The sequence below is a fragment of the Methanomicrobium sp. genome (genome assembly GCF_055145805.1).
The window spans coordinates 1-48,235 of record NZ_JBSREC010000051.1; the positions used below are offsets into that span (position 1 = coordinate 1).

Sequence of the window (48,235 nt, forward strand, 5' to 3'; positions counted from 1 at the left end):
TCTTCTGCGCTCGCGACAGGGTGGGGATAAAACCGTTTTACTACTCCTATACAAAGACAGGTATTGTCTTTGCATCCGAAATCAAGGCACTCTGCAAAAATCCGGAAACCGGCAACAGTGTCAATGATGAAAAATTGATTACATTTTTAAAATGGGGTCTTTCAGACTATGACTCCGAAACTATGTTTGAGGGAATATTCCAGCTATTGCCCGGCCATTTTATGGCAATTGCAGATGATTCAACACGTATAGAAAAATACTGGGATACAAAGCCATCAAAAGAAGCAGTCTCCAAAAATATCTCCGATAATGAACTTTCACAGGATTTTCTGACACTTTTAAGGGATTCTGTAAAACTACACTTAAGAAGTGATGTACCTGTAGGAACGTGCCTTTCAGGCGGCCTTGACTCATCAACAATAACAGCGCTTATAAACGAGATCAAGAAATATAAAAACATCTCAGGCGAAAATTCGGCACAGAACACATTTTCGGCTGTGTTTTCCGACAAAAGATTTGATGAGAGTGAATTTATCGATATTGCCATTAGATCATCGGATGTAAATGCACATTTCATAAAACCGGACCCAAAGGAATTGTGGGGTGATCTCAATCACCTCATATACTCAAACGATGAGCCGTTTTTGCAGCTAACGCTATATTCCCAGTACTGTGTGATGAGGGATATCAGCAGAAATGTAAAGGTTGTTCTAGATGGCCAGGGTGCTGATGAGATGCTGGGCGGATATATTGCATACTTTTACTGTTATATAATGAATCTCATTAAATCAGGACATCTTATAAGGGCTGTTTCTGAAGGCTATGGTGTATCAAAAAATCACAGGAGCTTTTTGAAATATGCAGCCTCACAGTTTTTTGTAAGGAAAAAAAGAAGGGGGCTTATTAAAGGTGAGGAGATTCCGCTAAAGAGGTATCAAGGAAGCCTGAATGAAGCCCTTGATTGCGACCTGAAAAGCACAAATCTTCCGTACCTTCTCCACTGGGAAGACAGAACATCAATGGCATTTTCGGTCGAGGCAAGAGTGCCTTTTTTGGATTACAGGGTTATTGAATTTTTGACATTGCTTCCGGCTGATCAGAAAATCCGAAGGGGCGTTACAAAATACATATTAAGAAAAGCAATAAAGGGAATTGTCCCTGAAAAAATCCGCTGCAGAATGGATAAGAAAGGATTTTCAACCCCTGAAGAGGTCTGGATGAAAGAAGACTTAAAAGATGAAATTTTAGGGGTTATCAATTCCGAATCGTTTAAAAAGCGAAAATACTGGGATTTTGAGAAGGTCAGAGAAGAGTATGAAAATTTTCTTTCAGAAAGATCAGAATATTCATCTGAAATCTGGAGGATTGTCTGCACTGAACTCTGGCTGAGAATCTTTTTTGACAGCCGGTCAGACGGATGTGCTCTCCCAGACCCTCATATCCTTCCAAAGATATAAAAGCCCGACAATTAAGTAAAACTGATTGAGTATAAATGTGGATATAATGTTTTTCTTAAAAACTAAATTAAATCCGCCCCCTGCCAGAACAAATAAAAGGCAGTATAGTGGGTTTATCAGGAATAATCCTGCAGAAAACAAAATTCCACCTGCAAAAAAAAGTGACGGACATAAAACATACATCATTATTCGCAAAGGGTAAAAACGTCTTGAAAAAGGCCTTTTTACACGCAGAAGATCAGTGTTTGCAAGCGTTGCTTCAATGAGCCTTTTTGCCCGCCTGATTTTTTGTTTATACTGCTTTTTTACTTTTGGCGGAATTTTCTCATACACTAATGCGTCAATCTCGTATACAGCCCGAAAGCCCTTTCTTATCGCCTCAAATGCAGTATTTGCATCATCCGCTCCCTTCCTCTCATTGATTAATGTGATTATATCTTTTTTAAATGCGACAAGTGCACCGTTGAAATTGTAGGTTGAATCAACAGCACTCTCCCAGTCACACATCCGGCCATAAAAATTCCTGTATATATTTTCCATTCCTGCAAGATTTTCAGAAGAAGATTTCGGCTCAGGCAGGACTTCAGCACAGACTGCAGCAATTGTTTCATCACTTAAAAGGCGTGAAATGAGAATTTTTAAGGTATCTTCCTTGAAAAATTTGTTTGCATCTGTTGTTACAATGATATCATATTCTGCCTCTTTTATGGCAAGGTTATATGATCTGTTCGTACCTTTCCTCTCGCTGTTTGAAAAGATTTTAAAAATTATGCCATTCTCTTCAAATGCCTTTTGTGCGAGAACTCCGGTTTTGTCCGATGAGCAGTCATCTATGAATAATATCTCATATCTGTCTTTTGGATAATCAGATTTTGCAAGATTTTCAATTCTTCTCTTTATAACCGCCGATTCATTGTAGGCGGATATTATTATGCTTAATTTGGGAAGATTTTTGCATATATTTACTTTTGAACTCTTTTTCCCGGCATATATACCAATTAAATAGTAAAAATAAGGAATTGCTGAGACAATGACCATTAATATTGATATTTTTATTAGCATTTATTTTACCAGTTCCATCTGATTAAACAAAATCTTATATTAAAGATTATTATTCCCGGGTTTACTAAAAATTGCTCCCTGCAATATGTATGCTCCGGAATCAGGAATATATCTTCTGTCATATGATTCTTTCTCAAGTGTGTAGTTATTGAAAAAGTCCTTAAAATCATTGCCCACTCCGTTATGTGGCGATACAACAAGCCATATCTTGTTGTATTTTTCTGAATTATTATATATCTCATCCTCTATTTTTTCTGTATCGATCGGCAGATAGTAAATTTCTGAATTCCCTCTGTAATAATACTTGAAATAATCAACATTAGCACCTCCTATAAAGATAACTTTGTCATTAGACTCTGAATACTCATTTAAATACTCTGCTGTTCCTTTCCAGTCCTGTTTTTCAATTTGATAACCAAAAAAGCTCATAGGTATGTAAAAAACGGATAGCAATATCAATATAATTATAGCCACAGAGTGTGGTTTATAAAATTTATTTTTTTGATTTTCTGTTTTCTTATCAAACAGCTTTGAGATAATTATATCATTTAAATATAAAATTCCGTTTGAAATAAAAATTAAATACGGAGGTATGCAAAAAAGCATATACCTCTCAACAAACACAACCTTACCGGTTAACAGATTTACAATCACACATAAGAATATTGGTAAACTCAACCAAAGAAACAAAAAGAAAGAAGCATGTCCCTTTTTTTTGAAGGAATAAATTAGTCCTGCAATTAACAGAGAGACAAAAAAAATCCCTACAATAATTAATAATAATGAACTATACACTCCAAATAGTTCGGCAATTGGAAAATAACCAGGCGATACTGTAAAAGTTCCAAAAGTCTGATAAATTCTCGGAATAATATTTTGATTTCCAAAATTCAAACCAGTTTGCACAAGCTTAAATCCGACTGAATTGATAAAATACGGCAGAAATAAGAGACCAATTATAAAAAAAGAGAGAAAAAGCTTCAGAGTGTTACAATTGCAAAAGGGATTTGAAGATCTGAATAATTCAAATCTTCCACAAAAAAGAAGAAATAAAAAATATAAAGCCTCAACCAGAACAAGCAAAACAGCGAAAGAATGAGTCAGAAGCAACAGTAATGTAGATATAACAAAAAATGCTGAATTTTTAATATTTGTATCTTTCAAGGCCTTTATAAAAAAATATGCGGATAAAAGTGACATAAAAACAAAAAGTGAATATGGCCTTCCTTCCTGGGAATACCAGATCAGTATTGGAGATATTGAAAATATAAATGCACTTATCAGAGCTGATTTTTGGTTAAATAATTCCTTAGCTAAGAGATATACTAAATAAATTGAACATATACCCAAAATGGCTTCAGGTAACCTGATGAAGAAATCCGGATTGTTTCCTAAATGAATTGGAAAATAAATTAGTAAAACCTCTATAGGTGAAAAATAAGAAAAATTTTTTAAAACAGCAAGGATAGTATCAGAATTTATTACATAATCAAGTAAAATTAATTCATCCATCCAGAGGCTTTTATCACCAATCTTATAGAGCCTTAAAAAAGAACCTAATATCATGATCAGAACAAGCAGATAATTATGAGAGAAAAAATCCCTGATTGAATTACCAAAGTCTCTGAAAGATATTTCATAATTCATTGATAAAATATTAGGAATTAAACAATAAAAAAGCTGACTTTCTTTAAATTTTTTTAATCCTGTCTAACTGTCCGCACATATCTCATATGACAAAACAAATATGCCTGAGACCTTACAGTTATTTTTATTCATATTTTAAAGGAATTAATTCTAATTGACCGGAGATTACCACAAATATTTATTTCTTCTCTGCCAAATAATATCTGTTAATTAAATATTGCTAACTTACCCAAATCAAAAAAGGACTTAAAAACACCATGATCTACCTCATAACAGGCGGCGCCGGTTTCATCGGTAGCAATTATGTCAATCATCTTATCGAAAATAAGCAGAAGGTGATTATTCTTGATTCACTCACCTATGCAGGCAATCTGGAAAACATATCTGTGAATCTTAATGAAGATTCCATTCTGATACCTGCAACCCAAAAACGGCTCTCATCAATTCATATTGAGGCTGAGTCAGCATCCATAGATGTTGATTATGATATCATTGCAGAAAAGAGACGTCTTGCATATAAAACTGCCCGCTTTAATGCACGAAACATAGCATTGGAATCAATTGCTGATGAAACTGAGCAGTTACTTAGGACGAATTCTCTGGTCTTTGTATATGGCTGTATCTCCGATTCAGATCTCGTCCAAAATCTCATGCAGATATCCGATATTGTAGTAAATTTTGCAGCAGAAACACATGTTGACAGGTCTATTTTAAACCCCGATATGTTCATCAGGACCGATGTATATGGAACTTATGTTCTGCTTGAAGCTGCACGTAAGTGTGAGAATCTTAAAAAATTTATTCATATCTCGACAGATGAAGTATATGGTGTTGCAACAGATCACAGTTTCACAGAGTCTGATCCGATAAATCCACGCAACCCCTACTCAGCAAGTAAGGCTGCAGCAGACCGGCTGGTATATGCCTATAATCAGACATATGGACTCCCCGTCACTATCGTACGCCCATCAAATAACTTTGGACCCTCCCAGTACCCGGAAAAACTAATTCCACTGATGACAATTAAGGCACTAAGAAACGAACCTCTGCCGGTCTATGGTGACGGACGACAGATTCGTGACTGGCTTTATGTCAAAGACACTGTAAGGGCACTTGACTGTATTATAAATGAGGGCTCTGTTGGTGAGGTATACAATATTGCAGGCAGGAATGAGAGAGAGAATATTGATATAGTGCGTTTCATCCTGCAAACACTTGGCAAACCTGAGACACTCATACGCCACATTGAGGATCGGCCCGGACATGATCGCAGGTACTCTCTGGATGATACAAAATTATGTGAGGAACTTAGGTTTAACCATACAGGAAACTTTGAAACCAATATGACCTCAACAATTCAATGGTATGCTGACAACCCGGAATGGTGGCAGCAGATTATCGACTACGACAGTGAATATAAGTTGTTCATGCAGACTTTGTATGGATCAAAGCAAAAAGCTGAGTGAAATGAAAGGTATTATTCTTGCAGGCGGGAGCGGTTCGCGACTCGCCCCAATAACTCTGGCAATGAGTAAACAACTGATCCCGATTTACGATAAACCAATGATCTACTACCCGCTATCAGTGCTTATGCTGGCAGGAATACGGGATATTCTCATTATCTCAACTCCTGATCATATAGATCTTTATAAAAAATTATTCAGTGATGGATCCTGGTTAGGGCTCAATATTTCGTATATTATTCAGGAAAAACCAAAAGGAATTGCAGATGCGTTTATTGTTGGGGAAGAATTTATTTCCGGGGACAAGGTCGCACTTATTTTAGGAGATAATGTCTTCTATGGCCAGGGTTTCTCACCATTATTGCAGGAAGCTGCATCATTAACCAGCGGTGCGGTAGTTTTTGGGTATTATGTCCATAATCCGGAGGAGTTTGGTATTGTTGAGTTTGATAATAATGGATCTGTTGTCTCTCTTGAAGAGAAACCAGAAAAGCCAAGATCACATTACGCCATTCCCGGACTTTATTTCTATGACGAATCCGTTGTTGATATTGCAAAGCGGTTGAAACCCTCAGCACGGGGGGAACTTGAAATTACGGATCTAAACCGGGAGTATCTCAATATGGGAAAGTTAAACGTGAGGCTTTTGGGAAGAGGATTTGCATGGCTTGATACCGGAACGTATGACGGACTCCTTGAAGCATCCAATTTCGTTGGAACAATCCAGAAAAGGCAGGGATTGTACATCGCCTGTATTGAAGAAATAGCCTATAATAAAGGATATATCGACAAAGACAAACTCATTGCGAGAAGTAAAAAACTGGATAAAACTGATTATGGAAAATACCTTCAAACCATAGCAGAGCCTGACTGAGAAGAGAATCATGATTTAAAAAATCATAAGATATTATCCGGGGATTTTAAGAAAAAAGGTTATGGAAATGACTAAATGCATAATTTTTGGAGGAAACGGGTTTATTGGTTCTCATCTGGCCGAAAAACTGGTCAGAAAAGGATATGAAGTAAAAATATTTGGAACATTCCAGTACGGCACAGAAAATTTATCTGGCTGTATAAATGATGTGGAATTAATAAAAGGGGATTTTCTAAATTACAATGATGTTTCATCCGCATTGAAAGACACGGATATCCTGTTTCATTATATAACCAATACAACTCCTGCATCAAAATCCTCAACTCCTGTTTTCGACATCGAGAAAAATATTATTGGTTCTGTTAAACTTTTTGAAGCTGCTCTTGAAAATAATGTTGAAAAGATTATATATCCCTCATCCGGCGGGACAATATACGGGGAGACAGATGGAGAGCCAATCAGTGAAGACTATCCTAAAAATCCTGTTAGTCCCTATGCAATATCAAAATTTACTATTGAGAGATACCTTGAATATTTTTACCGCAACTATGGCATTAAATATTCCATCCTCCGTTATTCAAATCCCTTTGGAGAACGGCAAAATCCGCTTGGAAAGCAGGGAGTGATTCCGGTGTCCCTGTATAAAATATTGCACAGTGAACAGCCGGTTATTTTCGGAGACGGAACTGCAGTAAGGGACTATATTTACATAAATGACGCCATTGACGCAACTCTTGCTGTTTTAGAGAGTAATACAAACGAAAACATATTTAATGTTGGCAGCGGGGAGGGACTTTCGTTAAACCAGTTGATTGACATGATGTCAGAAATTACAGGAAAGGGTATAAATCCGGTTTACACAGATGATTCCCGGAATAATATTTCAAAAATCGTCCTTGATATCTCCAGGATCTCAAATACTACCGGCTGGACACCACAGGTCAGTATGTACGATGGGATTTTAAAAACATGGAACTGGTTAAAAAAAGAGTATTGAACAGTATTTTACGGATCGCAGGACACCGCAGCGGGCAGTTAATCTGGTTTACTAATTAACTAAAATGTTCAAAAGTATAAAGAAAACAGATCAAAAAAATTACATATCCGATTTCATTTTAAATGACACAAAATATTTTCCGCCAAGTGGTATTTTTTGGATATATCTCTCCAATGGGCTGAAATTTTGATATTTAGGGGGGAAAAACATAAAATAGCCTTTCAGGCATGGAAGGTAACCTGATGACATAAATAAAGATTTCATATATTTTAGAGATAACAATGTCGCATTTTGATCAAGTGAGCAGTTTCGGACAATATGCCGCGTTATTGGATTATAAGGATTATGCTCCAGTACAACAACAACCCCGTTTTTTCGCAGATAAGAACTGATTGTATCTAAAAAATATTTATGATCCTCCGGTTCGATGTGATGAAATACATCAGGGATTAGTATAACATCAAACAAATCTTTCATCTCGTTATTTTTTCCAATAACAAAAAAATCCATATCCGGATATCTCTCTCTTGAAACTTCGAGACTTTTTTCTGATACATCACAGCCGAATATTTTTGAATGAGGGTATTTATTTTTAATAAAAGAAAGATTATTCCCAATTCCGCAGCCATACTCCAGAATATTCTCAGGTTCAATATTCATACGGTTTGTAATCTGCTTTAAAATATCCGCCTTTGATTGTGGAAAAAATTGCAGTTCATTACTTTTTGCAATAAGGGATAGATCTTCTTTCAGGATTGCATCATATTTATCTACAAATACATCGAAATCAGCCTGGCCTGTATCAGTCTCTTTATCTTCTTTTTTACCCATCCCCTGACCTCTAAATGAACAAAACGAAATTGATTTTTTTAAAAGAATCCTTACTAAAATGAGGTCTTATCATACTTCAAGGTTATGTCAGTATCAACCTTAAAAATGGTTATTGTCCGATTAATACCAAATACTGTTGTATAGATGCTCAGATAGTAGTACGACATCTGTAAATATAAAAAAAGCCAAAATTACTTGCTTATGAAGGTTCTTGATCACCCGTACTTTTACTCCCGGCTCATGAAATTTTTAGGAGCCGACAGACAAGAGCTAAATCAATATATAAAGCCTCAAAAAGGAGATAAAATATTAGATATTGGATGTGGACCGGCAGATATTTTATTGAATCTTCCCTTTGGTATTCAATACACAGGTATTGATTTTAATGAGAAATATATAAAATCCGCCCAAAAAAAATTTGGGGATAAAGGAACTTTCATTGTAGGTGATATCTCAGATTATGATTTATCCTTCAAAGAATCATTTGATTTAGTTCTCTCACTAGGTGTTATCCACCATTTACCGGATCAGCATGCAGTTAAGTTACTTAATGACGGGTACCGCTGTCTAAAGGAAGGAGGAAAACTTATAACTCTCGATAATGTTAAAGGGGACTGGATTGGGGTGATTAACAGAATTGCGCTAAGCCTTGACAGGGGTAAATTCATCAGAGATAAAACTGAATATTTAGCTCTATTCTCAAAATTTCCTGATGTGAAATGTACAATAATCAGATCCAAACTGATAATACCATATTATTATATCATATGTGAAATAAGCAAGACTCAAAATGAAAATTTCGATGATTGAAATAAATATGTTAATTTTTTTAATTCATCTCATATTTAAAAATTGAAAACCACTATTCCTGACACAATCAGTCCGATCCCAACAAGCATCCTCCCGGAGATCTTTTCTTTCAAAAGTCCCCATGACAACCCCGCCACCACCACAAAGTTGAGTGATGCAATGGCATAGAAAAGCTTTAGAGGTACTACCTGCATCGCAATAACCGAAATAATCGTTGTGAACAGAAGCAGTCCATAAGCACTGATTGTATACCTGTTTAGATAGACAGCAAGGAAACATGCATCTATGCCACATCCATTCTGTGAGCCCTTTTTTAAAAGCACCTGGCTAAAGCCGGTAAGCAGAACCGCAAGTAAGACAAGGGCTATGGAAATAAACATGATTCACCTCCGTATTTATGAGAAAGCACAGCAATTCCTATAGATATGATAACCAATCCTATGATATTTGCCACACTAATTCCTTCATGAAATAAAATTGCCGATGCGAACAGGATGATAAAGTTGAAAAGACTCATGAAAGGATATGCAAAAGAGAGAGGATAGTGTATCAATGCCTGCTGCCAGACGATTGCCTGGAGAAAAAGGAAGAAAATAAAGATAAAATAAAATGGATTTAGAATTAAATCAAAAATCGGGAGATCAACAGACGTTAAAGCTGCATATTTTGCAAAGATTCCTCCTAATGCCTGAAAAAAAATAGATAATAGTATAAAGATGAAATATTTGGGATGAACCATATTATAATTCCATTTCTTCAATGACATATTGTTGACCATAGGAGGTTTCCATAAGAATTCTCCTTAAATATTCCCCAATAATCCCCATAGAAAGTAATAACAGACCGCCTATGAAAGTAATTGCAACTATTAAAGAGTTCCATCCCATTAACCCATATGCAGGATCGATAATTTTTTGATATATAATCCATATGGAGATAAAAATACTGATAATACTTGTTAATATACCAATATACGAGACAAGTAACAGAGGCCAGGAAGAATAATTAATAAATAAATTTAATGAGTATTTAAAATATTTTATAAGGCCATAGTTAGATTTTCCAACATTTCGCTCATGATGAATTACATCCACATTTCCAATTTTTTTACTTGTTGTCGATTGTATTACCAGACCATAAATAAACGGATATGAACTTTTAATAGCAATCATGTTTTGCACAACAGAATGTGTATATATACCAAATGAGGAAAGAAAAATATTGCATGGTATATCAAGTAATTTATGAATTCTATTCTGAAACACCTTACTAAGTATATTTGCGACCCAATTGGAGTTTTTTGGCTCATATTTGCCATAAACAACATTGAAACCGGTATTGATATGCTCTATGAGTTTAGGTATTTCTTCAGGTGGATGTTGCAGATCATCATCAAGGGTAATTACATAGTCTCCATTGGTATATTTAAAGCCACAAAGAGTTGCATTATGTTGACCAAAATTCCGGGCAAGGTGAATTATTTTCAAATTTTCTTTATTTAGATATAGATCATTTAAGATATTCCAGCTATTATCCTGACTATTATCATCAACCAGGATTATCTCATAAGAATAATTAAGATCACAGAATACCTGTTCTATTCTGTTTATTAATTCAGGTAGTGTATGTTCTGCATTATACACCGGAATAACAACAGAAAAAAGAGGACTATTATCTTTCATATTTATCTCCAACCTGCTTTGAATAACCTATATTTTTATTAAACACCACAATTTATTGAGTGCAATGGATTTTGTTTGTGACTATGCTTTCTAATAATTAGTGCCATTTCAGCGGCATGAAACATGAATCTTAACAACTGAAATTGTATCTATTTTTTCTTATAATTATCAAGTTTTCTTTATAATTAATTGATTTGACAGATATAAGAGAATTTCCAAAAAAAAAGAAAATAGGCATACCTCCTCTTTCTACGGGATATAAAATTCATAGAAAAATACGCTGAAGAAAAATAATATTAAGATGAGAATTTTTTTTAATCACTTTTCTCGATTATAATGAGACCACCAAATTAATTAACAATTAAAGTAACCAAAAAATATAGAAATAAATAATATAAAAAAAAGATTGATATTTATTTTCCTCTCACAAGCGGCATGGAAAGATGTCTCCTCGCAACAGGCGGGACTTCATGCCATCCTAAAGACAATGTCCTCTCAGCAACAGATAAATCCGGAATCACTGACTTCGCACCGCATTTGCGGCACTTATATCCCTTATCCTTCCCTGCACTTGTCATCCGTTTTTTACATTCAGGGCAAAGAGGAGGCTTCTTTATTATATCTTCAGCAAGGGATTTGATGAAGATTTTCTCAACATTCACACTTTCGTTTTTAAAACTCCCGCAGACAAGTACGTGGTCTCCTTCCCTTAAACCCCTGATTATGTCCCGAAATCCCTTTGTCGGCTCATATGCCATGCAGCGGACAGAATAATCCCCGCTCTTAATTGCAAAAGCCACATGACCGCCCTCGCCTGTAACCGGCACTTTTGAGACGACACCTTTTAGTCTGTATGAGCGGCCGTTTTGAACTGATGCGATATCAGAATCAACAAGATGTGCATCAGTTCCCTGATTTGTCCGATAGACAGTCTCCCTTTCAGGCTCTTCTGATTTAATGTATGAACGTGCCTCCAAAACCCGCTCAGGCGACTCACCCCTGATCCCGAAAAGAACAGGGTCAGGAGTATGCGGGACGCAGACAACAACACTGTTTTTTAGGTCAACAGAGTCCCAGGTATGCGGGTACGTCATCTTTTCGGCAAGGAATATGGTTTCATTTGAAACTTCTCTGATTCCCTTTGAGAAGGGACTTCTGTACGCCAGGACTTCATATGTAAAATCTGAAAAATCCGCTGAAACCGCTGCTGTCGCGCCGATAAGCCCGCGTCTTATCTTCCATCCCTTATAGAGGGCTTTGGACTGCAAAAGGATTGATTCCGCCTCCTCAATTGTACAGAAATCCCTGAGCGCCTTATTGTAAAATTCAGTTGAGAGCAGAGAGTCACATACGACAACGCCCGGATTTGTGTTTTCGCACTCAAACTCGGAAAATTCTTCTACAAGACTGCATGCAATCGAAAATGCCCTCTCTTTGTCGCCGGGATTTTTGCCGTCTGCGACAATACATACTGCGGCATTGCCTCTTGTTTTATGAGGTGCATTGGGATTTAGGCGCACAAGAAGTCTTTCGGTGATGGAAAAACCTGCATCTTTTAGCCTGTCGCATAAAAGAGCCCCCAGGTACGTAGTACACATCCCGCCTGGTGAGTCCGTGTCGTCAATTCCAATTCTGATAGTGCTCAAAAATCCGCTCCTCATTTTTCGTTATAATACAGTACTAATTATATAGTTACATTCTCTAAAGAAACCTTAACAAAATGTCCCATGAGAGACTTCTCCAGACAGTTGTAAGTGTGCTTATAATGGCAGGCTACAATGTTTCCGAGCGCTGCGGATTGCGTCCGCGCAGTTTTGACCTGATTGCGCGAAAAGGCGACAATATACTGATAATAAAAATAGTTCCGCATATCGACAGCGTGGGAGAGGAAAGTGCACGTGACCTTGCAATAATCGCAAAGCACCTCAATGCAAAGCCTTTCATCATCGGAGAGAAGGCAAGGGATTTCGAACTTGAAAGAGGAGCGGTTTATTTAAGATACGGAATAATCGCAACAAGCTCAACGACACTCTATGACTTTTTTGTGGATAATGTTCCGCCGCTTGTATATGCACAGCCCGGCGGCCTCTATGTAAACATAAACGGAGGAAGGGTCAGGGAACTGCGTGAGCGGCGGAGCATGTCCCTTGGTGATCTTGCAGGATCTCTTGGTGTTTCCAGAAGAACAATATCAAAATACGAGGGCGGGATGAGCACAACGCTTGATATTGCAATAAAACTTGAGGAATTATTTGACACTGCAATTGTTGAGGCTATAAATCTTTTATCACATACCCCTATCAGCGACCAGGATGAGGAGAAAGCCTCTGAACACAGCAAAAAAGAAAACATTCCCCATGATTTTGAAAGAATGGGAATGGAGACTCATACTATGCAGAGGGCTCCTTTTGAGGCTCTCTGCGTATATGAGAAGGAGACAATATTAACAGGCTATGGTACTGCGCAAAAGACCTTAAGACGCGCTGCACTCATAGGAAACATCTCTGATATCACCAATTCAAAAGCCGTCTGCGTTCTGACAGACTACAAAAAAAGAAAGAAGATCGGCAAAACCCTGATAATAGGCGAAGAAGAACTCTCAACTCTGGATGAAGGCTCAGACCTTATAGAGCTCATCGACGAGTGACAATATATATATAGAACCACAAACCACTTTTTTAAGACATTAATAGGAGAGAATAATTATGGCAGCAAATCTTGGCGGTCAGCCAATCTTTATTTTAAAAGAAGGAAGCCAGCGCACACGCGGACGCGATGCGCAGAGTGGCAATATTGCAGCAGCAAAAGCTGTTGCAGGTGCAGTTCGTACAACACTCGGTCCAAAGGGCATGGATAAGATGCTCGTTGACACAATCGGCGATGTTGTAATAACAAACGACGGTGTCACAATTTTAAAAGAGATGGACATCGAGCACCCTGCAGCAAAGATGATGGTCGAAGTTGCAAAGACACAGGACGATGAGGTCGGAGACGGCACAACATCAGCTGTTGTTATTGCAGGCGAACTTCTAAAGCGTGCGGAAGACCTCCTCGAACAGGATGTTCACCCCACAATAATTGCACACGGATACAGACTTGCAGCAGACAAGGCACAGGCAATAATCAAGGATATTGCAATTGATATCAAGCCGACAGACATTGAGATGCTCAAAAAGATTGCAGACACAGCAATGACCGGAAAGGGTGCCGAGGCTGCAAAAGAGAAGCTCAACGAACTTGTTGTTAAGGCAATCACAATGATTGCAGAAGATGACGGCACAGTTGACACAGACTTTGTAAAGATTGAGAAGAAGGTCGGCGGCACAGTCGATGACTCTGAACTTATTGAGGGTGTTGTAATCGATAAGGAACGTGTCCACCCGTCAATGCCAAAGAAGGTTGTTGACGCAAAGATTCTCCTCTTAAACGCTCCTGTTGAGTTCAAGAAGACAGAAGTGGATGCAGAGATATCAATCACCTCACCTGACCAGCTTCAGATGTTCCTCGACGAGGAAGAGAAGATGATCAGAGGAATGGTTGACAAGATCGTCAAATCCGGTGCAAATGTCCTCGTATGCCAGAAAGGTATCGACGATGTCGCTCAGCATTACCTTGCAAAGGCAAAAATACTTGCAATACGCCGTGTCAAAAAGTCAGACCTTGAGAAACTCTCACGTGCAACAGGCGCATCTGTAATCTCATCAATCGATGCAATCGATGCAGCAGAGCTTGGAAAGGCAGGCCTTGTTGAAGAGAAGAAGGTCGGCGGAGAGGATATGATCTTTGTCACAGAGTGCACCAATCCAAAGGCATGCACACTCATCATCCGTGGCGGAACAGAACATGTTGTCGATGAACTTGACCGTGCACTTGAAGACGCACTCCGTGTTGTATCAGTCGCAGTCGAAGACAGGAAGTTTGTCGCAGGCGGAGGAGCACCGGAAGTTGAGTTATCACTCAGACTCCGCGAATTTGCAGCAACACAGGAAGGACGTGCACAGCTTGCAATCGAGGCATTTGCAGCAGCTCTTGAAATTATTCCACGCACACTTGCTGAAAACGCAGGTCTTGACCCGATTGACATGCTTGTTGAACTCCGTTCAGAACACGAAAACGGAAACAAGACATTCGGCCTCAATGTGTTTGACGCAAAGGCAGTCGACATGCTTGCAGCAGGTGTTATTGAGCCAATGCGTGTTAAGACACAGGCAATCGCATCAGCAGCAGAAGCAGCAGTCATGATCTTAAGAATCGATGACGTCATTGCAGCATCCAAGATGGGTGGCGGCGGCATGCCATCACCTGAAGAGATGGCAGGCATGGGCGGCATGGGTGGAATGGGCGGCATGCCACCCGGAATGATGTAAAGTCATCCCCCATAAAATATACAAAAAACTTTTTTTTATGAAATTCTTAAACCACAATTAAAAAACAGCAAAAAAATATTTATATAAATTTTAAAAATTAAGACCTTTTAGGGTCGTATAAATTCTTCTCATATTCAGCACATTATCAAAGAGCATAATATTTTACATCCCGGATATCAGATCTTATTCGAAAAACGGACTCTGTTTTTAAGGCTTATATCAAAATTTTCTCCCCAAAAAATCCCTTTAATCAAAATTTATATATGATTAACAACAACCGTTTCAATTAGCTAAAAATATCAAAGGCCGGGATAAAAATGAAAAAAACGGGGGGTGTATTTAAGGATAACTTTTCTTTTTCTTTCTATATTCTGATTGTATGCATCCTTATTGTCATCCCTGTACTCCTGTTTGTATGTGTATCAGACTATAATGTTCTTAAAAATAATTTCAATGATAACTACGAAAATCTGCAGATAAATACCGAAGAAAGTATAATAGAGAGCATAAAGGTTGTCAACACAGGCCTTGAGATATATGACGAAACCTTTGACGACAGAATGAAATCTGCTTTCACTCCTTTTATTGAGGCATACAATATTTCAGAGGGAGACCCAAAAAAACTGGATCTCTATGCCTTAAAAGAAAAACTCGGACAGGAATATGACCTCTATCTGATTGACAGGGATCATATCGTCAGATACTCTACAAAAGAGATAGATCTCGGACTTAATTTCAGCGGAAACAAGGAATTTTCCGAACATCTCGACATGATATTTTCTTCAGGCGAATACCGGGGCGACAGGATAATAAGAGGTGTAAGAGACACTTCTGTAGCCAGTAAATATGCATACTATCCCGCACCTGACGGAAAATACATACTTGAACTTTCATATAATATAAAAAATTACAGTGACACAAGAAACCGGATTCAGTTTAAAAAAGCGGCAGATTCACTGATTGAAATGAATCCATATCTTCTGTCCGTCAGAATATATGATATTCACGGTATTACAATAGGAGAACCCGATGTCGCAGATAAAGAGACAAAATATTTCATCTCTAACGATATAATCAAAAAGAAATCAGATATCAGCATAAAAAATCTTGAGGAGAATACTGTTACAAGATACCGCTATGTTGACCTTTACAATCCCGGTGTAGGTACTGATTCCAGTGTTGCAATAGCCTTTGAGTACTCAAATACCGCAATAGAGGAAGAACTTCAGAAAATCCTGTTCTCAAAAGTCATCTCTTTTTTCCTTGTGATGATTCTTTTAATTTTTGTGTTTTACCTGGCAACAGACATAGTCACAAGACCAATAAAATATTTTGTTGAGGATGTTGATGAAATATCAGGAGGCAATCTGGATCATAAAATCAGGGCAGAGGGAGGAGAAGAATTTTTAAAACTCCGCGAAAGCATTTCAAACATGGTTTTACGCCTGAAAGTAACGATTGATAATCTCAGCGAATCAGAAGAAATCATAAAAAAACACAATGAAGAACTTGAGGAGATAATTCATAAACGTACAAATGATTTAAATGAGGCAAATAACAAGGCAAACTTCTATATTGACCTGATGACGCACGACATCAACAATGCAAACATGGCAGCACTCGGATATGCAGAGTTTATAAAAGAATTGCCGGATGAAAACACAAAAAAGCTCAGTAAAAAAATGATCTCATCAATAAGACACAGTACGGATATAATAGCAAATGTCTCACTGATCCGCAGAATACAGAGTCAGAATGTCCATTTAAAACCGGTTTCACTTGACAAAACAATAAAAAAAGAGGTATCACACTTCCCTGAACTGAATATAAAATATACAGATTCCGGATATACTGTCCTTGCAGATGAACTTTTAGGCGAGGTATTCTCAAACATCATCGGCAATTCAAAAAAATATGCAGGAGATGACTGCAGAATTGAGATTACGGCAGAAGAAAAAGATGATGAAATACAGGTCTGTATTGATGACAACGGGCCGGGAATGCCGGATGATGCAAAGGATAAAGCATTTGGACGCCTTTTCAGGGAGAAAATAAAAGAATCAAAGGCAACAGGAAAAGGAATGGGCCTCTACATTGTAAAAAATCTTGTCGAAAGTTATGGCGGCAGGGTGTCGATTTCTGACATCCCGGGGGATGAACACAAAACAGGACTCAGAATTTGTATTGTCTTAAAAAAAGTATAAACCAGAGATTAAAGAGAGACATTAAGGCCCATAATTGTTTTCTTACCGCCAAAGACATCCGCTGCAATCGAAGAGAGGCCCTTTGAGGCGCACCATTCGTCATAAACCATAACTTCCTCTCCCAAAAGTCCTGATACCTCTTCTGATATAAGGGGTGCAGCTGATCCTGCAAGTGCAACTTTTGCTTTTTTATTGAGAAGCTTCATTGAGGCGCATTCCATTGCAGCAAACATTGCAAGAGTTGAATTATGTAAATTCTCCGGCATATTTTCACGCACTCCTGCATGCATAAATGCCTCGTTTGCAGTCCATATGCCCTCGTCTATCTTTCTTATCCCGTCAACATCAATTGCGCCGTGCATCGTTCCCGGAGCAAATATACAGGCGTCAAAGGCTCCTGTGATATTTCCGTCTGATACTAAAAGCGTGACCGAGTTTGAACTGACGTCTGCCACAATGAAATCCTTTCCAAGTTTTTTTGCGACCTCATATGCAATTCCCAGTTTTTCCGGGCTTGTCTGGTGAGAATATACCTTAAAACGCGGATCTGTCGGGGAATTTCTGTGAATTCCGGGAATTACAATTGCAGGGACACCGCTTTTTTTAACTTCGTCATAAACCTTTGTTCCGCCGCCGATGTGCTCTCCGGCGCCTTCCCTTGTAATTACACCCCGGTTTTTAACCGCCCTTATGTCAGTTATGTCAGTTATTCCGTCACCCATGGAATAGCAGACGGCTATCCCCTCAATCTCATCAGTATTGCAAAGACATTTCAGATCTGAATATTCAAAAGAGACCGCATCCTTTCTTGAAATTTTAAAATGCGAATCTTCTGATGCAAATCTTATTGCCGTTGTGCCATGATCTATCCCGATAAACATAAAAGTCCTGATTAATATTCACATTTAACTCACAAATATGTATATGCAAAACATCGGCAATTTTTAAAACTGAATCAGGATGAAAATACTTAAACAAAAAACAGCTGAAATCAGATCTTAATTGAAATTTAAAAAAATAGTGGCAATTTTTGCCTTTTATCGTATGTTTGTGGGTTTAAAACCGGATTTTATTATCAGGTTACGGAAAATCCGTTTTTCTGACGATAACATTCGGAGTTATGTAGTAATTTTATTTTTTCTATCAGACCACCTCCGTCCGGAGTTATTTGATAATAATAAGTCATCCCGTACGTATATAAATGAATGAAATCCGAAGGGAGAAATGGTTTAACCGGACAGTTAAACAGACCGGGAGGAGTGAAAAGAAGGTTTTTGGTTTTTTTAAGCTGAATCACAATAGAAATTGGCTGAATAAAAAACAGTCAGCATAATCAGTTTTTAATGAAATTTAAAAAAAATAGTGGCAATTTTTGCCTTTTGTCGTATGTATGGGGGTTTAAAACCGGATTTTATTATCAGGTGACAGAAAATCCGTCTTCAGGATAACATCTTCCGGCGTTTTGTAATAGTTTTCTTTTTTCTATCAGACCACCTCCACCTGGAGTTATTTGATGATAATAAGTCATCCCGTACGTATATAAATGAATAAAACCCGCAAAGAAAGATGGTTTAACCGGATAGTTAAACAGAAATAATGTTTAAAAAGCGCCCTTAAAAAAGTTAAATATGATTTTTAAGCAGAATTATCATTTTTTCCAATGTAAATACGCTTTACATATTCCATTGCCACAACTATCAGAATACCAGCAATAAATATCAGAATAATATCTATTCCAAAGCCGCCTGCCGCTTCAATTCTTGTAATAAGCATTCTTGTCGAACCAAGCATAAGGCCTGTTAAAAATGCAAGCATGGAAGAGTGATGATTTTTTAAGAGATATTTTAAGACTTTTGAGAAGAGCAAAAGACCGATTATCCCGCCTGTTATGTAGGATATAATCTCGGGCAGGGAGAACGACTTTAGAGCCGCAAGGAGGTATTCATACTGATCCATGAGAAGTGTGATGTAAGCACCCGAAATTCCGGGGAGGATCATTGCACATATTGCAATCATTCCTGTAACAAAGAGAACAGGAAGAGAGTGACCAAATGCCGCGGGATTTAAGCCCGCTGTTAAGTAACCTGCAAGAAGTCCTGCAAGAATAAACAAAACAGCGAGTCTGTCCCTTGATTCATGCTCAATCTCCAGAAATATCAGAACTGATGATGCCGCAATAAGTCCGAAGAAGAATGAGTATGTCAGTGCAGTATATTCATTTAGAAATATCAGAATAACCCTTGCAAGGGTTACAACCGCAAGCCCGATTCCGGCAACAAGGGATATTAAGAAGAGATAGTCAATTCTTTTTAATTCCTCTGAAAATGAACCAAAATCACGCCTTAAAAGTGAGGTCACAATCTCAGGACGAATGTTTCCTATTGCTGTTATCAGACGCTCATATATTCCTGTAATAAGCGCTATTGTTCCCCCTGAAACCCCGGGGATTATATCACAGGTGCCCATAAAAAGGCCTTTTAAAAATATCAGGATATATTCTGTTTTTGAATTATCGGCCATCTCATTATTTATTGTTCAGTTTACGTATTTATGGTTTGTAAAGACTTTTAAAAAATCAGGATGCAGAAAACAATTTTGATGTTATGCTAAATTTATGTAAAAATTAAAAAAATAAAAGAAAAATTTATTTTGTTCCAAAAAGCCTGTCACCGGCATCACCGAGACCGGGAACAATGTATCCGTCCTCATTTAAGTGACTGTCAATGACAGCAGGCATTATATCAACATCGGGATGATCTTTATTCATCTTTGCAATACCCTCGGGTGCTGCAAGAATGCAGATTACCCTGATATCCTTACATCCCTCTTTTTTAAGAAGGTTGCAGACAGCAGAGGTTGTTCCTCCTGTTGCGAGCATAGGATCAAGGACATATACCCGTCTTTTGTCAATATTTGCTGCAAGCTTTGAATAATAAAGCTTCGGCTTTAAGGTTGTTTCATCACGGTAATATCCGATATAGCTTATTTTTGCTGTCGGAATAACCTGCATGAAACCTTCCTGCATCCCGATTCCGGCGCGAAAGACAGGGACTATGGACGGATCAATACCTGCCATCATCTGGACTTCGGTCGGTTTTTTCTCCCATCCGTAGATTGTTGCAGATTCAAGTTCACAGTCTTTTGTCGCCTCATAAGTGAGAAATGTGGTGAGTTCTGTTATAAGCTCCCTGAAATCCTTTGAGTTTGTCTCAATGTTTCTAAGCATTCCCAGTTTATGTGTCACAAGCGGGTGGGAGACAGGAATTACTGCCATTTTAGAAATCAACTCCCATCTTATCCTCATTTGCCTCTTCTTTCGGCTCAGGAAGAACAAGGTTTAGGATAACACCAAGAATTGCCGCAAGACCGACACCTGCAATCTGTGCATCGCCGATAGGGACAAAGAGGCCCCCGACACCGGTTACAAGCACTATTGAAAGGATTATGAGATTCTTGCTGCTTCTCAGATTAACCTTGTTTTTGACAAGCTGGTCAATTCCAAGACTTGCGATAAGACCAAAGAGAAGAATCATGACACCGCCCATGACTGGAAGCGGAATTGTCAGTAAAAATGCACCTATCTTTCCGATAAATGCAAATATAATTGCAAATATTGCAGCTGATGTCATAATATAAGGATTATACGCCTTTGTAAGCGCAACAGCGCCTGTAACTTCCGAATAGGTTGTGTTTGGCGGACCGCCTATGAAGGATGCAACAAATGTTGCAATACCGTCACCAAGCATTGTCTTGTGAACACCGGGATCTTTTAGGAAATCCTTTCCTGTTACAGAACTGATTGCAAGTATATCACCAAAATGCTCGATTGCAGGTGCAATCGCAAAAGGAACGATGAATATTATCGCTGCAAGATTCCATTCAGGAAGAACAAATTGAGGAACTGCAACCCATGAACTCTCGTAAAGAGTTGTGAAATTAACAACTCCGAGAATTATTGATGCAATGTAACCTACTGCAATACCACAGAGAATCGGGACAAGCTTCATCCAGCCCTTTGCATATGCAAATACCGCAATTGTTGTAATTAGTGAAATTCCCGCAAGAATTAATGCTATTTCAACAGGAATTACCTGGACGTCACCTGATTTTCCAAGCGCCTGTGCAACTGCAACAGGTGCAAGGGAAAGACCGATAACAGCAATAACCGGCCCCACAACAATTGGCGGGAACACTTTGTGCACAATCTCAATACCAAAGTATCTGATAACAAAACTCAAAACAACATAAAACAGACCTGCAGCGGCAAGACCGCACATAGTGCTGGGAATACCCCAGGTTGCAACCCCGTATGTTATCGCGGGTATGAATGCAAATGACGATGCAAGAAATATCGGGACCTTCCATCTTGTAACCACCTGGAAGATGAGTGTACCGATACCTGCGGTGAATAGTGCCACACTCGGGTCAAGCCCGGTTATTAGCGGCACCAAAACCAATGCTCCGAACGCTACAAACAGAATTTGCAGACCGGAGACTGATTTTTTAAAAAAATCCGACAGATTAAAAGACTCCATATAAAATTCTCCATTAAAATGCCGGTGCTGCCTGATATCAGGGGTTGGTATGGATTACAGGAAACACCGACGTTTCCACTCGACATGCCCCTGTTTCACACAGAAGATATATCCTCTAAAATTTTTTTCTTAAAACTGATATATTTATTCTTTTGATTGCATTATCATGAATTTAAATTAAAACTGAATCTACGATAATTTCAGGATTAAAAACTTTAATGGAAGTGGAGGTTTCAGGAATTTCTTTCAGAAGTCAGACCGGCCTGAAAAAATCTCATAAAAACCGTTCTAATTCTTTTTTAGCATCAGATATCGCTTTTTTTATATCAAAGGCAGCAGCTGTTATGTCCTTTTTGGCAACAACCGCTGATATTACTGCACAACCGGATGCGCCTGCATTTATCACATCCCGGACATTGTGAAGGCCTATTCCTCCTATTCCTATTACCGGTACAGATACACTTTCACATATTTTTTTAAGCTCAAAAAGGCCGTTTCCAGGACCTGCATCATGTTTTGAATCTGTATCAAACGTCGGACTTAATGCAATGTAGTCCGCACCATCCCTCTCCGCAGTCTTCGCTTCAGACAGATTCCCGACAGAAACCCCGATTAAAAATCCGGCGGGTGCAACCTCCCTCGCCTCAGATACCGGCATGTCATCCTGCCCGAGATGAACACCGTCAGCACCGGAATCAATTGCAGTATCAAGGCTGTCATTTACAAAAAAAAGTGATTCATATCTTTTTGAAATAACAGATATTTCCTCTGCAACAGTCAGCAGGGCTTCAGGCGACATCTTCTTGTCCCGAAGCTGGATACAGTCTGCTCCTCCGGCTAAAGAGAGCTCTGCAATCCTCACATGTGAGACTCCCTTTGATATCTCCTCATCCGTTACAATATAAAGATCATATGCCATCTGCGTCTTTTATCCTCGCATCAACACCCAGTTCAACTGAATTTAACCTGTACAGCTCATCACATAGTCCTGTTCTGAACGAATATGGCCCTTTTGAATATACTGAGGCCTTCTCCCCGCAGAGACCGAATAATGCAAGGGCAGATGCTGTTGAAAACAGATAGTCATCGGAAACAGCAGCAAAAGCGGCTGTTACCGATGCCGCCATGCATCCCGTTCCTGAAAGATTTCCCATCATAGGATGGCCGTTCTCAACGAAAACCGTCCTTTTGCCGTTGGTTACGATATCTTTTACACCGCTCATCGCAACAACTGCGCCTGTTAACTCAGAGCATTTTACTGCAACTGTGACAGGATCATCCTCAAGGGAGCCGGAATCAACACCCCGGACTGTTGCCTTTGCACCGGCTAAAACCCCTATTTCGCCGGCATTACCCTTGATAACAGATATGGTCAGTTCATCTATGAGTTTTAACGCACTTTTTGTCCTAAGGCCGGTTGCGCCCACACCGACGGGATCAAGAATTATTGGAATATTAAGTTCATTTGCCCTCTTTCCTGCAATGAGCATGGATTCAATCTGAACAGGAGAGAGAGTTCCGATATTTAAGACAAGGGCACCTGCAATAGAGACCATCTCTTCTACCTCTTCTTTTGCATCCGCCATTACAGGAGATGCACCCGCACAGATTGTTATATTTGCGCAGTCATTCACAGTCACATAATTGGTTATATGATGAATTACCGGTTTTTCCAACCGCAATTTTGTCAGAAGCTCTGCTGCTGTCTTTCCATCCATTGTAATTCTATTGGCTGATATACAACATATTTCTGATGATTGTCAGAATGAAATTAAATCCAAATGAAATTATTACTCAACATAATCCGGATATAGTTCCCCACAATCCGCCACGAGAAGACACGCACGCCTGACCTGAGAGCTTTTGCAGCGACAAGGGCTGCGCCCGGATATTCACAACCACAGATGTTTTTCATAACTTTCAATATCATTGTTGTTTGTTTTTGAAGTTTTTCAGTCAGGTACCTGACTTTTTTTAGAGAGAACTAAATTTAAAAAATGAGTTTTAGAGCCTAAAAAGACCGCAAAATGCCTATTGGTTAGAATGCATATTTTTAAATAGGTTTTTTCCCCAGAATATTTAATTTAGAGAGGTTTGATTATATGGTTGAAAAACTACTTGAGGGAAACAAAATATTTTTGCAGAAAGATTTTCACAGAAATAAAAATCATTATGAGCGTCTTAAAAACGGGCAGACTCCCCATACACTTGTAATTGGCTGTTCGGATTCACGTGTCAATATTGAACGAATATTCAGAGCTGAAATGGGAGAGATATTTATCCATCGCAATATAGGAAACATTGTTGCAAAAGATGATCCAAATCTTGGAGCAGTTTTGGAATATGCATTAAATAATCTTGATATTGATTACGTGGTTGTATGCGGCCATTCCGAATGTGGAGCAATGAAAGCATTAAATGAAGATAAAAAGGGCAATTATCTCTCTCAATGGCTAATACATGCAAAAGAGGCAAAAGAATATGTTGAAAGTCTGGGTCTGCCGGAGGAAACACCTGAAAATAAAAGGGAGAAACAAACGCTTTTAGAAAAAGAAAATATAAAAAACCAGGTAAAAAATCTATGTAAATATGATTTTGTGAAGGAATCAGAAAAAAATGGCGATATCATACTAAAAGGGATTTATTATTCTCTTGAAACCGGAAATGTGGAAGAGATAATTTAATGGGATTTCCATGCTTTTTTTATTCATATTCTGAGAACCTTCATGCAATAACTTATAGAAAATATCTATTTACCTTTTTTTTATAATAATTTCATGTAAGTACCAAATGGCAACTATACTCTAGTTTTTGTCCTTAATACTAAAATGAATAAAAAACGTTTATGAATCTGTGTGCGAATAAAAAAATAAGGTCAAGGGTTTCTAAAAATTTTCTATATATTTTATGAAATTGTTCTCACATCCAAACTCCCCCCTTAAACTTTAAATGCCACAAAACAGACAGAATATTTGTGCGTTTTAAAATGCCGGGAAAAGTAACGACCGAGATTTTTAAATTTTTTTAGTTAGACCCGAATTCCCACGGATTTTCTAAACGACACAAAACGAACAGCTGGAAAACATCATCAGACTTAGGTGAGACCATGCAGAAATAACTGAAAAAAGTAACAAGGGAAGACATCGAAGCCTCCGGAGATGATTGGGGAGATCTTCCTGCCGGTGCAACTTTTCCATAAAATCAAAAGCCCAGAAAGACAAACAGAGTAATAATTATGTTCTCAATAGTTACCGGCGGTGCCGGATTTATCGGGTCAAACCTTGTCGACGCCCTTGTTAAAAAGGGGGATAAGGTCCTTGTAATAGACAATCTCTCCGCAGGAAACACCGACAATATAAAAGAGCATATGGACAGCGGGAAGGTCGAATTTTTAAAGGCCTCACTTCTCTCTTCAGGATGGCAGAAGAGTTTTTCAGGCGCTGACAGGGTATATCACCTGGCAGCAGACCCTGATGTAAGAGCAAGTGCCGGCGTCCCGAAACCGGTCTATGAGAGCAACGTGACAGCCACAATAAATGTTTTAGAGGCGATGAGGGAGCACGGCGTTAAAGAGATTGTATTCACATCGACATCGACAGTCTACGGCGAGGCTGAGGTCATCCCGACACCTGAAGACTACTCACCTATGATACCAATATCGATATATGCCGGAACAAAACTTGCCGCAGAGGCTATGATATCATCCTATGCCGCAACATTCGGTATGACTGCATGGGTATTCCGGTTTGCAAACATCATAGGTAAAAGAAGCAATCACGGCGTAATCTGGGATTTTGTTCATAAATTAAAGGACAACCCAAAAGAGCTTGAGATTCTTGGCGACGGGAAACAGTCGAAGTCTTATTTTTCGGTAGGGGCATGCATTGATGCGGTTTTGTATGCAACCGAAAACTCAAATAATTATTTCAACTTCTTCAATATCGGATCAGAAGACTGGATATCGGTAACAGAGCTTGCAGAGATTGTTGTCTCAGAGTCCGGCCTCACTGACGTTGTTTTCAGATACACCGGAGGGGACCGCGGCTGGGTCGGGGATGTCCCGAAGATGCAGCTTTCGGTAGACAAACTTAAAAAACTCGGATGGATTCCTGAAACGACCTCTGAAGAGTCGGTGAGACTTGCAGTCGCAACTCTCATAGAGGAGCTGAAATCATGAAATATATATTAATCCTCGGAGACGGAATGGCGGACTGGCCCTGCGATGAGCTGGGCGGTAAAACACCCCTTGAATATGCAAAGACGCCGAATATGGACAAAATTGCACGGGAAGGAAAGTGCGGAATGCTAAAAACAGTCCCTCCCGGTTTTGAGCCGGGAAGTGATATCGCAAATCTCTCAGTCCTTGGATATGAACCAAAGGACTGCTACACCGGAAGAGGGCCGTTAGAGGCGGTAAGCATGGGGCTGGATATAAAAGATGATGATATCGCATACCGCTGCAATCTTGTAACCGTTGAGAACAAAATTATGGCAGACTTCTCGGCAGGGCATATCACATCCGAAGAAGGAGCAGAACTATTCGGGGAGTTAAACGAAAAAATAAAAGGCTTTGCAAAAGGATATTCCGGAATAAGCTACAGAAACCTGCTCGTTGTCCCTAAAGGAAAAGGTGCGGAGACCAAACCTCCGCATGACATCGTGGATGAGGATATCACAGAATATCTTCCGAAAGGCGGCGATGCAGAGAGTCTTTTAAAGTGTATTGAGATAAGCAGGGAAGTTTTTGCCAAAAGCCATGTGAACAAAAAACGTATCGCCGAAGGGAAAAAGCCGGCAACACAGATCTGGCCGTGGAGCGGAGGAAAAAAGCCTGCTCTTGAAAATTTCCGGGAAAAATACGGAGTCTCCGGCGGCATGATATCAGCAGTAGATCTTCTGAACGGAATCGCAAAATGCGCAGGAATGGAGATAATTACAGTCCCGGGCGCAACAGGATACTTAGACACCGACTACGCCGCAAAGGCAAAATACGCAATAGATGCCTTAAAAAAGGTTGATTTTGTGTATATGCACGTCGAAGCACCTGATGAGGCAGGACATCTCGGAAGTATTGAGGAGAAAGTTCTCGCTATTGAGCGGCTCGATGAGGTAATCGGAACAATTCTTGAAAATACTGACGCCTGCATCGCAGTACTCCCCGATCATCCGACACCTGTGGCATTAAAGACGCATACATCTGATCCTGTGCCATTCGCAATTTTAGGACTCGGAACTGACGGTTGCTGCTGCTACTCTGAAAAAGAGGCAGAAGAACACGGCGGATTTAAAACAATAGAGGCAAAGGACTTTTTGAATATTCTGTTTGGAAAGAAACGCTGAAAAAATAATAAAAATTAAACCCGCTTTTCTATTTTTAAAGGCATCAGTACCCTGCTTCATCACAAAAGAAACTTTTCAGTGGGGGTAACTTTCATCATCTGCCCTTAAATTACAGACAAGTTGTTACTACTTATTTTGTAACCAACATTACAAGAAGATATTCCGGATGAGAGCTCTGAAAAATTGTAATCCCAATCACAATTTTTTGGATGAATCCGGCAAAAATCCCTTTTTTTCAGATATATACTTCTATTTGCCTGATTTTTAAAAGAACACTGCCAATGATATAAATTAATACAATTCAGGGCAATAAAATTCTTACATGAAAAAGGACCTGCTCATGTGGGATGAAACCCTCTTCCGCGACGTCGAGGTATTTGAGATAGACTACATTCCGGAGCAGTTCAATCACCGTGACAGCCAGATAAGAGAGCTTGCATTCAATGTAAAGCCGGGGATGAAAGGGGCAAGACCCTTAAACACAATCTGCCGCGGACTCCCGGGCACAGGGAAGACAACAAGTATCAAAAAACTCTTTGGTGAGATTGAAGAGAAGACAAAAAAACTGATACCCGTATATGTAAACTGCCAGATAGACAATACAAAATTCGCAATATTCTCGCAGATATACAAAAAACTCACAAGCCGCCCTCCGCCCGCATCAGGAACTTCTTTTAAAAATCTCTTTGACATGGTCTGCAAACTCGTCAGTGAAAAAGAGGCGGTTTTATTAGTCTGCCTTGACGATGCAAACTATCTCCTCTATGAAAAAGAGATAAACAAGGTTCTGTACACACTCCTGAGATCGCATGAGGCAAATGAGGGGGTTCGAATCGGTGTTATTACCATAATATCGGATATGAACGTCGATCTCATGCAGGAGGTCGACCAGAGAGTCTCGTCTGTCTTCAGACCGTCTGAAATATACTTCGCCCCTTACGACGAAACAGAGGTCTTTGAGATTCTAAAAGAGCGTGTTATGCAGGGTTTATACCCCGGTGTTTTAAGCAACGCAATGCTTGAACTCATAGTCGAACAGACTATGAAGAGCGGGGATTTAAGGGTCGGTATCGATCTTCTGAAGCGCTCGGCCTTAAACGCCGAGATGGATGCAAGGCGTGAGATAAAAGAGGATGATATCTGCCGCGCATATCTCGTTTCAAAGTACATCCACCTCTCCCATACTGTAAAAACCCTCAGCGATGACGAAAAATTACTCCTAAAGACTCTTGCAGAAATGGCACTTGAAGAGAAGGAGATGAGTGCCGGTCTTGTTTTTGAAGAGGTAAAGAAAACAACCGAAACCGGTTACACCCGCTACTATGAGATGATAAAAAAGCTTGATTCCATGAGACTTATAAATCTTAATTACAGAGAGGGAAAAGGCAGAACGAGAGTGATTACCCTCCGCTACGATCCTGACCGTATAATTGCGATTCTGCCTTAAATACGCCCCGTGCGAGAATTAACAATACTTATCTATTTTGTTTGTTCATTAATATTTTAGGAGAATACTCTCATGATTAGTGTTAATGAACTTGCCCTTGATATCTTCGAGGAACTTGCAGAATATCCGGAAGACTACAATGTGGAATTCCACCAGCTCGACAACGGCGCCCGCATGGTTGACTGCGGTGTAAGTACAAGAGGCGGCTACCTTGCAGGTAAACGCTTTACAGAAATCTGTATGGGAGGACTTGGAGAGGTCACATTCAGAAACGGACAGATTAAAGGTGTTCCACTTCCGTTCATAGATGTAAACACAGATTTCCCGGCAATCTCATGCCTCGGTTCACAGAAAGCCGGGTGGACTGTAAATGAAGCCGGCTTCTTTGCAATGGGAAGCGGCCCTGCCCGTGCACTCTCCCTTATGCCAAAGCACACATTCGAGGTAATCGATTACGAAGATGAGTCAGATTACGCTGTAATCTGCCTTGAATCCGACAAACTTCCAAACGCAGAAGTAATGCAGACAATTGCAGATAAATGCAAGGTGGATGTCGGAAATGTCTGTGCGGTTGTTGCACCGACAGCATCCATCGTAGGTTCTGTTCAGGTTGCAGGACGCTGTGTTGAAACAGCAATCTACAAGTTAAACGAACTTGGATTTGACACCAAAAAGATCGAGTCCGCGATGGGTACAGCACCAATCCCGCCGGTCAAAAAAGACTCAACACAGGCAATGGGATGCACAAACGATGCAACAATCTACCACGGTCAGATTTACCTTACAATGAATGCACCTGAGATTGTCGACTACTTAGACAAGATTCCGTCCAACAAGTCAAGCTCATACGGCGAGCCGTTCTATGACACATTCAAGGCAGCAGACTTTGACTTCTATAAGATTGACACATCACTCTTCTCTCCGGCTGAGGTTATCATAAACGAACTCTCTGAAGGAAAGGTTTACCGTGCCGGGGCAGTAAATCCCGATGTAACACTGAAATCATTCGGATTACTATAAACCAGAAAAACAGGCAGAAAATTCTGCCAAAGATGTATAATAACCGGAAATTTCCGGAAAATTATGCAGATTTTTTTAAACAGGGCTTTTTTTGAAACTATCATTATCAAATGATATGCACTTTTGTATGCCCAATGTTTCCAATAAAAAAAAAGGACAGAACAACACCCATCCGGCATATTTAATATTAAATCAGATTAAAATTCTGATGATGAATTTTCTCCGCCCTGCACCGGTATTTTTTCTCATATTAATAGTTGCTGCGACAGGCTGTATTCAGACAGAAAACAGCAGTTATAACAGTACAGACTCTGATAGCGGCGTTATAATATCCGATTCAGGTTTTTTTGTAACAGGAGAGGAGAACAGACTGAAAATTCACGTGTTTGAGAACACAATCGTTGAAAATATCTTATCTCCGGAAATTTTAAGAGATCTGAGCCAGTACCCGCAGATAAATTATGAAATGTCCAGGATACTGATACCGGCAGGAGAAGAGACTCCCCTCCACTGCCTTAAAGATACAACAGAGACGGTATACATCATATCCGGAAGTGCAAAAGCGAAGGTAAACGAAAAATTACACAATCTTACAGCAGGAGACACACTCTTTATCCCGGAAAATGCCGCACAGGGGATTTTAAATTCCGGACAGGAAGAACTTGTATATCTTTCAGTCACATATCCCCCCTACAAAGAGGAAAATGAGATAATTCAGGGTGAAGACTCCGGCCCGGAAAATAATACAGATAATGCAGTTTTTATAGCCGCAATCAATACAACAGAGCAGATCTTTTTTGAGGATGTCAGGATATACAGTATTTTAGACCCAGAAATCCTTAAAAATCAGGGAATTGATACAACATTCGGCATAGGAATCGCAAAGGCCGTAATTCCAAAGAGTGGCCTGACAAAACCCCACATACTTGAGGGCACAACCGAGGTTATGTATATTATATCCGGAGAAGGCTATCTTCACGTAAACAAAAAAACAATGCCTGTGGAAAAAGGCGATACGGCATACATCCCCCCCGGTGCGTACCAGAGTCTTGAAAACACCGGAAATAACAAACTCATATATCTGACAATAACAGATCCGGCATACAGTGAATCCATTGATTCATCGGTTTTTAGTTAAAAAACGTTCCTGAAACTAATGTTTCATACACTTTTTCATGTAAATTCAGAAAATCCAAGATTATATTATCAGGTATATATGATTGTATATCATGCAAAACCGGAACAGAAATGAGGCAATGACAGGACTTGAGATTATCATCTCCATTGCTGTTCTGTGCATTTTTATATACATCTTCGGAAGTGTGGTATTTAATGCACTTATGCCGGACTATAGCGGAAGTCATGGTGATAACGGAGGAATTGTCGGTTTTGCACTAGGTGAATCAAATGACCTTCTTGTGGTTGACGGGATATCCTACGGTGCACAGGATATCAGCGGCATATTTCTCAGTATTAATCTGAAATCAGAGAACCAGAAGAGTTCAGATATGGGAAGCTGTGCAATACCCTTAAAAATTTTAACAGGCCAGACTGCCGCTGTTGACATGAACAAAGCAAAAATGATTTTTAAATACAAAGGGATTACAGAGGAGCTGTCATACTCTGAAAACGACCCGCTTACAAGCCCTTCATGGACTATTGCAGATAAATCAAACATTATACCTCTTGCTTCGGCAGACAGCGACATCATACTTGAGCCAAACGAAGTCTTCACAATAATTGTATATCCACAGACAAATGTTCCTGCATACGGAAAATTCTCAGTCACAGTTACACCTCAGGCAGAGATGCCACACGATGTGAACCTGGTTGTACCCCCCCAGATAACTAAAAACAGAATTGTAGAACTTTATGTTTAAGCAACTGCTTAAGTAACCGGAGAATTAAGAGATGTTTTTTGGAAAAGAAGAGCGTTTTGCACTCATAATGCTCATTTTAGTCCTTGCAGTGATTCTTACATCACATATTTTTTTATCGCAGGCAGATAAATCATCCTTCGCCTCAGAATATCAAAATATTTCAGAGGAAGGGAGTTTTGTATTTTACGATGGAATTGTAACAACAATATCTGAAACAAAAACCGGCGGACACCTTGTAATAGAGGCAGACGGACCAATTATATTTGTCGCAGACGGTGCCAGTCTAAAAGATGCAATAAACGGAGGTGACAGAATCAAAGTTACAGGTGTTGTTTCTGTTTACAACGGTAAAAAAGAGATTTTTGTGGAAGATATCCACGATATTGAATATTTCAGGCCGGAACCATAAAATATTCTTAGCTGAAGAGATCGTCATCGTCGTCATCATAAAAGATTTTTTTTATCTTTTTTTCTTCTGTCTTTTTTGAAGAGCCAACATTTTCATGAACGGATTTTAACGGAGATTTTGGAGGGGAACTTTCCGGTTTTCTCTGGTCAGTATAACCATATCCTGTGTAGAGAGGATCTTTATCCTCTTTTTTCTTATCACCATCTGCCACAACCGCCGCTGCCTTTTCATCACCTGTCTCAAGGGGATGTGAGGCAATAGCGGTTTCAAATATATCCCCGCTCTCCTTTTTCCCGGCACCAGATTCTCTTTTTACATCAGACAGATATTCCTTAGGTTTTTCTGCCGCTTTTCTCCCTCTGCCCGACATCCATCCGGCATCCTTTGATCCAAATCCGTTCGAAAAAATATCCGAGTCACTGCCTATAGATGAACTTTCTTCATATCCCTTTTTTGAGCGTGCAGAGCCAAAATCAGTCTCAAATATATCTTTGGTTGTGTTTCCTGATTTTTTTGCCTGTGTTTTTGTCTCCTGTTTTGCAGAGCCAAATCCTGTATCAAAAGGATCGCTGCTCTCTTCTTTTCGGCCTTCATATTCACGTGACTCAGGGGCCGGTTTTCCAGGGAACTTCTTTTTATGTCCCTCTACCCCTTCGCCTTCAAGACCGCCCGGTATTATATTCTCTCTGGGCATGTTGTAGAATAATAGGTTTAGGATCATATTAATTTTGAGGCATAAAGAAGTGTGAAAAAAAAACTTTTCTGAAAAATTATATGAAACTAACGCTTCAGGCACTGTCTGATGAAAATAATACTGCCCTTTTCATAAAAAAATTATGGATTCTCAGATACCTGTCGCAGGCTCAAACGCCCACGCAGGCATTTCCATTGTAAATCCGAGAGCCCAGGTGATAACTGTAAACATGAATATTGTCAGAATTACAATTCCAATCATATTCAGAACCCATCCTGTTCTTATCATATCTCTCATAGTTACATATCCCGAACCATATGCAACAGCATTCGGAGGTGTTGCCACAGGAAGCATAAACGCCATGGAACATGCAAACGCTGCTGTCAGCATCAGGAAATACGGATGGATTCCCATACTGACAGATGTCACGGCCATAATCGGCATCATAACAGATGCCATTGCAGTGTTTGATGTAACCTCGGTTAAGCACGAGACAATTATTGCAACAACTAAAACTGCAACAATAATCGGAAGACCATGCAGAACAGTCATATATCCCATTATGACATTTGCAAGACCGCTTTTTATAAATGCAGTTGAAAGGCAGATTCCCCCTCCAAAGAGAATTAGAATGCCCCAGGGAATCTTTTTTGCCCATTCCCAGCTCATCGTATAAATTCCCTTCTCACGATCCACAGGAAGTAAAAAGAGTAAAACCGCTCCTGCAATTGCGATTGTGGAGTCGTCAACAAACGGAAGATATGTGGTGATTCCGGGGATTATTATGTCCCCGATATGCTTTTCAGACCTCATTACCCATGCAGTGGCAGTCAGCACAAATATCATCAGGGTCCACTTCTCACCATTTCCCATATCACCAAGGTCCTTTAACTTCCCGCGGATTATCTCCTTTCCACCCGCAATTTTTTCAGGGAGATTTTTGTAAGGACCGTATGTCAGCCAGAGCCAGGCAAGAGGCAGAAGAACACATGCAAGCGGCAGTGCAAACTTCATCCATGTAAAAAAGTCTATTGAGGGAGCAGCAGGGAATATTGTCTCCATCTGGGCTACAAATATGCCGTTTGGAGGAGTCCCGATAATTGTTGCAAGGCCACCGATTGTGGCAGCATATGCTATTGATATTACAAGACATTCTGCAAAATCCCGGTGCTCTTTACTTAAATCATCAAGTCCTGCACCTGCCCGTGGAAGGATAGTTGCGATGATTGCAATTGCAATCGGAATCATCATCATTGCGGTTGCAGTGTTTGATATCCACATTGAGAGAAACGCGGTTGCAACCATAAAACCAAGTATCAGCATTCTCGGAGACGTTCCCACTCTGTCAATTATATATAATGCAATTCTTTCATGCAGCCCCCATCTCTGCATAGACATCGCAATCATGAATCCGCCCATAAACAAAAATATTATTTTGTCCGCATATGGAGCACAGGCCTCTGCAGGTGTTAAAACACCAAGAAGCGGAAATAAAACTACCGGCAGAAGTGCTGTTGCCTGAATAGGAATTGCCTCGGTTATCCACCAGATAACCATAAGCATAGTGGCAGCAGCGACAAATTTTGCGTCAACCGGAAACGCGGACGGGTCAACGGGAATTATGAGTATCAAAAGAAAAACAATAATCCCGATATACCTGCCCAGTGTTTTCTTCATAATTTGTATATTTTGATCTTTTAGGTATAATTATATTCCTTTTTAAAAAAAAGCATCAATTGAGCTTTTTTCCAAATAAAAACTGAGGAAACTGCCTCTATTCATCAAATATATTTTTGAAACGTGAACTCTGATAAAAAAATACTTAATCATGAGTAATCATTTTTTGAAAACTGAATGTCGGAAGGGAAGACTTTTTTACTAAAAGATTGAGATAATTTCAGTTAACTCAGGGGTGATGTATAATATGCAGATAATGGGGCATGATTTTAATATAAAAACAACAATATGGGGATTTGTAGTATTATTTTCAATATTTCTGGAATATTTTGTTCACCTGTACCTTGGCATAACAATAATATATACAAATTTTTTTTATGTATTAATAGCATTTGCAGGTTTCTGGTATGGCAGGAAAGTAGCTGTACTGGGAGTATTACTCGCAATTATGACAATATCAAACACACTTATTCTGACAGGGGGAGTTGATTCCGAATCTCTTATCAGAGGTATGATGTTAGTGCTTGTTGCAGTCGTTGTGGGAGAATTATCATATAACACAGAAAAAGAGCATCATGCACTTATAGCATACATAAGTGAAATTGCGATGCGGGTTGCAAATCCTGCCTCTGAAATAAAGAAGAATCTGGAATCTGCCTCTGAGAAGATAGAGGATGAGAATCTGAAGATAATCCTTGGCATTCAGATAAAAAATGCCTCACATATTTTAGACAATATTCAGGAACTCAACAAAAATATTGTCGAAAACGACAAAAATATACCGGATAATTACAGGGAATTTCTGACAAAAACCAAATTATAATTTTATAAATACAATTATTTTTGCACTCATTTCATACTAAAAATATATTCAGGACACCCTGAGAATGAAAACAAACTTTTACCCTGCCACAGGCAGAATTAAAAAATTCCGGTTTTAATTTTTCAACCATAAGTTAGATGCCATAAAGCATCAAATGAATAATACAGAATTAAAAATTCATATAATGATATTCAGTTTTAAAAATTATGGCGGTATATAATGGAATTTCGTGACATAGTATCTGTTTCGCAGGGTTCTTTAAGCATAATGAATCCCCTAAGCCTTAAAAAAGCAGCATATATGGGTGAGATCGCAGGGATGTCGGAAGATGCCTCTCTTATCGATTTCGGATGCGGCAACGGGACAATTCTTGGACTCTGGGGCGAAACATTTGGAATATCAGGTGTGGGAATAGATATCAGAGAGGACGCGTGCCAGACGGCGTGTATGACAATAGATGAACTTGGCCTTTCCGAAAAAATTTCAATATTCTTTGCTGATGCCTTGGAATATGAAACAGACGAGGCAGAAAAATATGACTTCGCAGTTGGCCTTGGTTCTTCACAGATCTGGGGAGGATTTGAAGAGAGTCTAAGTGCATTGTCCGGATTTATAAAAGAGAAAGGATCCATAATTATCGGAGAGCGTTACTGGAAAAAAGACTCGGTTGCGCCTGAATTCTGCCGCCAGTGGCCTGAAATTCTCACAGAATATGAGATTCTTCAGATCATCAGAGATCAGGGTTATGATCTTAAATCAGTTATCAGAGCAGACAACGATGACTGGGACAGATATGAATCAGGAATCTGGAGAAGCTGTCAGGACTGGCTGTTAAATGAGGATAACAGGGAACATCAGGGATACAACGACATTCTCAGCTATTTCAGAAGAATACAGGAAGAATATCTTGCGTATGGAAGGGAATATATCGGGTGGGCAATGTATCTGATTGTGCCGGAAATTGAGATACCTGCTCAGTGATTTTTATGAACCAATACTCATTTGTTGCCTATATTCCAAACAAACCGGCAGCACTCAACCTTGCTGCAGGCATAATAACAGAACTCAATGGAAATATAAACAGAATACACTATGACAGGCAGATAGATTCCCAGACTGCTTTCTTTGAGGTTACATGCACGGAAGATGAATATGAAAAAATTAAAGAAAAACTTTCATCAATAGGCTACCTCAGAAATTCACTAAAAAGTCTCCCTTTCCTGAGATTCAGCGTCAATCTGCCACACGAGTCAGGCGCACTGGCGAAATTTTTAGAGATAGCATCTGATGCCGGGGCATATATAGGATCTATTGATTTTGATGATACCGGGAGTTTTCCGGAGACTGTTTTTGTCAGTATGAATCTTGAAGAGGAGCACAGGGCAGAAAAACTTCTTGATTCTTTAAAGAACCATTACAGAATAGATATTATTGATTATGATACAACCGGCACCAATCTTGACAAAACAGTATTTTATGTCAGGTTTGCCCGCCAGTTAAGACAGTTCCTCCAGGATGACGATGAACAGCTTTTGATGGACTTTTTAAAGGACATAAATCACACAGTCCAGGAACTGACAAAACTCGGCGAAAATCCCCATGAGGTCTTTGAGAATTATATCAAATGTGGTGAATTTTTAAATTCAACAACAGGAAACGGTTTTTATGCAGATGTCCAGGAAATCCGGATAAATCATAATCTGACACTCTTCTGCTTCCAGATGCCCGGCGGAGGCAGCATATTCATCTTTGATACACCTGATGAAATTGTTATGATTGACACAGGTTACGGAATATATACCGATGACGCAAAGAAGATGTTCTCGTATTACGGTCTTGATGTGGAGAAAAAACTTTCATTTATCATTATAACCCACGGGGATGCGGATCACTGTGGTGCCGGCGGTGCATACGATGTTCCTGCCTATATGCATCCCGCAACTCCTGAGATAATAAAATGTGGAAACCGTGCATGGGGATCCAGAAGTGAAAAATCAATACTTGAAAAGGTTTACACTACAATGATTGCCCTGTTCTCGCACTGGAATCCTCCGAAAGAAGAGAACATACGTCTCTTTCCGGAATCCTCCACAGAGATGATCAGCGGATTTCCGATCCTGTCAAAGATTCCAATAGGCGGTCTGTCCTTTGAAATCCTTTTAAGCATGGGGGGGCACCAGTTCGGCCAGCTCATAGTATTCTGTCACGAAGCAGGGCTTTTATTTACCGCTGACAGCCTGATGAACTTTTCAAGTTTCACAGAAGAACGCTGCAGATACAACTCAATTGCAGACTTCCTTGTGACATCGGTAAATGTAGATTCCGAACTGGCAAGAGAGGAAAGAAAGGGAATTATGGACATAGTAAGGCATTATGAGGAAGAAACCGGCAAAAAATGTCTTATCTGCGGAGGACACGGGACAGTCTCCATACTTAACAGGGAAGGAAAGACAGAAACTTATGGTGAAGTTGAACACTATACACATTCCTGAAACAGGAATGTGTATTTAGTGGTTTTTTTAATTTTTCCGCTACTTATATGAAATTCTGGCATTATAACCGGTAAAAAATTATCAGAGTCATTTTTCGAGTATCTTTTTATATAACTATATTCCTTATAGACATCTATGAGCGGTTCAACAGATATATATAAAATAATCTTTGAGCATGCAAAAACGGGCCTTATACTTGTGGATGAAAAAGGCAGTGTTATTGCTGCAAACAAAGCATTCTGTGATCTTTCAGGATATCTTCCTGAGGAGATGAAAAAAGCCGTCAGAATAAAGTCTCTTGTATTTCCTAAGGATTTACCCCGTATAACAGATATCTTTAAAAATGCTTCTGAAAGATCTGTCACTCATGATTTAATTCATGAATTCAGGCTTCTCAGTAAAGATGAAAGTCTGATTGATGTAGCTGCAACATTTTCTTTTGCACCTGAAAAAGGATTTATTATTATTACAATTCTCAACATTACAGACAAAAAGAAAATTACCCGGTCACTATTAAGACGTGATGCAATTTTAGAGGCAATAAACTATGCATCCAACCAGTTTTTAAAGACAGAATCATGGACTGATGTGATGCCTGATGTACTAAAAACTCTCGGAGAGGCCTCAAAGGTTGCAAGAATCTTCTGTTTTGAAAACTCGGTTGATGAGAAAACAGGCGATATCCTGATGAATGAGAGATTCGAATGGGCATATGAAAAAGAGGCCGCCCAGATAACGAATGAAAGCATGCAGGGGCTTTCATATAAAAAAGCGGGAGTTTTACGCTGGCAGAAACAGCTTGAAAAAGGGAAGATTGTCTTTGCGGATATTAACACTGTTGAGGAAAAGGAGAGAAAAAATATGGAGAAACTCGGTGTCAGAACATCTGTAATAACCCCGATATTTTTAAACGACCGGTGGTGGGGTTTTGTCGGCCTTGACGAGACAAGAGAGGACCGGGAATGGACTGATGCAGAGATAGACGCACTCGGGGCGGCGGCCGGAATTATAGGAAATGCAATTTACAAACAGGAAAGTTACGAGGCTCTTATTGCATATATAACCGAGTCGGCATTAAGAATAAAAGAACCTGTAATAATCGTCAGGGACAATATTTCACGGATTAAAACAGATATTTCCGAGGATGTCTTATCACCTGAAAGCATAACGGCAAGAATAGACGTTCAGGTGAAAAATATCGACCAGATTATTGAAAATTTAAGAGAGTTAAATATATCAATTGTTGAGAAGAGAAGTGAAATCCCTGAGGCTTACAGAAATTTCATCTCCCGTTAAGATAAGTTATACATAACAAATGTGTTCAGCTAAAAGACCGCAAGGGACACAGATCTGCCTTTTTCTCTCTCCCCTGATGTGGGGATGTTTTTTTTCAAAAAACAACTATTTATGCTTGAAATACTTATAGACTCATATGAGCAGTTCAGTAAATATATATAAAATAATATTTGAACATGCAAAAACAGGCCTTATACTTGCGGATGAAAAAGGCAATATTCTTGCTGCAAACAAAACATTCTGTGATCTTTCAGGATATCCTTCTGAGGAGATGGAAAAAACCGTCAGAGTGGATTCTCTTGTTTTTCCCGAAGAACTCCTCCGTTTAAAGGAGGTTTTTAAGGATGTTTCAAAAGGAGTTGCCTCTGATGTATCAATTCATGAATTCAGACTTATCAGAAAAGATGAAAGTCTGATTAATGTAGCCGCAACATTCTCATTTGAACCTGAAAACAAATTTATTGTTATCACAGTTCTCAACATTACAGACAAAAAGAGAATCACCCAGGCGCTTTTAAGGCGTGATGCAATTTTAGAGGCAATAAACTATGCATCAAACAATTTTTTAACATCTGATTCATGGACCAAAGTGATGCCTGATGTGCTAAAGACCCTCGGAGAGGCCTCAAAAGTTGCAAGAATATTCTGTTTTGAAAACTCGGTTGATGAGAAAACAGGCGATATCCTGATGAATGAGAGATTTGAATGGTCTTATGAAACAGACGCAGCCCAGATAACAAACAAACGTATGCAGGGATTATCATATAAAAAGGCAGGGGTTTTACGCTGGCAGAAGCAGCTTGAAAAAGGGAAGATTATCTTTGCGGATATTAACACTGTTGAGGAGGAAGAGAGAAAAAATATGGAACTTCTCGGTGTCAGAACATCTGTAATAACCCCGATATTTTTAAACGACAGATGGTGGGGTTTTGTCGGCCTTGACGAGACAAGAGAGGACCGGGAATGGACTGATGCAGAGATAGACGCACTGGGAGCAGCTGCCGGAATTATAGGAAATGCAATTTACAAACAGGAAAGTTATGAGGCTCTTTTGGCATATATAACCGAGTCGGCATTAAGAATAAAAGAACCTGTAATAATTGTCAGGGACAATATAATACAGATTAAAGAAGATATCGTTGAAGATATAATTTCAAAAGAGAGCATAACAACAAGAATTGATATTCAGGTAAAAAATATTGACCAGATTATTAAAAACCTGAGAGATCTAAATATCGCAATTGTAGAGAAAAGAAGTGAAATTCCTGATTCTTACAGGAAATTTATTTCACGATAGGCAGGTATTCACATGACTTTAGAATCAGACAAAAACCCAAATAAGGCAGAGATCTGCCTTTATCTCTCCCCTCCTGCCAGGCTGAAAGACAATAATGTTGCGCTTATAAAAAAGATCACCGAAGAGGGCAATGATGTAATTATAATTACAATCAATCAGCCGGCGCAGTATCTCTGCGAACTTTATAAAATAAAAGGGATAGATCTGGAAAAAGTAACCTTTGTTGATGCAATTACAAAATATGCGATGGGAAAGGCAGATGAAACTATCCCGGGATGCAGATTTTTAAACAATCCCGGCGATCTCACCTCTCTTTCAATAGCGGTTACAGAGACATTAAAAGAGATAGAAAACAAAAAACCCTACATCCTGATAGATTCCATAAATGCAATGCTGATCTATCTTCCGTCAAATAACATAACCAAATTTATACATTTTGTAACGAACAAACTAAGAATTCTTGACCTTTCAGGAATCTACCTTGCCGCAGAAAGCAGTCTTGACCCTGCAATAATGTCACAACTCATGACATTTACAGATAAGGTAGTAGATATGGATAAAGAAAATAATCCTGAAATCTGATACAAATGATGAGAGAGACAAAGTCTTCGCATGCCTGGACAGAAAACCGCAGAGCGGTTTTCTTATAAAAATATTTTTTGGGTAATCAATTGTTCTTCCGGTAAAATTCCATTCTCTGCAGGATATAGCTTAGTACCTGTTCTTCAAGAGGGAGTCTGTCCTCCGGAGATGAGAGATATGCACATGCGTATGCAAGAATAAGTGCATTGTCACGCTCAAACTCCTGAGTAATGACAGTATCCTCTTTTTTAAGCCTGATTGCATAATATTTCTCATCATCGCCTGAAAATCTGCATTCTGTCTCTTCAGGTTCTTCATATCCGTAAGTCTTTGTCGGATCCCCCCCCTCCCAGTTAAACTCTGATCTTATAGACTTCTGCGATGGCAAAAGCTCTATTGAATGACTCCTTATTATCTCAACAGAACATTTAAGGGATTTTTTAGCCTCATCTCCCTCAAGCTTTCCGATTATTTTATCCGCCCTTCCTATTGCCCTGTCATAAAGGCCTGTTCTGTATCCGATAAGCATTGATGCAATAAGATGCCCTATATTTCCTGAAACAGGCGGCATCTTATCCCCAAGACCTCTCATATATTCAAAAAGTTCTCTTTCGGTCTCCTTATTTTCCATAAAACACATCTCCTTTAAATTTATATTCCTGATTTAGACATAGCCCCTGATAATAAAAAATAGTATTTCTAAAATTACACTCCGGAATAACATAATCCGGATATTTTTGGTATAAAAAATTATCAGAAAAAATATGAATTCTAAGTAAAACTGTTATAGAAGTCCCATCTCAGTTTTAAGGGACTTAAGCTCTTTCTGCATATTTTCAAGACTGCAAAATATTGAGTTTAATTCTTTCTCAAACATATTTCCAAAATTTTTCACGTTGCCCTGGACAGAATAAGTATTATACAACAGTTCCCGGAGTCTCATAAGAACATCCTCCTGTATATAAAGATCAAAGAGCCTCCTCTGCTTTTCATCACATGCACCGGCCGCCTTTGCCAGAATCATAGATTCTGCTGCCTTTCTTCTCCGGTCGATTACCATATTAATTATGCTTTGAAGTTCGGACGGTTTTACCGGCTTCATTACATAGCCGTCAATAAGAGTCCCGTAATCAACGAAATCATTTGGAACCGGCGCTTTTGCAGTCATCATTACAACAGGAATGCCTTCAGTCTCCGGGTTTTCTTTTATCATTTCCAGAGTTTTCCAGCCGTCAACAGGCTCCATCATAATATCAAGAAGTATCAGATCAGGCTTTTCGCAGGAGAGCTTTTCCAAGCATTCTAATCCGTCATAGGCACCGGAGGATTCATATCCCAGTTTGCCAAGGAAATTGCAGTAAAGATTGGTGAGAACTCTTGTATCGTCCACAATCATTATCTTCTCCATAGATCACACCTCTTTTGTAATATTATAGTGTTTTACAAGAAAATCGCGTATTTTTGCAGATTCAAGCCATCCGATATCCAGTTTTTTGATGATACTGTCTATTTCATATGCCTGTTCAATTATTGCTTTGGATTCTGTCCCTTCCAATATATCAGCATATGCAACAATAACAGTGAGCGGATTTCTAATATGATCATTTAAAACCGCAAGCTGACCCAGATTGTGATTTATCTGTTCCAATGCAGCTTTTTCACGTTCCCTTGAATCAACATCATCTGTTATATCCTTTCCAATAAGATAGCATATCTTCCTTTTGCCTCCCAAATCACAAAAACCTGTAAATTCAATCAGTGAGAAATTATTATCACTGCGCCTCAGTTTTAGCGTAACCTTATACCCTGATTTCTCGTTTAAAAAATTTCCCGTTTCATTTTTCAAAAGCTCAAAGTTTATGGAATACGCATCTTCGTAAGGCTTTTTTTCTAAAATTTCCTCCTGAGAATAGCCCAGAACAGCTTTTACTGCAGGATTTATATATATAATTTCTAAATTCTCATCCAGAACAAAGATCAGATCAGATATTCTCTCTGAGATTGTCCGAAACTTTCTTTCACTCTCCTCCAGTGCAGACCGCATCCTGCTCTCCCTTTCCATATGACCGGCAACCAGGATTCCGGATGCAACACATGCCAGAAAGAACAGTACCCTTACAAAAAAAGCATATCCTGAAGCAATCAATGGATTGAATGCAGCAGTCTGACCTTCTGAATTAAGAACCAAAAAACTGCCTGAGAGATAATAATCCGAGATCAGACTGTCAACAATCCAAAAAAACATTCCGAACATTAAAAAAAGCAAAAATATGTAGACTGAATTTTTGTCATAACTCATTATAAGTCCGAGATATTTCTTTTCCCATGATTTAGAAGTCAATTTTGTTAGTCTCCATGTTATAATCAGAACATAAAGAATATATAAGGCCAAAACCTGTATTTCTGGCTGTATATACCCTCTTTTCTGATACAATCATTTGAAATCCGTCAGTCAGATTTTAATGACCGAAGTGTTCATATTAAGGCCCATATTGAACATATTGGGACAAAATGTCCACAAATACCCGGTTTTTGATTTAATTATATGAATTTTTTCCACTATTTTAGATTAACCATTAATGACATTATTTCTCAAATTCGGTTATTATATTCTGTATTTTTTCAGCGTTGCGTGATATCTCCTCAAGCTCCATACCCCCTTTTAACCCTGATATTGCAACAATTGCAGAAAGCGGCTGTTTTATCAGATCTATTAAGGACTTTGTTGAATCTGAAACTTTTTTTTCAGGATTGCCTGTCTTTTTATCTGAGGTCTTATCTTCCGGAATAAATATGATGACTACCTGTTTTTTCTTTTCATAATCCGCCCTGTTAATCACTGCCATTCCTTTGAGGAAATTATCATCAGACATCCTGAAAACAGCAGAATACTCTAAAATCTGAGATTTTGCAGCTTCCAGTACAGCACCGGGCAGATCCTCCCCAAATATCAGACCCGGTTTTACTGAGTTAATTGCAGATTGTTTAATACCGGAAATACTCAGGAAATTTTCATTTACATCCACAAAATTACCGGGAGAATTATCCTCCTCTACAGAGATTACACATGCAGGGAAGGGAAGAGAATCAAATACGGCATGAAACTTTTTTTCTCCGGATTCAATTGCTCTTTCAGCCTTTATTGCACGGTGTTTCTGAAGAACGGTCTCTATTGTCGTGTATATCTCCCTGGGACGTGCAGGTTTTGTCAGATAACCATATGGATTTGTCTCCATTGCACGCGAAAGGGTTTCATCTCCTGTATAAGATGTGAGATAGACTATAGGAATATCCCAGTTCTCTCCGATTCTTTCAGCAACATTGATTCCATCTATTTCATCCTCGAGATTTATGTCTATTAAGGCAAGGTCAGGCATAAGTTCGCCTGCCATTCTGACAGCATCTTCACCTTTTGTTGCAAGACCCACAACGTCGTAGCCAAACGATCCAAGAGATCTTTCAAGTCCCATTGCAACGATGACCTCGTCTTCGACGATTAAAACCTTGGCATCAGCCATAAAAAGATGTACCTCCAACAGATTCACTGAAATAAATAAAACCAAAAATACGACTGATGATGAAATCTACAGTGTAAATATTTATTTCAGACATAAAATAACCCCCCGGGATACAGAAAAACACACTGCACTTTTTTTATCAGATTAAATAACATTTCATGCAGATATATTCACTGTAAATAATCCTTTTTTATTAATATATTTAAATCTTTTTAAATGGCTGAAATTAATTACCTTTCATTTACTGACAAATGCCCTTAAAGAAAGATTTAAAGAATTTTTAGCATTCCTGATTTTTTTTTGAATCTATGTGCACCTGCAGATAACGCCAAAACTGTAATCAACAAAAAAACCAAAGACTCAGATTATATGAACGAGGAAAAAGAGCCGGCAGTTTTGATAAAAGATGTATTTCTTACTGATGTAAAACCAGAAAATACCACTCTTTCAGTAAAAATAGCAGTTAAAAACCCGCTGCCGGTTGATGCGACGATAAAAAAAGTGAACTTTTCCATATTCAGACTCACAGAAGACGGACATGAGGAATTTATGGGAAAGGGAGAGGAGAATGCAATTAAGATTGAGAAATCACGTGAAAATCTGTTTGAAATTCCTGTATCTGTTAAAAACAGGTCCCTTGTATACGCTGCGGCAAATTTCCTTACAGGCGATCTTACTGTAATTGTCAGGGGAAGCCTGTTTTTTGATCTGAAACTTTTTGCCCCTGAGATAAAGTTTGAAGAGAAAAGAGTTCTAAAAGGTCTCCCAAAAAGGCTTTTTGAAGAATAGAGGAGAATTCAGGATAAATTTTCTTTTTTATCGAAATATATCCCGAGCCAGAGTTCAGTGCATAATATACGCCAGAATTCTTATTTCTCAAAAAATCTCCTGAAATATTATTACAGGATTTCTGCCTCAAAAAGAGATAATAATATTGGATTTTTACTCAAAAAATCAGTATTTTTTCTTTTTGGCCGGATCAAAGAACAAAACCCTGCCAAGTGTTGCAAGCCCTATCAAAAATGCTGAAACGTAAATTATCATGGTAAAATACATAATCCAGCTGGAGAATTCGAAATCTGCCGAATACATCACTATTGAAGCGCCGATTACAAGTGCGGATGCGACAATTCCCATTATCATCTTGTCTGTCGCCTTCTCGATAGTTTCTGATAATTTCTCAACATCCTTTGCAACGATATCGATCTGAAGCTTTCCCGCCGCCCATTTATTCATTGTCCTGTTGAATATTTTCGGGAGCTTCATGATACTGTCCATGCTGTCCATTAAGGTATGGGAGGTCTTTTTGAAGCTTGACGGTGAGAAATACTGCATTTTTATGACTTCGGTCAGGTAGGGCTTTGTCTTGTCGTAGAAGTTAAACTTCGGGTTTAAGGTCTGGCCCATTCCGATAACCATCATAATGACTTTTAAAAGTGACATCAGCGTGCTGGGAATCTGTATGTGATACTGATTTAACACCTTTGGTATGGAATCTAAGGCACTGCCGGCATCAACGGAGGATATCTCAAAACCTTCGGTATCAAAGAGTGCATAATAGAGCTGATCCTTAATATCATCCAGATCATCGTCATCGATTCTGACACCGAGCTTTTTGAATGAATCAATTATCATGTCAACATCAACATCAACGATTGAAAGAAGCAGTTTTAGGAAAGTGTGTCTTCTTTCAGGCCGTATTACCGCAATTGCACCGAGATCAATAAATGCAAGCTTTCCGTCTATTGTGACTATGAGATTTCCGGGATGAGGGTCTATATGGAAGAAGCCGTCTTCAAATATCATCTTTAGGTATGTCTCAAATCCCCAGTCGGCATAGACTTTCGGGTCATACCCCAGTATCTTTATTCCCTCTATATCATCGACCCTTATTCCCTCAATAAACTCCATCATCAGGAGTCTTGAGCCGGAATACTCCCAGTATATCTTTGGAAATTTTATATTTGGCCTGTCATGGAAGTTTCTCCTGAATATATCCGCATTCTTTCCCTCAGCGATATAATCCAGCTCCCTCTTCATCATCTTTGTGAATTCATCAACCATTCCGGAGAGGTTTAATGATTTGAGAGTGGGATTTACCTTCTCAAACCTGCGGGCCATATTTTCTATAATTACAGTGTCGGCCTCTATCTTATCAGAGATATCCGGACGCTGAACCTTTATTGCGACAATTGTTCCGTCCTTTAAAATGGCACGATGAACCTGTCCGATTGAGGCGGCGGCAATAGGCGTCTTTTCAAAATATTGAAACGTCTCGTCAACAGAGCCGCAGAACTCCTCAATTGTAGGACGCAGATCCTCAAAAGGCACAGGGGCAACATGATCATGCAGCTTTTTAAGCTCTTCAATCATCTCCGGCGGCAGTGTCTCAGTCTTGGATGCAATCATCTGCCCGAACTTGACAGCAGTAGGACCAAGCTCCTCCATTGCAAGCCGCATTCTTTCATATATTGAACGGCTGTCAGGAATGGATTTTTTAAAAAGTTTCTTTCTTCTGGTTGCATCAGGATCAATTTCATCAAGAAAAATACCAAAACCATATTTAGCCGCAACATCAGCGATCTGGCCGTAGCGTTTCAGCTTTGTAACCATATGAGGATTCTATGTCTTTCATGGTAATAAAATAGTCTTGAAGTATCTCTTATGACAAATAGCAAAACAGATAGCAAAAAAATTATGTGATTTTTAAATTTAGGTCTTTTTTAAGATCAGAATTATAAATGCTGATATCAGAGACAGCATTACTAGAATCCCGTCCGTTCCTGCTGCAGGAGTCGGCTTTTCTGTTTCAGACACCGGGGATTTGGTCATCTGAGGTGTCTGTGTGTAAACCTCTGTTGCAGCAGGTCTCTCTTCTGCAAGGGTAAATTCCGCAGAATACGCAGCTTTTCCATCTTCCCTTGAAATTTTAAAGAGATAAACATCAGGTTTCATGCCGGTTGTGTCAAGAGGTATTTCCCAGGTATTGTCCGGATATGCAGGAATAACTGTAGTATAACCGGAATTCCCTGAAAATTCAGATGAACTGCTCTTTGTTGTTGGTGCAAATGAGGCGGAATAAAGTTCATATAAAAGCCTCTCACCTGCAGCGATATTTGTCTGTCCCGATATCAGAAGCATATCACCTGCATAATATGTCTCTTTTGGTGTAAAGCGAATCCAGGGATCTGTTATTAAAAATTCAGTGACAGTATATGTATCGTCAATATCAGGAGAGTCAAGCATGTTCATAAGTGCATGTGCAGCAGAACTTCCCTGAAGTTTTCCGGAACCGTCAATTATAAAGGACTGGCCTGCAGTGGATTCCACCAGTGTCTGCCCTGAAGGCGTTATGCCGGAAAGATCTGCATCAAAAACACCGTTGTACATCGGGTGCTGGACTATACAGAAATACTGACCTGCGGCCAGATTATCAGTAACGCTTCCCGAAATTTCATAAATGTATTTATCGCCTGATACGCTCTGAGTCTCTCTTGTCCAGTAATTCGGACCAAAAACCCAGAATGCAAGCCCCTGCTGCGGACTTCCTGTTGCAGTGCCGCTGATTGTCACAGTGTCTCCTTTTGCATATGTGCCCGTCTGGGCAGATACAGGGCAGCATACAATAAATAATGCAATGAAAACCCCTGCAATTAAAATATATCTTTTCTCCATTTTTTTAACTCCTGTTCTGTCCGGATAAAATCCAAGAGATTTTTTTCCGGTATAACTATAATCGTCTTAAAGGAGTTATAATTAAAATAACTTTGCCTAAAGCGAATTTTAGTGTAAATTATCAGTTTTTTTCCGATGCGGAAGAGACCATTGCGA

43 protein-coding genes are annotated in these 48,235 nt (G+C 39.1%); 23 read left to right on the top strand and 20 right to left on the bottom strand.

Annotated elements, in window-relative coordinates; genetic code table 11:
- Positions 1-1,457 (top strand): asparagine synthase (glutamine-hydrolyzing) (gene asnB, locus ACTB1O_RS04005; RefSeq protein WP_462993850.1); only part of this gene is annotated, 1,457 nt, incomplete at its 5' end.
- Here the strand turns inward: asnB and ACTB1O_RS04010 are convergent.
- Both ACTB1O_RS04010 and ACTB1O_RS04015 read right to left on the bottom strand, forming a co-directional pair.
- Positions 1,410-2,519 (bottom strand): glycosyltransferase, encoded by a 1,110-nt coding sequence (locus ACTB1O_RS04010; RefSeq protein WP_462993851.1) that lies wholly within the window; start codon positions 2,517-2,519, stop codon positions 1,410-1,412. The two genes, asnB and ACTB1O_RS04010, sit on opposite strands and share 48 nt — an antisense overlap.
- Before the next feature lie 39 nt (positions 2,520-2,558).
- Positions 2,559-4,166 carry a glycosyltransferase family 39 protein gene (locus ACTB1O_RS04015; RefSeq protein ID WP_462993852.1) on the bottom strand — a complete coding sequence of 536 codons (1,608 nt, stop codon included), beginning with the start codon at positions 4,164-4,166 and terminating at the stop codon, positions 2,559-2,561.
- Positions 4,167-4,423: 257 nt separating this feature from the next.
- Here ACTB1O_RS04015 and rfbB point away from each other — a divergent pair, with 257 nt between their 5' ends.
- The 3 genes from rfbB to ACTB1O_RS04030 all read left to right on the top strand — a co-directional run bounded on the left by rfbB (position 4,424) and on the right by ACTB1O_RS04030 (position 7,500).
- Positions 4,424-5,632 carry a dTDP-glucose 4,6-dehydratase gene (rfbB, locus tag ACTB1O_RS04020; RefSeq protein WP_462993853.1) on the top strand — a complete coding sequence of 403 codons (1,209 nt, stop codon included), beginning with the start codon at positions 4,424-4,426 and terminating at the stop codon, positions 5,630-5,632.
- 1 nt (position 5,633) lies between these two features.
- Positions 5,634-6,503 (top strand): glucose-1-phosphate thymidylyltransferase RfbA, encoded by an 870-nt coding sequence (gene rfbA / locus ACTB1O_RS04025; RefSeq protein ID WP_462993854.1) that lies wholly within the window; start codon positions 5,634-5,636, stop codon positions 6,501-6,503.
- Positions 6,504-6,570: 67 nt separating this feature from the next.
- Positions 6,571-7,500: an NAD-dependent epimerase/dehydratase family protein gene (locus ACTB1O_RS04030; protein WP_462993855.1), complete on the top strand. Its 930-nt coding sequence runs from the start codon at positions 6,571-6,573 to the stop codon at positions 7,498-7,500.
- Between the two features lie 99 nt (positions 7,501-7,599).
- On the opposite strand, the gene ACTB1O_RS04035 is transcribed toward ACTB1O_RS04030, so the two are convergent.
- Positions 7,600-8,331 carry a class I SAM-dependent methyltransferase gene (locus tag ACTB1O_RS04035; RefSeq protein ID WP_462993856.1) on the bottom strand — a complete coding sequence of 244 codons (732 nt, stop codon included), beginning with the start codon at positions 8,329-8,331 and terminating at the stop codon, positions 7,600-7,602.
- Positions 8,332-8,532: 201 nt separating this feature from the next.
- Between ACTB1O_RS04035 and ACTB1O_RS04040 the strand changes: the two genes are divergently transcribed.
- Complete coding sequence (locus ACTB1O_RS04040) at positions 8,533-9,141, top strand: class I SAM-dependent methyltransferase (protein ID WP_462993857.1); 609 nt, start codon at positions 8,533-8,535, stop codon at positions 9,139-9,141.
- A gap of 35 nt (positions 9,142-9,176) precedes the next feature.
- Here ACTB1O_RS04040 and ACTB1O_RS04045 read toward each other — a convergent pair whose 3' ends face one another.
- From ACTB1O_RS04045 to ACTB1O_RS04055, 3 genes are all read right to left on the bottom strand, one after another.
- The gene (locus tag ACTB1O_RS04045) at positions 9,177-9,521 is read right to left on the bottom strand and encodes a DMT family transporter (RefSeq protein ID WP_462993858.1); all 345 of its coding nucleotides are present in this window, start codon (positions 9,519-9,521) and stop codon (positions 9,177-9,179) included.
- 360 nt (positions 9,522-9,881) lie between these two features.
- A complete protein-coding gene (locus tag ACTB1O_RS04050) occupies positions 9,882-10,823 on the bottom strand; it encodes a glycosyltransferase family 2 protein (RefSeq protein ID WP_462993859.1) in 942 nt (313 codons plus the stop codon).
- A 413-nt stretch (positions 10,824-11,236) separates the two neighbouring features.
- The gene (locus tag ACTB1O_RS04055; protein WP_462993860.1) at positions 11,237-12,469 is read right to left on the bottom strand and encodes a TiaS agmantine-binding domain-containing protein; all 1,233 of its coding nucleotides are present in this window, start codon (positions 12,467-12,469) and stop codon (positions 11,237-11,239) included.
- 74 nt (positions 12,470-12,543) lie between these two features.
- Between ACTB1O_RS04055 and ACTB1O_RS04060 the strand changes: the two genes are divergently transcribed.
- From ACTB1O_RS04060 to ACTB1O_RS04070, 3 genes are all read left to right on the top strand, one after another.
- The gene (locus tag ACTB1O_RS04060; RefSeq protein ID WP_462993861.1) at positions 12,544-13,470 is read left to right on the top strand and encodes a transcriptional regulator; all 927 of its coding nucleotides are present in this window, start codon (positions 12,544-12,546) and stop codon (positions 13,468-13,470) included.
- A 58-nt stretch (positions 13,471-13,528) separates the two neighbouring features.
- The gene (gene thsA, locus ACTB1O_RS04065) at positions 13,529-15,190 is read left to right on the top strand and encodes a thermosome subunit alpha (protein WP_462993862.1); all 1,662 of its coding nucleotides are present in this window, start codon (positions 13,529-13,531) and stop codon (positions 15,188-15,190) included.
- A gap of 317 nt (positions 15,191-15,507) precedes the next feature.
- Positions 15,508-17,394 carry a HAMP domain-containing sensor histidine kinase gene (locus ACTB1O_RS04070; protein ID WP_462993863.1) on the top strand — a complete coding sequence of 629 codons (1,887 nt, stop codon included), beginning with the start codon at positions 15,508-15,510 and terminating at the stop codon, positions 17,392-17,394.
- Between the two features lie 8 nt (positions 17,395-17,402).
- Here ACTB1O_RS04070 and ACTB1O_RS04075 read toward each other — a convergent pair whose 3' ends face one another.
- The 6 genes from ACTB1O_RS04075 to thiM all read right to left on the bottom strand — a co-directional run bounded on the left by ACTB1O_RS04075 (position 17,403) and on the right by thiM (position 23,647).
- Positions 17,403-18,275 carry a methanogenesis marker 12 protein gene (locus ACTB1O_RS04075; RefSeq protein ID WP_462993864.1) on the bottom strand — a complete coding sequence of 291 codons (873 nt, stop codon included), beginning with the start codon at positions 18,273-18,275 and terminating at the stop codon, positions 17,403-17,405.
- A 754-nt stretch (positions 18,276-19,029) separates the two neighbouring features.
- On the bottom strand, positions 19,030-19,914 hold the full coding sequence (locus ACTB1O_RS04080) for a DUF368 domain-containing protein (protein ID WP_462993865.1): 885 nt from the start codon (positions 19,912-19,914) through the stop codon (positions 19,030-19,032).
- A gap of 124 nt (positions 19,915-20,038) precedes the next feature.
- Positions 20,039-20,668 (bottom strand): uracil phosphoribosyltransferase, encoded by a 630-nt coding sequence (gene upp, locus ACTB1O_RS04085; protein ID WP_462993866.1) that lies wholly within the window; start codon positions 20,666-20,668, stop codon positions 20,039-20,041.
- 1 nt (position 20,669) lies between these two features.
- The gene (locus tag ACTB1O_RS04090) at positions 20,670-21,929 is read right to left on the bottom strand and encodes a uracil-xanthine permease family protein (protein WP_462993867.1); all 1,260 of its coding nucleotides are present in this window, start codon (positions 21,927-21,929) and stop codon (positions 20,670-20,672) included.
- A 274-nt stretch (positions 21,930-22,203) separates the two neighbouring features.
- Positions 22,204-22,848 (bottom strand): thiamine phosphate synthase, encoded by a 645-nt coding sequence (gene thiE / locus ACTB1O_RS04095; RefSeq protein WP_462993868.1) that lies wholly within the window; start codon positions 22,846-22,848, stop codon positions 22,204-22,206.
- Positions 22,838-23,647, bottom strand: a complete 810-nt coding sequence (thiM, locus tag ACTB1O_RS04100; RefSeq protein WP_462993869.1) for a hydroxyethylthiazole kinase — start codon at positions 23,645-23,647, stop codon at positions 22,838-22,840. The genes thiE and thiM overlap by 11 nt, the downstream gene beginning before the upstream one ends.
- A 384-nt stretch (positions 23,648-24,031) precedes the next feature.
- Here thiM and ACTB1O_RS04105 point away from each other — a divergent pair, with 384 nt between their 5' ends.
- From ACTB1O_RS04105 to ACTB1O_RS04140, 8 genes are all read left to right on the top strand, one after another.
- Positions 24,032-24,613 (top strand): carbonic anhydrase, encoded by a 582-nt coding sequence (locus tag ACTB1O_RS04105; RefSeq protein ID WP_462993870.1) that lies wholly within the window; start codon positions 24,032-24,034, stop codon positions 24,611-24,613.
- Between the two features lie 551 nt (positions 24,614-25,164).
- Positions 25,165-26,106, top strand: a complete 942-nt coding sequence (locus tag ACTB1O_RS04110) for an NAD-dependent epimerase/dehydratase family protein (RefSeq protein ID WP_462993871.1) — start codon at positions 25,165-25,167, stop codon at positions 26,104-26,106.
- A complete protein-coding gene (locus ACTB1O_RS04115) occupies positions 26,103-27,269 on the top strand; it encodes a cofactor-independent phosphoglycerate mutase (RefSeq protein WP_462993872.1) in 1,167 nt (388 codons plus the stop codon). Before ACTB1O_RS04110 ends, ACTB1O_RS04115 begins: the two co-directional genes overlap by 4 nt.
- A gap of 322 nt (positions 27,270-27,591) precedes the next feature.
- A complete protein-coding gene (locus tag ACTB1O_RS04120) occupies positions 27,592-28,716 on the top strand; it encodes an ORC1-type DNA replication protein (RefSeq protein ID WP_462993873.1) in 1,125 nt (374 codons plus the stop codon).
- A gap of 72 nt (positions 28,717-28,788) precedes the next feature.
- Entirely contained in the window at positions 28,789-29,736 is a 948-nt protein-coding gene (gene mch / locus ACTB1O_RS04125) for a methenyltetrahydromethanopterin cyclohydrolase (protein ID WP_462993874.1), read from the top strand.
- A gap of 208 nt (positions 29,737-29,944) precedes the next feature.
- On the top strand, positions 29,945-30,874 hold the full coding sequence (locus ACTB1O_RS04130) for a cupin domain-containing protein (RefSeq protein WP_462993875.1): 930 nt from the start codon (positions 29,945-29,947) through the stop codon (positions 30,872-30,874).
- Positions 30,875-30,965: 91 nt separating this feature from the next.
- On the top strand, positions 30,966-31,616 hold the full coding sequence (locus ACTB1O_RS04135; RefSeq protein WP_462993876.1) for a hypothetical protein: 651 nt from the start codon (positions 30,966-30,968) through the stop codon (positions 31,614-31,616).
- A 31-nt stretch (positions 31,617-31,647) separates the two neighbouring features.
- A complete protein-coding gene (locus ACTB1O_RS04140; protein WP_462993877.1) occupies positions 31,648-32,025 on the top strand; it encodes a hypothetical protein in 378 nt (125 codons plus the stop codon).
- 7 nt (positions 32,026-32,032) lie between these two features.
- On the opposite strand, the gene ACTB1O_RS04145 is transcribed toward ACTB1O_RS04140, so the two are convergent.
- Both ACTB1O_RS04145 and ACTB1O_RS04150 read right to left on the bottom strand, forming a co-directional pair.
- Positions 32,033-32,719 carry a hypothetical protein gene (locus ACTB1O_RS04145; RefSeq protein ID WP_462993878.1) on the bottom strand — a complete coding sequence of 229 codons (687 nt, stop codon included), beginning with the start codon at positions 32,717-32,719 and terminating at the stop codon, positions 32,033-32,035.
- Positions 32,720-32,869: 150 nt separating this feature from the next.
- On the bottom strand, positions 32,870-34,396 hold the full coding sequence (locus tag ACTB1O_RS04150; RefSeq protein ID WP_462993879.1) for an SLC13 family permease: 1,527 nt from the start codon (positions 34,394-34,396) through the stop codon (positions 32,870-32,872).
- A 247-nt stretch (positions 34,397-34,643) separates the two neighbouring features.
- Here ACTB1O_RS04150 and ACTB1O_RS04155 point away from each other — a divergent pair, with 247 nt between their 5' ends.
- The 6 genes from ACTB1O_RS04155 to ACTB1O_RS04180 all read left to right on the top strand — a co-directional run bounded on the left by ACTB1O_RS04155 (position 34,644) and on the right by ACTB1O_RS04180 (position 40,886).
- Positions 34,644-35,219, top strand: coding sequence for a hypothetical protein (locus tag ACTB1O_RS04155; protein WP_462993880.1), 576 nt, complete (start codon positions 34,644-34,646; stop codon positions 35,217-35,219).
- A 219-nt stretch (positions 35,220-35,438) separates the two neighbouring features.
- Positions 35,439-36,200, top strand: a complete 762-nt coding sequence (locus tag ACTB1O_RS04160) for a class I SAM-dependent methyltransferase (RefSeq protein ID WP_462993881.1) — start codon at positions 35,439-35,441, stop codon at positions 36,198-36,200.
- A gap of 5 nt (positions 36,201-36,205) precedes the next feature.
- Positions 36,206-37,711, top strand: coding sequence for an MBL fold metallo-hydrolase (locus ACTB1O_RS04165; protein ID WP_462993882.1), 1,506 nt, complete (start codon positions 36,206-36,208; stop codon positions 37,709-37,711).
- Positions 37,712-37,846: 135 nt separating this feature from the next.
- Positions 37,847-39,007 carry a PAS domain S-box protein gene (locus ACTB1O_RS04170; protein ID WP_462993883.1) on the top strand — a complete coding sequence of 387 codons (1,161 nt, stop codon included), beginning with the start codon at positions 37,847-37,849 and terminating at the stop codon, positions 39,005-39,007.
- Between the two features lie 136 nt (positions 39,008-39,143).
- On the top strand, positions 39,144-40,304 hold the full coding sequence (locus tag ACTB1O_RS04175; protein WP_462993884.1) for a PAS domain S-box protein: 1,161 nt from the start codon (positions 39,144-39,146) through the stop codon (positions 40,302-40,304).
- A 12-nt stretch (positions 40,305-40,316) separates the two neighbouring features.
- A complete protein-coding gene (locus tag ACTB1O_RS04180; RefSeq protein WP_462993885.1) occupies positions 40,317-40,886 on the top strand; it encodes a DUF7504 family protein in 570 nt (189 codons plus the stop codon).
- An 85-nt stretch (positions 40,887-40,971) separates the two neighbouring features.
- On the opposite strand, the gene ACTB1O_RS04185 is transcribed toward ACTB1O_RS04180, so the two are convergent.
- The 4 genes from ACTB1O_RS04185 to ACTB1O_RS04200 all read right to left on the bottom strand — a co-directional run bounded on the left by ACTB1O_RS04185 (position 40,972) and on the right by ACTB1O_RS04200 (position 44,404).
- Complete coding sequence (locus tag ACTB1O_RS04185) at positions 40,972-41,517, bottom strand: hypothetical protein (protein WP_462993886.1); 546 nt, start codon at positions 41,515-41,517, stop codon at positions 40,972-40,974.
- Between the two features lie 153 nt (positions 41,518-41,670).
- Entirely contained in the window at positions 41,671-42,294 is a 624-nt protein-coding gene (locus tag ACTB1O_RS04190) for a response regulator (RefSeq protein WP_462993887.1), read from the bottom strand.
- Positions 42,295-42,297: 3 nt separating this feature from the next.
- The gene (locus tag ACTB1O_RS04195) at positions 42,298-43,227 is read right to left on the bottom strand and encodes a PAS domain S-box protein (protein ID WP_462993888.1); all 930 of its coding nucleotides are present in this window, start codon (positions 43,225-43,227) and stop codon (positions 42,298-42,300) included.
- Between the two features lie 244 nt (positions 43,228-43,471).
- Positions 43,472-44,404, bottom strand: coding sequence for a response regulator (locus ACTB1O_RS04200; protein ID WP_462993889.1), 933 nt, complete (start codon positions 44,402-44,404; stop codon positions 43,472-43,474).
- A gap of 300 nt (positions 44,405-44,704) precedes the next feature.
- Between ACTB1O_RS04200 and ACTB1O_RS04205 the strand changes: the two genes are divergently transcribed.
- Positions 44,705-45,193, top strand: a complete 489-nt coding sequence (locus tag ACTB1O_RS04205; RefSeq protein ID WP_462993890.1) for a hypothetical protein — start codon at positions 44,705-44,707, stop codon at positions 45,191-45,193.
- Between the two features lie 165 nt (positions 45,194-45,358).
- Here the strand turns inward: ACTB1O_RS04205 and ACTB1O_RS04210 are convergent, their stop codons facing one another.
- Positions 45,359-47,017: an ABC1 kinase family protein gene (locus ACTB1O_RS04210; protein ID WP_462993891.1), complete on the bottom strand. Its 1,659-nt coding sequence runs from the start codon at positions 47,015-47,017 to the stop codon at positions 45,359-45,361.
- A 99-nt stretch (positions 47,018-47,116) separates the two neighbouring features.
- A complete protein-coding gene (locus ACTB1O_RS04215) occupies positions 47,117-48,079 on the bottom strand; it encodes a hypothetical protein (RefSeq protein WP_462993892.1) in 963 nt (320 codons plus the stop codon).
- Positions 48,080-48,235 lie beyond the last annotated feature (156 nt).

Coding starts and splice junctions, on each gene's coding strand:
- ACTB1O_RS04140 (WP_462993877.1), top strand. CDS start 31,648: ATGTTTTTTGGAAAAGAAGAGCGTTTTGCACTCATAATGCTCATTTTA.
- ACTB1O_RS04135 (WP_462993876.1), top strand. CDS start 30,966: ATGCAAAACCGGAACAGAAATGAGGCAATGACAGGACTTGAGATTATC.
- ACTB1O_RS04110 (WP_462993871.1), top strand. CDS start 25,165: ATGTTCTCAATAGTTACCGGCGGTGCCGGATTTATCGGGTCAAACCTT.
- ACTB1O_RS04175 (WP_462993884.1), top strand. CDS start 39,144: ATGAGCAGTTCAGTAAATATATATAAAATAATATTTGAACATGCAAAA.
- ACTB1O_RS04080 (WP_462993865.1), bottom strand. CDS start 19,914: ATGGCCGATAATTCAAAAACAGAATATATCCTGATATTTTTAAAAGGC.
- ACTB1O_RS04165 (WP_462993882.1), top strand. CDS start 36,206: ATGAACCAATACTCATTTGTTGCCTATATTCCAAACAAACCGGCAGCA.
- ACTB1O_RS04105 (WP_462993870.1), top strand. CDS start 24,032: ATGGTTGAAAAACTACTTGAGGGAAACAAAATATTTTTGCAGAAAGAT.
- ACTB1O_RS04210 (WP_462993891.1), bottom strand. CDS start 47,017: ATGGTTACAAAGCTGAAACGCTACGGCCAGATCGCTGATGTTGCGGCT.
- rfbA (WP_462993854.1), top strand. CDS start 5,634: ATGAAAGGTATTATTCTTGCAGGCGGGAGCGGTTCGCGACTCGCCCCA.
- ACTB1O_RS04150 (WP_462993879.1), bottom strand. CDS start 34,396: ATGAAGAAAACACTGGGCAGGTATATCGGGATTATTGTTTTTCTTTTG.
- ACTB1O_RS04155 (WP_462993880.1), top strand. CDS start 34,644: ATGCAGATAATGGGGCATGATTTTAATATAAAAACAACAATATGGGGA.
- upp (WP_462993866.1), bottom strand. CDS start 20,668: ATGGCAGTAATTCCTGTCTCCCACCCGCTTGTGACACATAAACTGGGA.
- ACTB1O_RS04190 (WP_462993887.1), bottom strand. CDS start 42,294: ATGGAGAAGATAATGATTGTGGACGATACAAGAGTTCTCACCAATCTT.
- ACTB1O_RS04050 (WP_462993859.1), bottom strand. CDS start 10,823: ATGAAAGATAATAGTCCTCTTTTTTCTGTTGTTATTCCGGTGTATAAT.
- ACTB1O_RS04070 (WP_462993863.1), top strand. CDS start 15,508: ATGAAAAAAACGGGGGGTGTATTTAAGGATAACTTTTCTTTTTCTTTC.
- ACTB1O_RS04200 (WP_462993889.1), bottom strand. CDS start 44,404: ATGGCTGATGCCAAGGTTTTAATCGTCGAAGACGAGGTCATCGTTGCA.
- ACTB1O_RS04145 (WP_462993878.1), bottom strand. CDS start 32,719: ATGCCCAGAGAGAATATAATACCGGGCGGTCTTGAAGGCGAAGGGGTA.
- ACTB1O_RS04215 (WP_462993892.1), bottom strand. CDS start 48,079: ATGGAGAAAAGATATATTTTAATTGCAGGGGTTTTCATTGCATTATTT.
- ACTB1O_RS04180 (WP_462993885.1), top strand. CDS start 40,317: ATGACTTTAGAATCAGACAAAAACCCAAATAAGGCAGAGATCTGCCTT.
- ACTB1O_RS04040 (WP_462993857.1), top strand. CDS start 8,533: ATGAAGGTTCTTGATCACCCGTACTTTTACTCCCGGCTCATGAAATTT.
- ACTB1O_RS04060 (WP_462993861.1), top strand. CDS start 12,544: ATGTCCCATGAGAGACTTCTCCAGACAGTTGTAAGTGTGCTTATAATG.
- thiE (WP_462993868.1), bottom strand. CDS start 22,848: ATGGCATATGATCTTTATATTGTAACGGATGAGGAGATATCAAAGGGA.
- ACTB1O_RS04185 (WP_462993886.1), bottom strand. CDS start 41,517: ATGGAAAATAAGGAGACCGAAAGAGAACTTTTTGAATATATGAGAGGT.
- ACTB1O_RS04035 (WP_462993856.1), bottom strand. CDS start 8,331: ATGGGTAAAAAAGAAGATAAAGAGACTGATACAGGCCAGGCTGATTTC.
- ACTB1O_RS04160 (WP_462993881.1), top strand. CDS start 35,439: ATGGAATTTCGTGACATAGTATCTGTTTCGCAGGGTTCTTTAAGCATA.
- ACTB1O_RS04045 (WP_462993858.1), bottom strand. CDS start 9,521: ATGTTTATTTCCATAGCCCTTGTCTTACTTGCGGTTCTGCTTACCGGC.
- rfbB (WP_462993853.1), top strand. CDS start 4,424: ATGATCTACCTCATAACAGGCGGCGCCGGTTTCATCGGTAGCAATTAT.
- ACTB1O_RS04030 (WP_462993855.1), top strand. CDS start 6,571: ATGACTAAATGCATAATTTTTGGAGGAAACGGGTTTATTGGTTCTCAT.
- ACTB1O_RS04115 (WP_462993872.1), top strand. CDS start 26,103: ATGAAATATATATTAATCCTCGGAGACGGAATGGCGGACTGGCCCTGC.
- ACTB1O_RS04170 (WP_462993883.1), top strand. CDS start 37,847: ATGAGCGGTTCAACAGATATATATAAAATAATCTTTGAGCATGCAAAA.
- ACTB1O_RS04130 (WP_462993875.1), top strand. CDS start 29,945: ATGATGAATTTTCTCCGCCCTGCACCGGTATTTTTTCTCATATTAATA.
- ACTB1O_RS04075 (WP_462993864.1), bottom strand. CDS start 18,275: ATGTTTATCGGGATAGATCATGGCACAACGGCAATAAGATTTGCATCA.
- thsA (WP_462993862.1), top strand. CDS start 13,529: ATGGCAGCAAATCTTGGCGGTCAGCCAATCTTTATTTTAAAAGAAGGA.
- mch (WP_462993874.1), top strand. CDS start 28,789: ATGATTAGTGTTAATGAACTTGCCCTTGATATCTTCGAGGAACTTGCA.
- ACTB1O_RS04120 (WP_462993873.1), top strand. CDS start 27,592: ATGAAAAAGGACCTGCTCATGTGGGATGAAACCCTCTTCCGCGACGTC.
- ACTB1O_RS04010 (WP_462993851.1), bottom strand. CDS start 2,519: ATGCTAATAAAAATATCAATATTAATGGTCATTGTCTCAGCAATTCCT.
- ACTB1O_RS04015 (WP_462993852.1), bottom strand. CDS start 4,166: ATGAATTATGAAATATCTTTCAGAGACTTTGGTAATTCAATCAGGGAT.
- ACTB1O_RS04090 (WP_462993867.1), bottom strand. CDS start 21,929: ATGGAGTCTTTTAATCTGTCGGATTTTTTTAAAAAATCAGTCTCCGGT.
- thiM (WP_462993869.1), bottom strand. CDS start 23,647: ATGGATGGAAAGACAGCAGCAGAGCTTCTGACAAAATTGCGGTTGGAA.